48 protein-coding genes and 2 pseudogenes (1 of these 50 running past the window's edge) are annotated in these 57,671 nt (G+C 66.0%); 36 read left to right on the plus strand and 14 right to left on the minus strand.

Annotated elements, in window-relative coordinates:
* Nucleotides 1–852: IS110 family RNA-guided transposase (locus tag ACWEH3_RS17640; protein WP_450017162.1), on the plus strand; the 852-nt coding region annotated here is incomplete at its 5' end.
* A 369-nt stretch (nt 853–1,221) separates the two neighbouring features.
* On the opposite strand, the gene ACWEH3_RS17645 is transcribed toward ACWEH3_RS17640, so the two are convergent.
* Complete coding sequence (locus ACWEH3_RS17645; RefSeq protein ID WP_450017164.1) at nt 1,222–2,136, minus strand: RNA polymerase sigma-70 factor; 915 nt, start codon at nt 2,134–2,136, stop codon at nt 1,222–1,224.
* A 177-nt stretch (nt 2,137–2,313) separates the two neighbouring features.
* Between ACWEH3_RS17645 and ACWEH3_RS17650 the strand changes: the two genes are divergently transcribed.
* A complete protein-coding gene (locus ACWEH3_RS17650; protein WP_450017166.1) occupies nt 2,314–2,799 on the plus strand; it encodes a carboxymuconolactone decarboxylase family protein in 486 nt (161 codons plus the stop codon).
* Between the two features lie 25 nt (nt 2,800–2,824).
* On the opposite strand, the gene ACWEH3_RS17655 is transcribed toward ACWEH3_RS17650, so the two are convergent.
* Nucleotides 2,825–3,787, minus strand: coding sequence for a cation diffusion facilitator family transporter (locus tag ACWEH3_RS17655; protein WP_450017168.1), 963 nt, complete (start codon nt 3,785–3,787; stop codon nt 2,825–2,827).
* 227 nt (nt 3,788–4,014) lie between these two features.
* Between ACWEH3_RS17655 and ACWEH3_RS17660 the strand changes: the two genes are divergently transcribed.
* Nucleotides 4,015–5,499 carry a purine-cytosine permease family protein gene (locus ACWEH3_RS17660; protein WP_450017170.1) on the plus strand — a complete coding sequence of 495 codons (1,485 nt, stop codon included), beginning with the start codon at nt 4,015–4,017 and terminating at the stop codon, nt 5,497–5,499.
* A 47-nt stretch (nt 5,500–5,546) separates the two neighbouring features.
* On the opposite strand, the gene ACWEH3_RS17665 is transcribed toward ACWEH3_RS17660, so the two are convergent.
* Nucleotides 5,547–6,110 (minus strand): PadR family transcriptional regulator, encoded by a 564-nt coding sequence (locus tag ACWEH3_RS17665; RefSeq protein WP_355080075.1) that lies wholly within the window; start codon nt 6,108–6,110, stop codon nt 5,547–5,549.
* Between the two features lie 122 nt (nt 6,111–6,232).
* On the opposite strand from ACWEH3_RS17665, the gene ACWEH3_RS17670 reads away from it, so the two are divergent.
* The 5 genes from ACWEH3_RS17670 (at nt 6,233) to ACWEH3_RS17690 (ending at nt 10,532) form a co-directional block, all read left to right on the plus strand.
* Nucleotides 6,233–6,649, plus strand: coding sequence for a nuclear transport factor 2 family protein (locus ACWEH3_RS17670; protein ID WP_450017173.1), 417 nt, complete (start codon nt 6,233–6,235; stop codon nt 6,647–6,649).
* Nucleotides 6,646–8,133, plus strand: a complete 1,488-nt coding sequence (locus ACWEH3_RS17675; protein ID WP_450017175.1) for a phytoene desaturase family protein — start codon at nt 6,646–6,648, stop codon at nt 8,131–8,133. Before ACWEH3_RS17670 ends, ACWEH3_RS17675 begins: the two co-directional genes overlap by 4 nt.
* A gap of 14 nt (nt 8,134–8,147) precedes the next feature.
* Nucleotides 8,148–9,284, plus strand: coding sequence for a 2Fe-2S iron-sulfur cluster-binding protein (locus ACWEH3_RS17680; RefSeq protein WP_450017177.1), 1,137 nt, complete (start codon nt 8,148–8,150; stop codon nt 9,282–9,284).
* Nucleotides 9,281–10,090 carry an SGNH/GDSL hydrolase family protein gene (locus ACWEH3_RS17685; protein WP_450017179.1) on the plus strand — a complete coding sequence of 270 codons (810 nt, stop codon included), beginning with the start codon at nt 9,281–9,283 and terminating at the stop codon, nt 10,088–10,090. The genes ACWEH3_RS17680 and ACWEH3_RS17685 overlap by 4 nt, the downstream gene beginning before the upstream one ends.
* Nucleotides 10,091–10,184: 94 nt before the next feature.
* Entirely contained in the window at nt 10,185–10,532 is a 348-nt protein-coding gene (locus ACWEH3_RS17690) for a DUF1330 domain-containing protein (RefSeq protein ID WP_450017181.1), read from the plus strand.
* Here the strand turns inward: ACWEH3_RS17690 and ACWEH3_RS17695 are convergent.
* Nucleotides 10,529–12,076 carry a sensor histidine kinase gene (locus ACWEH3_RS17695; RefSeq protein WP_450017183.1) on the minus strand — a complete coding sequence of 516 codons (1,548 nt, stop codon included), beginning with the start codon at nt 12,074–12,076 and terminating at the stop codon, nt 10,529–10,531. The two genes, ACWEH3_RS17690 and ACWEH3_RS17695, sit on opposite strands and share 4 nt — an antisense overlap.
* The gene (locus ACWEH3_RS17700) at nt 12,054–12,758 is read right to left on the minus strand and encodes a response regulator transcription factor (RefSeq protein WP_450017354.1); all 705 of its coding nucleotides are present in this window, start codon (nt 12,756–12,758) and stop codon (nt 12,054–12,056) included. Before ACWEH3_RS17700 ends, ACWEH3_RS17695 begins: the two co-directional genes overlap by 23 nt.
* Nucleotides 12,759–13,603: 845 nt before the next feature.
* On the opposite strand from ACWEH3_RS17700, the gene ACWEH3_RS17705 reads away from it, so the two are divergent.
* From ACWEH3_RS17705 to ACWEH3_RS17725, 5 genes are all read left to right on the plus strand, one after another.
* The gene (locus ACWEH3_RS17705) at nt 13,604–14,842 is read left to right on the plus strand and encodes a TMEM143 family protein (protein WP_450017187.1); all 1,239 of its coding nucleotides are present in this window, start codon (nt 13,604–13,606) and stop codon (nt 14,840–14,842) included.
* Nucleotides 14,843–15,308: 466 nt separating this feature from the next.
* The gene (locus ACWEH3_RS17710; RefSeq protein ID WP_450017189.1) at nt 15,309–16,688 is read left to right on the plus strand and encodes a serine hydrolase domain-containing protein; all 1,380 of its coding nucleotides are present in this window, start codon (nt 15,309–15,311) and stop codon (nt 16,686–16,688) included.
* Nucleotides 16,689–16,716: 28 nt separating this feature from the next.
* Complete coding sequence (locus ACWEH3_RS17715) at nt 16,717–17,448, plus strand: MerR family transcriptional regulator (RefSeq protein WP_450017191.1); 732 nt, start codon at nt 16,717–16,719, stop codon at nt 17,446–17,448.
* A gap of 134 nt (nt 17,449–17,582) precedes the next feature.
* Nucleotides 17,583–18,755, plus strand: coding sequence for an aminoglycoside phosphotransferase family protein (locus ACWEH3_RS17720; RefSeq protein WP_450017193.1), 1,173 nt, complete (start codon nt 17,583–17,585; stop codon nt 18,753–18,755).
* Nucleotides 18,756–18,975: 220 nt separating this feature from the next.
* Nucleotides 18,976–20,247, plus strand: coding sequence for a cytochrome P450 (locus ACWEH3_RS17725; RefSeq protein WP_452358348.1), 1,272 nt, complete (start codon nt 18,976–18,978; stop codon nt 20,245–20,247).
* A gap of 227 nt (nt 20,248–20,474) precedes the next feature.
* On the opposite strand, the gene ACWEH3_RS17730 is transcribed toward ACWEH3_RS17725, so the two are convergent.
* Entirely contained in the window at nt 20,475–20,777 is a 303-nt protein-coding gene (locus ACWEH3_RS17730; protein WP_452358349.1) for a hypothetical protein, read from the minus strand.
* Between the two features lie 484 nt (nt 20,778–21,261).
* Entirely contained in the window at nt 21,262–22,125 is an 864-nt protein-coding gene (locus ACWEH3_RS17735; protein ID WP_450017199.1) for an NmrA family NAD(P)-binding protein, read from the minus strand.
* A 96-nt stretch (nt 22,126–22,221) separates the two neighbouring features.
* On the opposite strand from ACWEH3_RS17735, the gene ACWEH3_RS17740 reads away from it, so the two are divergent.
* Nucleotides 22,222–22,965, plus strand: coding sequence for a TetR/AcrR family transcriptional regulator (locus ACWEH3_RS17740; protein ID WP_450017201.1), 744 nt, complete (start codon nt 22,222–22,224; stop codon nt 22,963–22,965).
* Here ACWEH3_RS17740 and ACWEH3_RS17745 read toward each other — a convergent pair.
* The gene (locus ACWEH3_RS17745; RefSeq protein ID WP_450017203.1) at nt 22,924–25,746 is read right to left on the minus strand and encodes an aminotransferase class I/II-fold pyridoxal phosphate-dependent enzyme; all 2,823 of its coding nucleotides are present in this window, start codon (nt 25,744–25,746) and stop codon (nt 22,924–22,926) included. The two genes, ACWEH3_RS17740 and ACWEH3_RS17745, sit on opposite strands and share 42 nt — an antisense overlap.
* 255 nt (nt 25,747–26,001) lie before the next feature.
* On the opposite strand from ACWEH3_RS17745, the gene ACWEH3_RS17750 reads away from it, so the two are divergent.
* The 6 genes from ACWEH3_RS17750 to ACWEH3_RS17775 all read left to right on the plus strand — a co-directional run bounded on the left by ACWEH3_RS17750 (nt 26,002) and on the right by ACWEH3_RS17775 (nt 33,662).
* Nucleotides 26,002–27,222, plus strand: coding sequence for a helix-turn-helix domain-containing protein (locus ACWEH3_RS17750; RefSeq protein ID WP_450017356.1), 1,221 nt, complete (start codon nt 26,002–26,004; stop codon nt 27,220–27,222).
* Between the two features lie 124 nt (nt 27,223–27,346).
* A complete protein-coding gene (locus tag ACWEH3_RS17755; RefSeq protein WP_450017205.1) occupies nt 27,347–27,814 on the plus strand; it encodes a hypothetical protein in 468 nt (155 codons plus the stop codon).
* Nucleotides 27,815–27,992: 178 nt separating this feature from the next.
* Nucleotides 27,993–28,400 (plus strand): Zn-ribbon domain-containing OB-fold protein, encoded by a 408-nt coding sequence (locus tag ACWEH3_RS17760; protein ID WP_450017207.1) that lies wholly within the window; start codon nt 27,993–27,995, stop codon nt 28,398–28,400.
* Between the two features lie 117 nt (nt 28,401–28,517).
* A complete protein-coding gene (locus ACWEH3_RS17765) occupies nt 28,518–31,796 on the plus strand; it encodes a protein kinase domain-containing protein (protein ID WP_450017209.1) in 3,279 nt (1,092 codons plus the stop codon).
* A gap of 185 nt (nt 31,797–31,981) precedes the next feature.
* Nucleotides 31,982–32,494, plus strand: coding sequence for a hypothetical protein (locus ACWEH3_RS17770; RefSeq protein WP_450017211.1), 513 nt, complete (start codon nt 31,982–31,984; stop codon nt 32,492–32,494).
* Nucleotide 32,495: 1 nt separating this feature from the next.
* Nucleotides 32,496–33,662 carry an MAB_1171c family putative transporter gene (locus ACWEH3_RS17775; protein WP_450017213.1) on the plus strand — a complete coding sequence of 389 codons (1,167 nt, stop codon included), beginning with the start codon at nt 32,496–32,498 and terminating at the stop codon, nt 33,660–33,662.
* Nucleotides 33,663–34,219: 557 nt separating this feature from the next.
* Here ACWEH3_RS17775 and ACWEH3_RS17780 read toward each other — a convergent pair.
* The 3 genes from ACWEH3_RS17780 to ACWEH3_RS17790 all read right to left on the minus strand — a co-directional run bounded on the left by ACWEH3_RS17780 (nt 34,220) and on the right by ACWEH3_RS17790 (nt 37,274).
* The gene (locus ACWEH3_RS17780) at nt 34,220–35,515 is read right to left on the minus strand and encodes a DUF2254 domain-containing protein (RefSeq protein WP_450017215.1); all 1,296 of its coding nucleotides are present in this window, start codon (nt 35,513–35,515) and stop codon (nt 34,220–34,222) included.
* A 124-nt stretch (nt 35,516–35,639) separates the two neighbouring features.
* The gene (locus tag ACWEH3_RS17785) at nt 35,640–36,053 is read right to left on the minus strand and encodes a GlcG/HbpS family heme-binding protein (RefSeq protein ID WP_450017217.1); all 414 of its coding nucleotides are present in this window, start codon (nt 36,051–36,053) and stop codon (nt 35,640–35,642) included.
* 81 nt (nt 36,054–36,134) lie between these two features.
* On the minus strand, nt 36,135–37,274 hold the full coding sequence (locus ACWEH3_RS17790) for a glutathione-independent formaldehyde dehydrogenase (protein ID WP_450017219.1): 1,140 nt from the start codon (nt 37,272–37,274) through the stop codon (nt 36,135–36,137).
* Between the two features lie 875 nt (nt 37,275–38,149).
* Between ACWEH3_RS17790 and ACWEH3_RS17795 the strand changes: the two are divergent.
* The 10 genes and pseudogenes from ACWEH3_RS17795 (at nt 38,150) to ACWEH3_RS17840 (ending at nt 47,699) form a co-directional block, all read left to right on the plus strand.
* Nucleotides 38,150–38,550, plus strand: a pseudogene (locus ACWEH3_RS17795) (general stress protein).
* Between the two features lie 3 nt (nt 38,551–38,553).
* Nucleotides 38,554–40,437, plus strand: coding sequence for a molecular chaperone DnaK (gene dnaK, locus ACWEH3_RS17800; RefSeq protein ID WP_450017221.1), 1,884 nt, complete (start codon nt 38,554–38,556; stop codon nt 40,435–40,437).
* Between the two features lie 8 nt (nt 40,438–40,445).
* Nucleotides 40,446–40,961, plus strand: coding sequence for a nucleotide exchange factor GrpE (locus ACWEH3_RS17805; protein ID WP_450017223.1), 516 nt, complete (start codon nt 40,446–40,448; stop codon nt 40,959–40,961).
* A gap of 6 nt (nt 40,962–40,967) precedes the next feature.
* Entirely contained in the window at nt 40,968–41,873 is a 906-nt protein-coding gene (locus ACWEH3_RS17810; RefSeq protein ID WP_450017225.1) for a DnaJ C-terminal domain-containing protein, read from the plus strand.
* Nucleotides 41,870–42,198: pseudogene (locus ACWEH3_RS17815) on the plus strand (chaperone modulator CbpM). The gene ACWEH3_RS17810 and the pseudogene ACWEH3_RS17815 overlap by 4 nt, the downstream one beginning before the upstream one ends.
* Nucleotides 42,180–44,813, plus strand: a complete 2,634-nt coding sequence (clpB, locus tag ACWEH3_RS17820; RefSeq protein WP_450017227.1) for an ATP-dependent chaperone ClpB — start codon at nt 42,180–42,182, stop codon at nt 44,811–44,813. The pseudogene ACWEH3_RS17815 and the gene clpB overlap by 19 nt, the downstream one beginning before the upstream one ends.
* A gap of 14 nt (nt 44,814–44,827) precedes the next feature.
* The gene (trxA, locus tag ACWEH3_RS17825; RefSeq protein ID WP_450017229.1) at nt 44,828–45,277 is read left to right on the plus strand and encodes a thioredoxin; all 450 of its coding nucleotides are present in this window, start codon (nt 44,828–44,830) and stop codon (nt 45,275–45,277) included.
* Nucleotides 45,277–45,543, plus strand: a complete 267-nt coding sequence (locus ACWEH3_RS17830; protein WP_450017231.1) for a UBP-type zinc finger domain-containing protein — start codon at nt 45,277–45,279, stop codon at nt 45,541–45,543. The genes trxA and ACWEH3_RS17830 overlap by 1 nt, the downstream gene beginning before the upstream one ends.
* Nucleotides 45,521–47,245: an FAD-dependent oxidoreductase gene (locus ACWEH3_RS17835; protein ID WP_450017233.1), complete on the plus strand. Its 1,725-nt coding sequence runs from the start codon at nt 45,521–45,523 to the stop codon at nt 47,243–47,245. Before ACWEH3_RS17830 ends, ACWEH3_RS17835 begins: the two co-directional genes overlap by 23 nt.
* Nucleotides 47,246–47,258: 13 nt before the next feature.
* Complete coding sequence (locus tag ACWEH3_RS17840; protein ID WP_450017358.1) at nt 47,259–47,699, plus strand: DUF1931 family protein; 441 nt, start codon at nt 47,259–47,261, stop codon at nt 47,697–47,699.
* Nucleotides 47,700–48,529: 830 nt separating this feature from the next.
* On the opposite strand, the gene ACWEH3_RS17845 is transcribed toward ACWEH3_RS17840, so the two are convergent.
* The 3 genes from ACWEH3_RS17845 to ACWEH3_RS17855 all read right to left on the minus strand — a co-directional run bounded on the left by ACWEH3_RS17845 (nt 48,530) and on the right by ACWEH3_RS17855 (nt 53,073).
* Complete coding sequence (locus ACWEH3_RS17845) at nt 48,530–49,828, minus strand: PD-(D/E)XK nuclease domain-containing protein (RefSeq protein ID WP_450017235.1); 1,299 nt, start codon at nt 49,826–49,828, stop codon at nt 48,530–48,532.
* The gene (locus tag ACWEH3_RS17850; protein WP_450017237.1) at nt 49,816–52,116 is read right to left on the minus strand and encodes an argonaute/piwi family protein; all 2,301 of its coding nucleotides are present in this window, start codon (nt 52,114–52,116) and stop codon (nt 49,816–49,818) included. Before ACWEH3_RS17850 ends, ACWEH3_RS17845 begins: the two co-directional genes overlap by 13 nt.
* A 249-nt stretch (nt 52,117–52,365) precedes the next feature.
* On the minus strand, nt 52,366–53,073 hold the full coding sequence (locus ACWEH3_RS17855) for a GIY-YIG nuclease family protein (RefSeq protein WP_450017239.1): 708 nt from the start codon (nt 53,071–53,073) through the stop codon (nt 52,366–52,368).
* A 510-nt stretch (nt 53,074–53,583) separates the two neighbouring features.
* Here ACWEH3_RS17855 and ACWEH3_RS17860 point away from each other — a divergent pair.
* The 6 genes from ACWEH3_RS17860 to ACWEH3_RS17885 all read left to right on the plus strand — a co-directional run.
* Entirely contained in the window at nt 53,584–54,756 is a 1,173-nt protein-coding gene (locus ACWEH3_RS17860) for a hypothetical protein (RefSeq protein ID WP_450017241.1), read from the plus strand.
* A gap of 73 nt (nt 54,757–54,829) precedes the next feature.
* Nucleotides 54,830–55,000, plus strand: coding sequence for a hypothetical protein (locus ACWEH3_RS17865; protein WP_450017243.1), 171 nt, complete (start codon nt 54,830–54,832; stop codon nt 54,998–55,000).
* An 89-nt stretch (nt 55,001–55,089) separates the two neighbouring features.
* Complete coding sequence (locus tag ACWEH3_RS17870) at nt 55,090–56,040, plus strand: HNH endonuclease (protein WP_450017245.1); 951 nt, start codon at nt 55,090–55,092, stop codon at nt 56,038–56,040.
* Between the two features lie 90 nt (nt 56,041–56,130).
* On the plus strand, nt 56,131–56,592 hold the full coding sequence (locus tag ACWEH3_RS17875) for an FAD-dependent oxidoreductase (RefSeq protein WP_450017247.1): 462 nt from the start codon (nt 56,131–56,133) through the stop codon (nt 56,590–56,592).
* 97 nt (nt 56,593–56,689) lie between these two features.
* Nucleotides 56,690–57,259 carry a hypothetical protein gene (locus ACWEH3_RS17880; RefSeq protein ID WP_450017249.1) on the plus strand — a complete coding sequence of 190 codons (570 nt, stop codon included), beginning with the start codon at nt 56,690–56,692 and terminating at the stop codon, nt 57,257–57,259.
* 155 nt (nt 57,260–57,414) lie between these two features.
* Nucleotides 57,415–57,671: the beginning of an AAA family ATPase gene (locus tag ACWEH3_RS17885; protein ID WP_450017251.1), read on the plus strand. It continues 2,029 nt past the right edge of the window; 257 of the gene's 2,286 nt are visible here — the first part of the coding sequence; its start codon is at nt 57,415–57,417; its stop codon lies beyond the right edge, outside the window.

Raw genomic sequence — 57,671 nt, forward strand, 5'->3', positions numbered from 1 at the left:
CAGGTCGTGATGCCTGATGAGCTCGTGGTCGGACTGACCCAGCTGACCAGCTACCGCACCGACCTGATGGCTGACTGGGTGGCCGGGATCAACCGGTTGCGTGCCATGCTCGGGTCGATCTTTCCCGCGTTGGAAGCCGCGTTCGACTTCGCGAACCGGACTCCGCTGATCCTGGTCGCCGGGATGTGCACCCCAGCCGAGATCAGGACAGCCGGAATCGACGGTGTCACAACACATCTCACCGAATACGGGGCCTGGAAACCGGGCATCGCCAAGACTGCCGCTGCCGCCCTCGACGCCGCCGGACGCCAGAGCGTGGCTCTGCCCGGTGAGACCGACACCGCGATGCTGGTCAAACGCATCGCACGCAAGCTCCTCGATCTGGACCGTGAGATCAAAGACACCGACAAACTCATCACGACCCGATTCCGGGAGCACCCGTGGGCGGCCATCATCGAATCCCTGCCCGGCATGGGCCCCGGGCTCGGGGCGGAATTCCTCGTCGGCACCGGCGGTGACCTCGCTAATTTCGCCAGCGCGGGCCGTTTGGCCTCCTACGCCGGGCTGGTCCCGGTCTCTCGCGATTCGGGCCGCGTCAGCGGCAATCTGCACCGCCCGAAACGCTACAACCGGCGCATGCGGCGCGTGTTCTTCATGGCCGCCCTGTCGAGCCTGCGCTACGACAACGGGCCCTCGCGGCGGTTCTACGACCGAAAACGCGGGGAGCGACTCATCCATACCCAAGCCCTCCTAGCCCTGGCCCGACGCCTGGTCGACGTGCTGTGGGCACTGCTGCGCGACGGACGTGAATTCAGCCTCGACACACCCGCCCCGACGACTGCTGCGGCTTGACACGGTCATTGAGAGTCCTTTCCCGGCGTGCCGCCCGGGAGCCCGCGCTTCATGGAACCGTTATCGGTTCGTTCCGGTCTCGGTACCACGCCGCCCGCTCTCGCCACGGGCATCGGCCGTCAGTCCCCGGCGTCGATCGCTCGGAACAGGTGGCGTCGTACACCGTTCTCCCGCAACACCGTTTCGTCGCACTGATGTAAGAGCGGCGACAGCCCCTGTAGGGGTGTTGGTGGGGGCAGGTCGTGCACGCTCGGTTTCCGGAGAAGACCGGGTGGCGGGGGAGCCGGAGTCGCCGCGGGCGGGTGAGCGGCTCGGCGTGAAAGGCGTCACCGATTCGGCATGTTCGACAGCGGCATTCCCTCTCCTTCGTCAGCGGCACAGCGCCGTCTCGCGCTCCATACGGGAGAGCTTCTCGGGATTGCGCACGGCGTAGAGGGCGGTGACGAGGCCGTCGTCGATGCGCAGCGCCAGGACGGTGTCGATCTCGCCGTCGCGCCGCAAGATCAGCGCCGGATATCCGTTGACCTGCGCGGGCTGCCTCGACACCGCGGCGAGCCTGCCCAGCCCGGCCGCCAGTATCCGGGCCACGCTGTCGGCTCCGAGGACGGGTGCGAGGGTGGCCTGCACCACGCCACCGCCGTCACCGAGCAGGACGACATCCGGCGCGAGGATGTCGAGCAGATGCTGTAGATCGCCCGTTTCGGTCGCTCGCTGGAACGCCTCGAGGGCGCTGCGGGTCTCGGCGGGCGAAACGACTCCGCGCGGTCGGCGTGCCGCGACGTGTGCCCGGGCCCGGTACGCGAGCTGGCGGACCGCGCCGGGGCTCTTGTCGACGGCTTCGGCGATCTCGTCGTAGCTCAGATCGAATACCTCGCGCAGTACGAAGACCGCTCGCTCGATCGGCGTCAACGTCTCCAGCACGAGCAGCATGGCCATCGACACGCTGTCGGCGAGCTCGACGTCCTCGGCCACGTCGGGCGCGGTGAGCAGCGGCTCCGGCAACCACGGGCCGGCGTAGGACTCCTTGCGCCGCCCCAGTGTCCGCAACCGGTCGAGCGACTGGCGGGTGACGATCCGCACCAGGTACGCGCGCTGATCCTGGACGGTGCCGAGGTCGACGCCCGCCCACCGCAGCCAGGTCTCCTGCAGCACGTCCTCGGCGTCGGCGGCCGAGCCGAGCATCTCGTAGGCGACGGTGAACAGCAGATTCCGGTGGCTGACGAACGCCGCGGTAGCCGGGGCGGGGCGGTGATCGCCGGGCGTCTTCTGCGATGTGTCGGCCATGAAGTGGCTCCTGTTCCCTCTCGGCTGTGTCACCCATCAGACGCCTGTCCCTGCCGTCTCGTAACACCGATACGCAGTGGCGCGGGTCACTTCGATGCGCTGTTACGAGGCTCGGGCAGCCGACGTCTGGTGTTCGTTCAACGCACAGCACACGCCATCACGAGTGAGGACCACGTCATGGGACCCCGTATCAATCTCAACGACAGCGAGATCGGCGCCAAGATCGGCAAGCGGTTCGCCAACACCAGCCTGGCGATCCTGCAGTCGACGGTGCCGAAGGCCACGATGGAGCTGATGGAGCTGCGCGCAAGCCAGATCAACGGCTGCGGTTGGTGCACCGACGTGCATACCAAGGACCTGACGGCCGCCGGTGAAACCGCGGTCCGCGTCAACCTGGTCGCCGCCTGGCGCGAGTCCAGCGTGTTCACCGAGGCCGAACGGGCCGCGCTGGCGCTGGCCGAGGAGGGTACCCGGCTCGCCGACGCCCGCCGAGGCGTCTCCGACGAGACCTGGGCCGAGGTGCGCGAGCACTACGACGACGACCAGATCGCCGCGCTGGTCTACCTGGTCGCCATGATCAACGCGGCCAACCGGCTCGGCGTGATCACGCGCATGCCGGGAGGTTCCTATCAGCCCGGCATGTTCGACGCCATCACGAACTGATCGGCGGGTGCGAGCAGGCTCGGCTTCAGTCGTTCTCGGGAGCGGCGATCGTGAGGACCGCGTCGGCGATATGCGGATTGCGTTCGAGTTCGCGCTCGAGCGCGCGCAACGTGAGGGCGATGCTCGACTCGGCCGGATCGCCGACCAGATCGACGCTCGCGACGAGGAAGACCTGCCGAGGGCCGACGTATTCCAGGCGCACGAAGCGCACCGAGGCCACTTCGGGCATCTCCTCGATGCGGGCCGCCGCGGCGGCGCGGAGTTCGGGCGAGGCGGGCTCGCCGGTCAGGAAGCGCCGGTTACGGTCGATGAGCACTACGGCGATCACCCCGAGCAGCACGCCGACGAGCACCGATCCGAGTGCGTCCCAGACCGTCGCGCCGGTGAGCTGGTGCAGCCCCATTCCCGCGAAGGCGATGACGATGCCGATCAGTGCCGCGCTGTCCTCGGCGAAGACCGCGCGCAGGGTCGGATCCGAGGTATCCAGCACGTATTCGAGGATGTCCTGATCGAAGCTCTGGGCCTCGACGCCGAGCTGCCGGGTGGCTTGTAACCACGAGGTTCCCTCCAAGACGAAGGCGATTCCGAGCACGAGGTAGGCGATCGCGTAATCCTGTCCACCTCGACCTTCGTGCAGCAGTTCGGTGATCCCGTGCCACACCGACACCGCGGCGCCCGCGACGAACAGTCCCACCGCCGCCAGCAACGACCAGACATATGCCTCGCGCCCGTACCCGAGAGGTCGTTTCGCGTCCGCGGTGCGAGCGCTCCGACGGTTGGCTACGAGCAGGAAGATCTGGTTGCCGGTGTCCGCCCAGGAATGTGCGGCTTCGGCGACCATGGACGCCGAGCCGGAGAGCGTCGCGGCGACCGTTTTGGCCACCGCCACCGCGAGGTTGGCGCCGAAGGCGACGATCACCGTGCGAGTGCTCCCCCCGCCGGCGGTGGGCGCGGATCTCTCGTCACGGAAAGCGTTCGCTCGCTCCATCTACGCCAGTGTGGCACGACCCCCCGGCCGGACTCTGTTTACCGAACCGTGTGTGTGGTGTGCGCGGTGAAGTGGCCACCGCGCTGCGGTTTGGTTGTGCTGTCAACTTTGGTTCCGAATCGACGTTCTCACACTTACAATGGGCCAACATATAACGGCACGTCATATAGGTGCACGGTGGTGAGACTGGGTCGGCGGTTCCTCCCACCTCGACGATGGGATTCGACATGATCGGGAGTTCAGCAGAACCGTCGGACTGGTCCTTCGAGCGCAAGGGCGCCGAATGGGTCGCGGACGAGGAACGTCGAGGCAAGCCACGCGCCTTGTTCTGGCCGTGGGCGGGCACCAGCTGCAATGTGGTCCTGGTGTCGTTCGGTCCGTACGTGACCGCGCTCGGCCTGGACTGGCATGTGGCGGCGCTGGCCGCGGCGGTGGGCGCGGTGCTCTCCTTCCTGCTGCTCGGCTTGGTGTCGCTGGCCGGGCAGCAAGGGGGAGCGGCGACCATGGTGGCGGGCCGCGCCGCGTTCGGGTTCCACGGCAACAAGATTCCGGCACTGCTGAGCTATCTGGCGTTGGTCGGCTGGGAGACCTTCTCGGCGGTGCTGGCGACCCTCGCGGCCCGCACGGTGGCGCACCGGCTCGACCCGGATATGGACACCGCACCGCTCATGGTCGTCACTCTCGTCACTGTCATCGTGGTGACCACGGTGATCGGGATATACGGCTGTCACGTGATCCTGCGGATCCAGAAGTGGTTCGCTCTCGCATTCACCGCCCTCTCGGTGGTCTATGTCGTGCTGACGCTGCCCAGGATCTCGTTCACGACGCACGGACAGGTGAGCGTGGGCGCGTTCGTGGGCGGGGTGATGCTGGTCGCCAACACGCTGGGCTTGAGCTGGGTCAACTGCGCGGCCGACTACACCCGCTACCTGCCGCGCACCGCCGGCAAACGTGCGCTGGTCGGCTGGATCACGTTCGGTGGCACCGCTCCCGCCCTCGTTCTGATGGGACTCGGCACGGTGCTCGCGGCGGGGGATCCGGACGTCGCGGCGACGGCGGCCACCGATCCGATCAGCGCGTTGTCGGCCCACTTGCCCACTTGGTTTCTGGTGCCCTACCTGATCCTGGCGCTGGTGGGCTTCGTGTCGGGCTCCATCATCGGCCTCTACTCCTCCGGGCTCGCGCTGCAGACGTTGGGCGTCCGGATATCCCGGCACTACACCGTTCTGATCGACGCCGCCCTGATCGCCGCCGCCGGTGGCTATGTGGCGTTCGCGGCCCCCGGGTTCTTCGCTCCGTTCCAGGCGTTCCTGACCACCACCGGTGTGGTGATGGCCGCATGGACCGGAATCTTCGTGGTCGACCTGTGGCAGCGTCGCCGCGTCGGCTACGACCGGACGGCCCTCTACAGCCCGGTCGGCGGCTACGGAAAGGTGAACCGCGTCGGAGTCGGCTGTCTGATCGTCGCGACCATCGCCGGGCTCGGCTTGGTCACCTCGCCCGATCCGCATGTCGGCCCGCTGCTCGGCTACCTGTTCACGCCTGCCGCCCGCGCGGGTGGCCTGGGCAGCAGCAACCTGGGGGTGTTCGTCGCGCTGGTCTCGGCGAGCGTGGGATACGCGGCGCTGCATCGGGTAAGTCCACTCGCGCGGGCGAGCGCGACCGAGCGGATCGAGGACCGCGAACCGGAACCGGCCCGAGCGGCGGTGTAGAAAGAACGCCGTATCGGCTGGTTGGCGCGGGCTTTTCGCCGCGATGGTCACACGTGCGCGGCGATCCGCCGATCGATCACCGACAGCGTGAACTCCCCCCATCGAATGTTCTCCTGCTCGAAGGAGATTCCGCGCAACAGTGTGAGGTAGGGGCCGACTCGCTCGGCCTCGGCCAGGTACGCCTGCTCGCTGCGGCCGTCCAGCAACCGGGAACGCAGGCGTTCGTAGCGGGCCAGTTTCGACTTGGACCACTCCAGCTTGTCCGCTACCGCGGCACGCACGGCGGGGGCGTCCTCGACGTCCATGCCCTGCACCTTCACCATCATCTCGTCGCGGATGGCGGTGGGCTTGGCCGGCTTCTCGACGAATTCGTGGAGAGCCGCGCGCCCGGCGGGGGTGATGGCGTGCAGGCGCTTGTTGGGCCTGCGCTCCTGCTGCACGACCCGGGTCTCGATGAGGCCGTCGGCCGCCATCCGCTCCAGCTCCTTGTACAGCTGCTGGGGTGTGGCCATCCAGAAGTTGGCCACCGAGGCGTCGAAGCTCTTGGCCAGGTCGTAGCCGGAGGCCTCGCCTTCCAACAGGGCGGCCAGCACCGCGTTTCGTAGCGCCATCGGCTCAGGCTACCACTCGAGAAGATTAATCAAATATCTGTCCTTCGAGCTATGGACAGGTCGACTCCACCTGGATACGGTTCAAGTCACCTATTAAATTTCTTGAATATAGGAGGTGGGAGATGCACCCCTTCCGCGTAGCCGTGGAAGCTCGTGACGAGGCCGCCATCGAGGCGCTGCTGGCCGACAACGTGGTGTTCACCAGTCCGGTGGCATTCCAGCCGTACCCGGGCAAGGCGATCACCGCGGCCATCCTGCGCGCGGTGATCCGCGTGTTCGAAGATTTCCGCTATGTGCGCGAGATCGCCGACGCGAACGGTCGTGATCACGCGTTCGTGTTCGAGGCCACCGTCGACGGCAAGCGGCTGACCGGCTGCGACTTCCTGCACTTCGACGAGGACGGCAAGATCGACGACTTCATGGTCATGGTGCGTCCGCTCTCGGCGGCACAGGCCCTCGCGGCGCGTATGGGCGAGCAGTTCGAGCGCATCAAGGCCGAGGCCGCCGCGCAGCTCGAGCGGGAAGCCGCCGGCGCGTGAGCGACTACGACGCCATCGTCATCGGCGCGGGCAATGCCGGACTGACCGCCGCCGCGACCCTGCAGCGCGCGGGCGCGCGAACCCTCCTGCTCGAGCGGCACAATATTCCCGGTGGCTGCGGAACATCCTTCCGCCGCGGACGTTTCGAGTTCGAGGTCGCGTTGCACCAGCTGTCCGGCGTGGGCGTCGATGGGCAGCCGATGTCGTTGCGAGAAGGGCTTTTCCAGCAACTCGGCATCGCCGACAAGCTGGAGTTCGTGCAGGAACACGACCTCTATCGTGCCGTGATTCCCGGCAGGCTGGATCTCACCTTGCCCGCGGACTGGGACGGCGCGGTCGCCGCCATCGAGGCCGAGTTCCCCGGCAACCGCGACCGGGCCGCGAAATTCTTCGACCTGGTCCGGCAGGTGAGCTTCTGGCAGATCGCCGCCATGCGGAGGATGCCGGTCGAGCAGATCGACCCGGTGCTGTTCGAGTACGGATTGCGGCCGCTGAAGGACGTGCTCGACGAGTTCTTCGATGACGACCGCATCAAGGTCGCGCTGGGCATGTACTGGACCTATCTCGGGCAGCCGCCGTCGAGACTGCGATTCCAGGATCTGGCGCTGACCCTGTTCGCCTACTTCGAGTTCAAGCCCTGGCATGTGCGCGGTGGGTCGCAGGCGATGTCCACCGCCATCCTGGATGCCTTCCTCGCCGCGGGTGGCGAAGTGCGGTTCAACACCGGCGTCGAGGCCGTTCTCACCGAATCCGGCCGGGTCCTGGGTGTGCGGTTGGAAGACGGTTCGGAGGTCACCGCTGCCGACGTCGTCTCCAACGCGTCGCTGCCGACCACCTACGGCATGCTCGAAGGCATCGACGTGCCGGCCGAGGTGCGAGACGATCTGGCCACCAGGCGAATCGGCGTCTCCGGCTTCGTGCTGCACATGGGTCTGGACGCGACTCCGGCCGAACTGGGTTTCACCACCAGCACGACGTTCGTCAACATGGACGCCGACGACGACCGCACCTACCGGGCGTGGAAATCGTTCGAGCCCGCGCGGGGCATCTGCGTCAGCTCATACGATGTCGCGCCGATCGGATTCGCGCCCGCCGGAGCCACGCACGTCAGCCTGATGACGTTGCAGTACGCCGACATCTGGAAGAACATCGCCGCATCGGAGTACGCGCGTACCAAGTTCGCCTACGCCGAAACCCTGCTCGACCTGTGTGAAACCATCACCCCTGGCATCCGCGACGCCATCGAAGAGGTCGATGTCGCGACACCGTTGACCATGATGCGCTACCTGGGGCATCCGGGCGGCGCGATCTACGGCTACGACCAGGATGCCACCGAAGGCTGGCTGTTCCGCGACAGCGAACGCCGAACCCATGTTCCCGGACTCCATCTGGCCGGCTCCTGGGCCGGGATCGGCGGTTTCCAGCCCACCCTGGAGGCCGGTGCGCGCGTCGCCCGCCGTCTCCTGCGCTCCAAAGCCGCCTGACCAGAGGACAGCACGTGAAGCACCCACTCGCAGAACGGGTCGACGGAGCGGCGGAGATCCTCACCGAGATCGATGCCCGCGTCCCCGATACGCGCGACTACTCCGCCGAAACACGCGCCACCATCGACGCCTACCACCCCAAGCGGCTGCGGTTGGTGGTCAGCGCGATCATCGAGGAGACCGCCACCGCCAAGACCTTGCGGCTCGAGCGCGCCGACCGGTTCGAGCTGCCGCCCTTCCTGGCGGGCCAGTACGTGAACGTCTTCATCGACGGCACCAGCCGCCCGTTCGCGATCTCCTCCAGCCCGGCCCGGCTGACTCACTACGACCTCACCGTCCGCCGTGTCTCCGGCGGACGCGTCAGCAACCTGCTCGTCGACACCGTCGAGATCGGGCAGGTGCTCACCACCACCGGCCCGATGGGCACCTTCCACCACAACCCGCTTTTCCATGGCAACGACGTGGTGTTCCTCGCGGGTGGTTCGGGCGTGGCTCCGGCCATGAGCATGATTCGTGAGATCGCCGATCTGGGCCTCGACCGCGCCTTCCACCTGATCTACGGCTCCCGCGACGCCTCCGACATCATCTTCGGCGCGGAACTGGACGAGATCGCCGCCACCCACCCCGGCATCGACGTGGACCATGTCATCGCCGGACCCGCCGCCGGCTGGACCGGAGCCACCGGCTTCCTCACCGCGGAAACCATCGACCGGCTGGTGGGCGAACTCGACGGCCGTATGGTCTACGTGTGCGGCCCGCAGGCGCTGTACCCCTACGCCCTCGGGCAGCTCACCGCGCTGGGCCACCCGCGCAAACGCATCCGTTTCGAGGCCAACGGCGCGCCCAGCGATCCCACCGCCCAATCACACTGGCCCGCCGGTATCGACCCGGCGGAGGAGGTCACCGTCACCGTCGGCAGCACCTCCTTCCGCACCCCGCGCAACCGTCCACTACTGGACGCATTGGAAGACAACGGTATTCGTCCTGAGGCCGCCTGCCGTTCCGGCGAATGCAGCCTGTGCCGGGTGCGGATTCTGAAGGGCGAGGTGCACAACGCCGAGGAGGCGAAGCTTCGGCTCTCCGACGCTCGATTCGATTACACCCACTCGTGTGTGGCCTACCCGATCACCGATGTGGAGCTGGGCCTGTGACCTACCGAACCTACGTCGCGCTCGGCGACAGTCAGACCGAAGGCGTCGGCGACGGCGACGACCGGACCGGACTGCGCGGCCTGGCCGACCGGCTCGCCGAACGCCTCGCGCAGGCCGATCCCGGCCTGCGCTACGCCAATCTCGCGGTTCGAGGCAAACTCGCCCGGCAGATCCGCGCCGAGCAACTCGATGCCGCCTTGGCGCTGCGACCGGACCTCGCGACCGTGGTCGCCGGAGTAAACGACCTGCTGCGGCCGAAATTCGACGCCGACGAGGTCGCCGGACACTTGGACGCGATGTTCGCCGCCCTCACCGCCCACGGCACGGTCGTGGCGACGCTGACCTTCCCCGACCTCGCGCGCATCACCCCGCTCGCGCGCCCGCTCTGCGGTCGCGTCACCGCGCTCAACCAGCGCATCCGTGCCTCGGCGGCACGGCACGGCGTCGTCCTCGCCGAAACCGCCCACCATGCCGCCGTCACCGATCCTCGCTTGTGGAGCCGTGACCGGCTACATGCCAACCCGCTCGGACATCAGCGCATCGCCGACGCCCTCGCGCACGCCTTGGGCCTACCCGGCGCCGATGAAAGCTGGGCCGCGCCCTTGACGCCGCCGCTGCCCACCGGCACCCGAATGGCGACGGTGATGAGTGAAATACGTTGGGCGGCAACGTTCCTGGGTCCCTGGCTCGGTAGGCGGCTCACCGGACGCTCCTCCGGCGACGGACGCACCGCCAAACGCCCGCACCTCCTCCCGGTGCACGGCCGTACGGCGACCGCCGCGCCCACGGACCGGATCCAGCCGTGACCGCGGTGTCGGGGCCCCAGCACACCCCGCGAGACGAGCATCGCTTACCCGGCAGGTAATCGACTCTGGTCGATCGCCATGCCACGATCACGTCATGACCGCTTACGCCATAGCCCACCTGCAAGACGCCGCTCCGCACCCGGATATCGCGGACTACATGGAGCGTCTTTCGGCGACCCTCGAACCGTACGGCGGCCACTACCTCGTGCACGCGACACCGCACGAGGTGAAAGAAGGCAGCTGGCCCGGCGCAGTGGTGATGCTCGGCTTCCCCGGGATCGCCGAGGCGCGAGCGTGGTGGGACTCGCCCGCGTACCGGGAGATCGCACCGCTGCGCACGCGGCATATCGAGGGTGACCTCATCCTCGTCGAAGGTGTCCCCACCGGCTACGCCCCGACCGCCGCCGTGAAAGCCATCCGGGAGGCCGTGTCCGCCGACTAGCCGGTTCCCGCGCCGGGCAGCCGCACGGTGAACGCGGTGTGGCCGGGTTCGCTGGCCACCGAGATGTCACCGCCGTGCGCCTTGACGACTGCCGCGACGATCGCCAGACCGAGGCCGGTGCTGCCCGCCCGCCGCGAGCGCGACGAGTCGCCGCGCGCGAAACGCTGGAATACCGCCGGCTGCAAAGCTTGCGGGATTCCGGGTCCGTCGTCGGTCACCTGCAGCACGGCTCCTCTGTCGCCGTGGAATTCCAGCGAGGTCAGCACCGTTGTGCCGGGACCGGTGTGGACCCGCGCGTTGGTCAGCAGGTTCGCCAGCACCTGATGCAGCCTGGCCGCGTCACCGGTGGTCACCACCGGCTCGTCGGGCAGTTCCAGATCCCAGTGATGTTCAGGTCCCGCGATGTGCGCGTCGCTCACCGCGTCCACCGTGAGCTGGGTCAGGTCCACCGGCTCGTGTTCGAGCCCGCGTCCGGAATCCAGCCGCGCCAGCAGCAGCATGTCCTCGACCAGACCCGTCATCCGCCGGGACTCGGACTCCACCCGGGCCATCGCATTGGCCACCTCGCCGGGCACCTCGGCTCGTTTGCGTTGCGCCAGTTCGGCATAGCCGCGAATGGCGGCCAGCGGGGTGCGCAGCTCATGGCTGGCGTCGGCGAGGAATTGCCGGACCCGAGTCTCGCTGTCGTGGCGTGCCGACAACGCACCCGTGATGTGATCGAGCATCCGGTTGACCGCCGCGCCGAGCTGTCCTACCTCGGTGCGCGGATCGGCGTCCGCGACCGGAACCCGGACGGGCAGTACCACCTCGCCGCGCCGCAGTTCGAGTCCGGCCACCCGCGCGGCCGTCGCCGCGACCCGATCCAGCGGCGCGAGAGCGTGCCGGATGAGCCAGATGCCGACCAGTGTCGCGACCATGGAGACGACCGCCGTGACGATCGCCAAGATCGACAGAACGCGCAACAGCGTCGCGTCGACGGCGGTCAACGGCAGGCCGGTGACCACGATGTCGCCCGACCAGGTGGGGTCCGCGACCACTCGATACCGGCCCTGGCCGCGGAGATCGACGTCGACCGGCTTCCCGGTGGCCGCCACCGCGGCGAGCTGCTCTTGCGCGGCCCGCGACAACGCTTCTTGAGTGCCGTCGGACGCGTTGCGGCCCGCCCTGGCGACGCTGCCCTCGTGGACGATGGCACCGATCATGTCGGGCTGGATACCGCGCCGGTTGAGGAAGTCGGGTCCCGGGCCGTTGTTCGGCGGCGGTGGCGGGGGTAGAGGCAGCGGCGGCGGCTGCTCCCCGCCGGGGCGGGGGCCCAGGCTCGGGCCACCGCCGACCTCGCCGAGCGAACGCTTCTGCACATCGATCAGTTCGGTGTCCAGCTGGTGTACCAGGAACTGGCGCAGCGCGAATTCGGTCGCGGCGCCGATACCGACGACCACGATCACCAGTAACAGCACCTGCCCGACCAACAGCCGGGCCCGCAGCGACCAGCGCCGTGGCATCAGCACCCGGCGCGCCGCCTCAGCCTGCGGGCTTGAGGACATACCCGGCACCGCGCAGGGTGTGGATCATCGGCGCGCGCCCACTGTCGATCTTCTTCCGCAAGTAGGAGACATACAGCTCGACTATGTTGGACCGGCCGCCGAAGTCGTAACTCCACACCCGATCCAAGATCTGTGCCTTGCTCAGTACCCGTTTCGGGTTGCGCATGAAGAACCGGAGCAATTCGAACTCGGTGGAGGTCAAGACGATCACTTCGCCCGCTCGGGCGACCTCGTGACTGTCTTCGTCCAGCACGAGATCACCGACCACCAGCTGCGCGTCACTGTTCTCGGTGGCGACGCCGGTTCGGCGCAGGAGCGAGCGCAGCCGCAGCACCACCTCTTCGATGCTGAAGGGCTTGGTGACGTAGTCGTCGCCGCCCGCGGTCAGCCCGGCGATGCGGTCCTCGACCGAGTCCTTGGCGGTCAGCAGAAGCACCGGCAGGTCCGGATATTGTGCGCGTAGTTTGCCCAGCACCTCTAGCCCGGTCATGTCCGGCAGCATCACATCGAGCACCACCACATCGGGGCGGGCGTCGCGGGTCTTGGCGACGGCGGTCCGGCCGTCACCCGCGGTAGTGACCTCCCATCCCTCGTAGCGCAACGCCATCGACATCATCTCGGCCAGAACGGGCTCGTCGTCGACCACGAGCACGGTGATCGGGCTGCCGTCGGCGCGGCGCATGACAATTCGTTCGGCCGGCCCGTTCCCGGTGGTCGTCGCGGACATCGTTTCACCATGGCGAGCAACGCTTGGGGTCCGCTGTGGTGCGGCTATGTGTTTGCTGTGAGGGTGCGACCAGCGGAAACGGGCTCGCGCGGCGGAGGTGCGGGGTATGCGAAGCCGGTCGGTTCACAGCTGGCACATAGCTTCCGCCAACGAGGGACAAATGTTGAGACTCAACGATTCTCGCGTCGGCCTCAGAGCAGTGGCCGACGGTTTCGGACCTGATCCGACAACAGGAGGAACGCAGATGAGTTTCACATCGAAGCTGGCAATGAGCGCCGTGGCCGGTGCGCTCGCGCTCGGCGCCCTCGGCATCGGAGCCGGTGTGGCCGGCGCTGATGCGCCCCAGGGCCAGGGACCGGTGCCCGGACAGCAGTGCCCGCCTCCTGGCGACCACCAGGGTCCTCCGCCCGGTGACCACCAAGGCCCGCCTCCCGGTGACCGTCAGGGTCCTCCGCCCGGTGACCACCCGGATGGCCCGCCTCCCCAGTGCCAGCCGGGACAGTGATCCGCCGCACCTCGCAACACGTGAGCTGAACAACTCGAGCGCGGCGGTGGACAGAATGTCCACCGCCGCGCTCGGCGTGTCCGTGGTGCACCGTGGCGTTTCGCCTGCCCCGGACGAATGCGGCTCGGCGCACACCTGGTCGAGCAGTGCCTCGCGCTCGCGTGCACCGATGAGCGAGCAGAAGATCGCGGGTGCCGAACAGCGACAGAGCCTCTCGATTCGGCGGATACGTAGTGGATTGCGGCCTCCCCATAGGGTTGTGACCGACGGGCGGGTCCGCCGAGAGGAGTTGCCGATGGACGCCGAACACTTCCTGCCGTTCCGTAAGAGCGCGGTGATATCGCTGTGTGCCGACGAACGCCCCGAAGCGGAGCGCGAGTCGTTCGTGGAGTTCGCGCGTCTGCTGGCGGCTTTGGTGCACAACGAGTTCCATGTGCGCGGTGAGGCTGTGCTCGATGCCTATCAGGTGGTCGATCCAGCGGAGGACGAACGGGCGATCCGTGTTGCCACCCCCGAGGACCGGGCCGCCGCGCGGGCGCGGGTGGAGAGCGAGCTGGTCGCGCTGGCCGAGTCGGCGGATTTCACGCGCATCGATGCCGCTGAGATCGAGCGCGCGTTCGCCGAGCAGTCGCTGGTGAAGGTGCGGTTGGAAGTCGACGCGGAAGATATCGAAACGGCGATGTTCTTCCGCCGCGGGGTCTCGCAGCGCGCCGAGCAGGTGCGGTGGCTGTTCGGTCTACGGCGGCGCAGCATCGAATTCGCCAGCTACGGTAAGGTTCTGGTGTACGTCGCGTTCACCGAGCGCGCGGAGGCGGTCGCGGATCGGCCCAACGGCGGCGTGCTGCTGAAGTTGTTCCAGAACGTCCCGAGAAACGACCTCGAGATGCTGTATCCGAGCGTTCGGGTGCGGATGCGGCCCCTGGACAAAGTGCTGATCGGTGTGCCCGCGGTGGTCTCGGGGATCGTCGTGGTCGTCACCAAGCTGGTCGCCTCGCTGGGGCCGCTGCTCTTGCTGCTGGCGTTCTGGGTGGGGTTGCGCGAGGAATCCGTGCGGCTGGACCAAGCCACGCTGGTGACCCTCGGCGCCGGGTTGGCGGCGTTCGGCGGTTATCTGGTGCGTCAGTTCTCCAAGTTCAAGAACCGCAAGATCAAATTGATGAAGACGCTGTCGGAGCATCTCTATTTCCGAAACCTCGACAATGATGCGGGAGTGTTCCACCATCTGCTCGGTGCCGCCGAGGATTCGGAGGTGAAGGAAGCCGTGCTGGCATACCACTTCCTGCGCACCGCCGACCGGCCGCTCACCGCCACCGAGCTCGATCGGCGCGTGGAGGACTGGTTCCGGCGGCAGTGGGGGACAACCTTCGATTTCCAGATCCGCGACGGCCTGCGCAGACTCCGGAAGTGGGAACTTCTCATCGAGGACGAGCACGGCACGCTGAGCGCCGTGCCGCTGACCGAGGCGAAACAGCGTCTCGATCAGCACTGGGACAACCTTTTCTCCATGTCCGCCAACCGGCTGACGAGGGCATGAGCCTGTGCAACCAGGCCGACGTCGTCAGCGGCGAGTTCGGCGACCTTGGACGAATGCTCAGTGAACTGCGGCTGCCCACTGTTCGGCCTGCAATCACGCCAGAGTCTGGGCTCGCTCGCCGACCGCAGCCATGTCGTGCGCCGCGACTTGTCGGGGAGCGGACCGATACCCCGGCCCCGCGCCGCTGTCGCCACAGCCCCTCGACATCGACATCGTGAATTGCACAGCGCCGCCCAGCGATAAAGGGTGCGCTGGGGGCCCGGGTGCCGTGCGGAGACCCGTCCGTTGCCGTCGGTTACCGACGAGCGCATTTCGGGATCATGCCGTTATGGACTGGCCCTCGAGCGCGTCTACACGATGCGCGGCGAGGACGACGACGCCCGGTCGAGCGGAGTCAGGGCCGTTTGATCGCCGCCGCGGGCACGGGCTTGACATTGCCCCAGGGGCAGGGTTCGAGCATGGTGGCATGAACGAGATGAACACGGAATTGGCGGAATTCGTCGCGGCGTCGGCCGGAAAGTTGGGCGTACCGGGTGTCGCGGTCGGCGTGACGGTCGGCGGTCGAGAAGACTTCGCGTGCCACGGGGTGACGAGCGTGGTCAATCCGCTTCCGGTCGACCGGGACACGATGTTCGTGGTCGGGTCGGTGAGCAAGACGTTCACGGCGACCGCATTGCTGCGGTTGGTCGCCGAGGGACGGGTTGAGTTGGACGCGCCGGTGCGGCGGTACGTCCCGGAATTCGCCCCTGCCGATGCGGCCACCGACGAGATCACTGTGTTGCGGCTGCTCAACCATACGGCCGGGCTGGAATGGAAGCTCGGCGTCGACACGGGCGAAGGAGACGACGCCTTGGCACGGCACGCGGTGAAACTCGCGGAGGCGCGGCTGATCGCGGAACCGGGAGGGCGGGCGTCCTACAGTCAGGCGGGGTTCAATCTGGCAGGCCGGGTCGTCGAGAACGTCACCGGGTCGACCTTCGAACGGGCGGTCGCGTCGCTGTTGTTCGAACCGCTCGGGCTGACACACAGCTGTTATTCGGTCGACCACGTCATGACCCGGCGGTTCGCGGTGGGTCACAACGTCGACGCCGACGGTGTGCTCGCGGTCGCCCGGCAATGGAAGGACAACCGCGCGAACAACCCCGGCGGTGGCGTGGCGACGTCTGTCCGCGATTTGCTGCGCTGGGCGCGGTTCCACCTCGGCGACGGCCGGACCGAGGCAGGCGAGCGCATCCTGCCCGCCGAACTGCTGCACCGGATGCGGGAGCAGACCGTGGAGCTGCGCGGGAGCACCCTGGGTGACGCGTTCGGGATCTGCTGGTTCCTGCGCGAGGTGAACGGTGTCGCGACCATCGGGCACGGCGGGTCGGGCAACGGTCAGTTCGCCGACTTGCTCATCGTGCCGGAGCGCGATTTCGCCGTCGCGGTGATGTCGAACGCGGGCCCGGACGCGGGGCTGGCGTTCAACCGGATCGTGGTGAAATGGGTGCTCGAACACTACCTCGGTGTGGTCGAACGCGATCCGGAGCCGCTGCCCTACGACGCGGCGCGGGCAGGGGAGATCCTCGGGCATTACGAGAACGAGATGATGCGGCTGACCCTCGACACCGACGGGGCGAGGTTGACGATCGAATGCGCCATCAAACCCGAGGTCCGTGCCGCCGCGGTGACCGATCTGCCGCCCGACCTGCCACCGGCTACCCTCGGCCTGCTGGCCGGCGACGTGGACGAGTACATCGTCACCGAAGGCGGTCTGCAAGGACAACGCGGGTTCTTCACCCGTGACGATTCCGCCGCCGTGACCGGAATCGATATCGCCGGTCGCTTGTTCGCCCGGGTGCGATGACGGCGGCGGGCACCGAAGGGAGACACGCATGATCACGATCGGGCAGCTCGCGCGGTATGCGGGCGTGACGATCAAGGCCGTGCGTGTCTACCACGAACGCGGCCTGCTGCCCGAGCCGCCGCGCGACTCCTCCGGCTATCGCCGCTACAGCGCCGAGGACGCCATCGATCTGGTCAAGATCAAGACATTGGCGCGATCCGGCGTGCCCCTGGCGCGGGTCAAGGAACTGCTGACCGCGAATTCCGGCGAGTTCGCGGCGGCGATCGCCGAAATCGACCGCTTGCTCGCCGAACGCGCCGAGGAGATCCGCCGCACCCGCGAGCAGATCGCCGAACTGGGGTCCGGCGATCGCCTGTTCGTGTCCGCCGATGTCGCCGAATACCTCGGGCGCCTGCGCGAACTCGGGGTGAGCGACCGGGCGGTCCGGATGGAGCGCGACATCTGGATTCTGCTGCAATCGGTCGCTCCGGAACAGGCGTCGGACTGGGCCGCCGACAAGCTCGACGCCATCGATGATCCGCGCTTCCGGGCCATCTACCTCGACTACGACGCGGCATTCGACTGGCCCCCCGACGACCCGCGTCTGGTGGACCTCGCCGACCGCACCCGCCGGTGGATCATCGGCAGACGCACCGGAGCCGGCCGGACCACCCCGGCGCTGGATCCGAAACTGATCCGCCTGGTGAACGAATCCGTCGGAGTCACCTCGCCCGCCTGGGAACGGCTGACGAAGATCGCGCAGAAGGCGACCACCGAGTAGCAACCGCCCGCATCGGCTCGGCAATCGCATTGCGGTACAGCTGTTTCGAGAGTGCGTTACTGTCCTGCGGACCCGTGCGCCGGCGATCCGGCTGCTCGGGCGGTCATGTCGTACTCCGGAATCGAGGCAAGCGTATGAACCACAAGCTCTGGTTGCTCGGACGGTCCGTCACGGTCGGTGCTCACATCCTCGGCGAGAAAGTGTTTCGGCCGAAGGCGCGCGATGTCGAGGACGTCCCGGTGTCGGGCGAGACGCTGACCCCACAGTGGCTGACGGCCGTGCTGTGCCGCGATGTCCCCGGGGCCGAGGTGCTCTCGTTCGAAACCGCGAACGGCAGCCGCGGGACATCCACCCGCGTCGCGATTCGCGTCGACTACAACGACGCGGGACGGCAGGCGGGCTTGCCGACCGACCTCTTCGCGAAGACGACGACGGCCTTCTCGCAACGCATCCTGCTCGGTGGCGGGAAGATGATCGACGGCGAAACCCGCTTCTTCCGTGACTTCCGCCCACAGGTCGACATCGAGGCGCCGATCGGCTATTGGGGAGCCGCCGATTCGGCGTCCTGGCGATCGATCGCCTTGATGGAAGACATCGCCTCGACCCGTGGTGCGCAGTTCGTCGAGCCGAACGCTCCGGTTGCCCGTGACCAGATCGAAGACCTGGTGCGCAATCTGGCTCGACTCCACCGCACCTTCTGGAACCACCCGTCGATCGCGGACCTCAAGACCACGACCGAGGCGCTGCAGGCATACCTCGCCGCCATCGACATGAAGAAGCGTTGCGAGGTCGGCCTGCGCCGTGCCGCGGCGGTGGTTCCGGAGGCCCTGCACGACCGAGCCGACCGGCTGTGGGCCGGTGTCGAGCGGGCGATCGACAATGCGACGAACGAGCTTCCGCAGACCTTGTTGCACGGTGACCCGCACATCGGGCAGACATATCGAACCGCCGCCGGGCGAATGGGATTCGTCGACTGGCAGGTGGTGATGCGGGGAGGCTGGGCACACGACTTCGCCTATACCGTGAATTCGGGATGCGAGCCCGAGGACCGGCGTGCTTGGGACCGCGAACTGCTGGCGGCCTACCTGGACGAACTCGGAGCCCTCGGCGGCCAGGCGCCGTCGTTCGAGGACGCGTGGCTGGCGTACCGGCAACAGTCCATGTTCGCGTACGCGGCATGGGCGTTCACGATCGGCAGGGCGGCGTATCAACCCAAGATGCAGCCGGTGGAGACTTGCCTGACGCTGTTGAAGCGAATCACCACGGCCATCGACGACCATGACTCACTGGACGCTCTCGGCGTCTGACAGCGAGTTCGTCCACTGCCTCCGTGTTGTCGCGGCCGGGTCGATTCCGGCCGCGCAGCGGATCGGCAGGCATTCTGCGAAGCTTGTTCTCGTCCGCGGTGAGGGTCACGGTCCACGCGCGCTATACCATCGCTTGGTTCCGGCACAGTCGCCGTGAGTTCGCTCCAGTGCAGTGTCCAGGCAGGGAGCGGTAGTTCAGCAGTCACGTTGTGCAACACCAATGTTTGGAGTTCGCTCTTTGAGTACGCCACAATCTCATGCTCCGGCTGGGTCGTGCCCGGTCCTCCACGGCTCGCCGATCGAATCCGACGAACAGCGGGTGCCCATGTACTCGCCCGAGTTCGCGGCCGATCCGCACCGTGTGTACCGCGAGATGCGCAGGCGCTACGGGTCTTTGGCGCCGGTGGACTTGGCCCCCGGCGTCCCGGCCACCTTGGTGATCGGCTACGGCACCGCGGTGCGGATCCTCAACGATCCCGACCATTTCCCGGCCGACCCGCGCGCCTGGCAGCAGAACATCCCCGCGGATTGCCCCATTCTTCCCCTGCTGGAGTGGCGGCCCATGGCCAGTCGCAGCGCCGGGACCGACTTCACCCGCTACCGTGGGGCGATCACCGCCAGCATCGACGAGGTCGACCTGTATGCCCTCCAATCCGTTGTGGAGGGACTGGCCGTCCCGCTGATCAACTCCTTCTGCGAAGACGGGTCCGCCGAACTGATCCGCCAGTACGTGTTCCCGCTCGTCTTCCAAGCGGTGAACTATCTGCTCGGCTGTCCGCCGGAGATCGGGGCGCAGGTCGCCGCCGGTACGGCCGCCCTCCTCGAGGGTGTCGACGCCGAGAAGGGCAATCAGATGCTCGGCGAGGCGCTGATGAGCCTCGTGACGCTCAAGCGCGCCGAACCCCAGCGCGACATCACCTCGGTACTGCTGCGGCATCCCGCCCGGCTCGACGACGTCGAGGCGTCGCACCACGTGTCCCAGGTGTACGGCAGCGGGATCGAGTTCCAGCTGAACCTGATCACCAACACCCTGCTGCTGATCCTCACCGACGAGCGCTTCGGCGACAGCATCCTCGGCGGAAACCTGTCGTCCCGCGATGCCATCGACGAGGTCTTGTTCAACGACCCGCCACTGGCGAACCTTTTGATCACCTATCCCCGTCACCCGATCCTCATCGACGACGTCTGGTTGCCCGCGCATCAGCCTGTCGTCATCAGCATGGCCGCGTGCAACAACGACCCCGCGATCCGCACCGGCGACTTGACCGGCAACCGCTCTCACCTGGCCTGGGGCCTCGGCCCGCACGCCTGCCCCGCGCGTCCGCTGGCCTACCTGATCGCGCAAGAGGCCATCGACCAGCTCCTCGACGCACTGCCGGAGATCGAACTGAACCTGCCGAACCGAACCCCCGACTGGCGACCGGGCCCCTTCCACCGCGCCCTGACCGAATTGCCGGTCATCTTCCCCCCGACCTCTCCGCTGAACATCTGACGCAACGCTGTCGAGGCATGGGCCTGCGGCCGTCATGCGACCGGCGCGCGCCGCTACACACCCCACGACAGTTGGCGGCGTGAGGTGCTCGCTCTCGATGCCGGGACTTCCCTCCGACCCCTGGCCGCGCTCGGAAAGATCGTTGTCGCCGTACGGTCACCGGGCTTCGCTGCGACCCCGCCGAGTGCTGCGGGGTCGCACGTACGCACCGTGATCATGAACTGGCGCTACCCCGCGATCGGCCGAACGTGAGGCGGCCGGTGGGGCCCGCCCGGGGTGCGGTCGGCGGGGATGCTGGTGGCGCTGGCCGCGGTGCCGGGTGTGAGGTTGGTCTGACCGCCGGGAGTCAGATTGGTTTGCGGGCCGCACGCCAGGTTGGGCCAGGAACAGGTCGGTAGGTTGGGGTCCTGACCGGCCTGGGCCACGCCGGCCGTCACCAGCCCCATGCCCAGCAGGGCGGGTGCTGCGGCGATCGCCAGGGCGCGGGCGAGGCGGTGGGTGCGGCGGGTCGAGCGCTGGTCGGTGGTCATATGGGTGCTCCTTCGTGTCGGTGTGGCGGGGCGGTCCCGCTTCGTCATTTATGACGCTGTCCAGACTCATCGACGCTGGTCCGAGCCGAAAGGACACCCAGGGTGCGCGGCAGCGCACCCTTCTCGTGGTTCGATCCCACCAAGGTGTCGGGTTCCGATTGCCTGCGCGGACACCTTTGCGCGTCGTTCCCGACATCGCGTTCTGGATCAGCGCGGGCGGCGATATCGTCTGCGGCCGCGGAATCGGGACCGCCGAGGATGGCGTATCGGATACAGCAGCCTGCCGATCCGACAGCGACCGCCGACTCCGCCGCATCGGCCGGGTGAGCGGAGTAGGCCGACTACAAAGCGATCATCCCGCAGACCGCGCGCTGACCTCCGGGGCGTAACGAATGCCGGTCACCCAGCGTGTGGACTCAATGGTTGTTCTACACACTGCAACAACTTTCGGCGATCACCCCGGGCTCGCTCTGCCGACATGCCATCAACCGTGGGAGAGTTGCTCGCGCAGCACCGTACGCAAGGTGACGGGTTCGCGACCGAGCAGGGTTGCCAGTGTCGGGTCGACAGTGGCGAACTCGCCGACTCGGCTGGCGGCGAAGATGCCCAGCAACTGATCCGCCCGCTGTGCGGGAACGCCTTGGCCCACCAGCTGATCCCGGAACTTGTCGTCGGGTGTCGTGGTCCTCGTCATGGCGCGGCCCGTGATCTCGGTGGCGATACCGGCGATGTCGTCGAAGGTGAGCGCTTGCCCCCCGGTGAGCGGCGGCGTGGGGCCGTCGAAGCGGCCTTCCTCGGCCAGGATCGCGGCGGCGGCTTCGGCGAGGTCGGCGTGCGCGGTCCAGCTGAACGGCCCGTCCGCGGGGAGTTCGAGCTGTCCGGATCGCACTGCGTGGCCGAGGAAGTGCGCCGCGCTGGTGGCGTAGAAGCCATTGCGTAGCGACGTGAACGGCACGCCGGAGGCGCGTAGCGCATCCTCGGTGGCGGCGTGATCACGGCACGCCTGGAAGTGCGACGAGGCACTGGCTCCCATCTGGCTGGTGTAAAGGATGCGCCGGGCGCCCGCGGCGACGGCCGCTTCGATCGCGGTGCGGTGTTGTTCGACGCACTCTTCGCCCATTTTGTCGACGGAGACGATGAGTACCTGAGAGGCGCCCTCGAAGGCGTTTGCTAGGCCGGCGGCGTCGGTGAAACTTCCCTCTCGTACCCGTACCCCTCGCTCGGCGAACGCCCGCGCTTTTCGCGGGTCGCGGACGCTGACGCCGACTCGGTCCGCCGGCACGCGCGTCAGCAGTCTCTCGACGATCTGACGTCCCAGCTGTCCGGTGGCTCCGGTCACGATGATCATGATGCACTCCCGTGGTGCGACGATGGTTCCAATGGAAACAATTGAACAGTATCACTGATACTAACAATGGAACCAAGGAAGCGGTATCGTTGATATATGACATCGCGCGCACACGGCATCGGTGACGCCACTCCCGTCGAGTCCGGCACGGCCACAGGCCGCGAGCAGACCCGGCAGCGGGTCATCGAGGCCGCCATCGACCTGCTGACGCGTGGGGGTCGCGACGCGGTCACCACGCGCGCGGTCGCTGATGCGGCGGGCTTGCAGCCGCCGGCCATCTACCGGCTGTTCGGGGACAAGGATGGGCTGCTCGACGCGGTGGCCGAGCACGGCTTCGCCGCGTTTCTCGCCACCAAGCACGTCGACCCCGATCCGCGAGACCCCATCGAGGACCTCAGAGCCGGCTGGGACGTCGCGGTCGAGTTCGGTTTGGCCAACCCCGCGCTGTACACGTTGATGTACACCGAACCCGTCGGTACCACCTCGGCTGCCTTCAAGGCAGGCATGGAGATCCTGATGGGCCGAATCCGCCGCCTCGCCGCGGGCGGCTGGCTGCGCGTCGACGAGGAACTCGCGGCCCAGATCATCCATGCCACGGCGCGCGGCGCAGTGCTCACCTGGCTCTCGCTGCGCGAGGAGCGGCGTAACCCGGCCTTGTTGACCACTCTGCGGGAGTCGATGGTCGCCGCCGTCACCAACCAGCAACCGGCGGTGCAAGACGCGGGCCCGGCAGGCGCCGCCCGCGCCTTGCGCGCCGCACTGCCCGAGCAGACGACCCTCAGCAGCGCGGAGCAAGATCTACTGCGGGAGTGGCTGAACCGCCTTGCCGCCGACGGCTGATCGCCGACCCTCGATCTTCCCGGCGCCGACACCGTCGGATGCCGCGACAACCGGGTGCCGAGCCGCGGCCAGCCGCGCGAGCGCGGTTTCGGTGAAGACCGACAACCCGAGGTCGGGGTTGTATCCGTGAATTTCTTTGACGTCGAGGTCGGCGAGAAAATAAAGAATCTCCGTCGAGACCACCTGCCCTGGAACCAGTATCGGGAAGCCGGGCGGATAGGGCACCACGAAGGTAGCCGACACCAGGGGCTTCCCCTTGGCGAGCCGTCGCCCGGCATCGCCGAGCAGGACGTGTTCGCGATCGGACTCCGCATACCCGGCGTAGAAGGCCGAACGCATATCGCCGAACGAGCTGGCGCCGTCGGGACGAAAAGCGCTGTCGAACTCGCTGAAATCGGGCAGCGCGGGCAGATCCTTGGTGATCTCGTCGACCCGGCGCTGTTGCAAGGCGCGATCGGCCCTGCCACCGGCGCTCCAGCTTCTCTCGAAGTCGGTGGCGACCCGACGCAGCACGTCGAGCAGGTAGTGCACGCTCGACCAGGTGACGCCGATCGTGAAGATCAACAGCACACTGTTGATCGAGGTCTTGTTGATCTGGATGCCGAACCGGTCCATGAGGATCTTCTCGCGGAAGTCGTACCCGTTCATGCCGGTCTTGCCGATGAACAGGGTGACCCGGGTCGGGTCGAGCACGAACTGATCGGACCGCCACGCCTCGTTCCACTCCGCCAAGCCACCCTGTCTGACCTGCCGGTAGGAGATGACTTCGGAGGGGCGGAACTCGTCGGGCACCAGGTCGTCCTCGTCGAGGATGCGGAACCACTTCCCGATCAGCCGGTCCTTACGGACGCGGTGGCGGAACACGAGCGCCATGTCGTAGACGTTCCGGACCAGCTGGAAGCCCTCGATGTCGACCTGCCTGCGCGCCAAGTCCAACGACGCCAGGAGTTGCTGGTTCGGCGAGGTCGAGGTGTGGGTCAGGAACGCCTCGGCGAACGTCTCGCGGACGAGAGCTTTGAAATCCTGGTCGCGGACATGGATCATCGACGCCTGCCGCAGCGCGGACAGCGATTTGTGGGTGGAATGCGTCGCGTACACGCGCACCCGCGCACGCTCGGGGTCGGGGAGCAGCCTGCGCTCGCTCCACTCGGCACGGTCGACTCCCTGCATCGACGCACGCCACTCGCGGTACTCCTCGGCGTACCCGGGCGAGGACAACATCGATCGGAGTTGCTCGGCGGCGACCATCGCGGTGCGCTGTCGCGCCCACGGCACGGCGGTCGCGAACGCGTACCACGCCTCGTCCCACAGGAAGCAGATGTCCGGCTTGATCGCCAGAACCTCCTCCATCACGCGCTGGGGGTTGTAGACGATGCCGTCGAAAGTGCAGTTGGTCAGCAGGAGCATCCGCACCCGGTCCAGTTGCCCGGCCGCCTCGAGGTCCAGCAGCGCCTTCTTGATGGTGTGCAGCGACACGGCTCCGTAGATCGCGAACGGCGCGAGCGGGTAGGCGTCCAGGTACAGCGGGTACGCTCCGGCGAGCACCAAGCCGTAGTGGTGCGACTTGTGGCAATTGCGGTCGATCAGAACGATGTCGCCCGGCCGGGTCAGGGCCTGCACGACGATCTTGTTCGCGGTGGATGTGCCATTGGTGACGAAGTACGTCTGATCGGCGCACCACGTCTCGGCGGCTTTGTCCATCGCCGCCCTGATCGTGCCGTGTGGATCCAGCAGTGAGTCCAGCCCGCCGGAGGTGGACGACGTCTCGGCCATGAAGATGTTGCGGCCGTAGAACTCGCCCATGTCCTGTAGCGACTTGGAGTTGAAGATGCTGGCGCCACGTGCCACGGGAAGCGCGTGGAATTGGCCGACCGGCGCGGCCGCGTAGGCACGCAAGGCATCGAAGAACGGTGTGGCGAACCGGCTGCGGACGCCCGCGAGCACCGTGCTGTACAGGTCGGTGACGTCGTTGAGGCGGTAGAACGTGCGATCGTAGACGTCCGTCTCGTCCTCGGTCTCCGCGGCGATCGACTCGTCGGTGAGCAGATACAGGTCGATATGCGGTCGCAGCTTTCTGATCCACTCGCCGCATTCCACCCAGTCGTGGTTGCGGTCGGTCACGTTCACGTCTTCGTTGGCGCCGAGCAACGTGGTCATCAACGGCGCGCGGTCGCTGGAACGGAGGGGGAGGTCGTGCCGGATGATCGCCGCCTGAATCTCGCCGTTCAACGCGACGGCGGTGATGGCGTCCTCGATGCTCGCCACGACGAGCAGTTCGAACTGCACATCGTCCGACGGGTCGCGCAGTGCCCGCAGGCTCTCCGCCAGGCCCGCGGGAGCGTCGGGCGGAGAGTCGTCGCCGAGCAGGACGGTGTAGAACTGCTGCTCTTTGGCCCGCGCCACGAGTTCCTGATCTTCCAGCGGCGCGGAGGTGTCGAACAAGGCCGCACGGTCGCCGTACTCGGAGAGCAGGCGCACGGCCAGCGACACTTCGTCGGCGAGCCGCGCCGTCGCGAGATCGGCGAGATAATCGCGGAACGCCGCCAATCTCGCCGGTCCCGGATACAGCCAGTACCGCTCATAGGTGCCGAGTCGATCGAGAAGACGCCGCACCCGGGCGGCTTCGTGGGTGGCGTCCAGCCCGGCCCGATTGACATCGGCGAGCCGGCGGCACGCGTCGTCGAGCAGATTCCAGGTGTCGATTCGCGAGTACGACGGGTTGGCCACCGCCGCCAGCGCGGAAACAGAAAGCCCTTTCGGGCGCTCGCCGTCTCGGTGCATGTCGTCAGTTCCTCCCCCTCGATGGGCGAAGTGATCTGTCGAACGCGGTAGACCTAATTGTGCCTCGCGGTAGATCGAATTCCTAGCCGAGCGAAGAGAGCACGTCGGCAGGTTCCTCGCCGCGGTTGTCGCTCGAGGGCCGCCCGCGATATTTCCGTGGCGTCGAAGCGAGGTACCTACAATGATCGTGTGACGACTTTTCGTCGCGATAGCGAAGTCGAACTCGGCGACTACGTCGGAGGGATCGCCGCCCGGATGAACGAGCGGGTGACGGAAATCGGCACGACCATCCGGCGCAAACTCGAGGAAGAAATAGCCGAACTGCGCGAGGACACGCATTCGCGGGAACTGCTCGGGGCCAGCGTGCACGCGAATGTCGAGACACTGTTGCAGGCGCTGCGCCACAATATTCCGGTCGCGCGCGTCCAGGCGCCGACGGCGGCGATCGAATACGCCAAACGGCTTGCTCAGCACGAGGTTTCGCTCAATGCTCTGATTCGCGCCTACTGGGTGGGGCAGCGACGGATGAGCGAACTGGTGTTCGCGGAGGTGCGCGCCGCCGACATCACGCCGCAGCAGCGTGTCGATGCCCTCCAGACCATCACTACGACGCTGTTCAACTACATCGACTCGATCACCCGGCAGGTCGTCGCCGCCTACCAGGGCGAGCGGGAACAGTGGTTGGAGAATCAGAACAGCATTCGCACACTCCAGGTCCGCGAAGTGCTGACCGAGACCAGCGCCGTCGACGTCGACGCGGCGACCGAGTCGATCCGCTACCCGCTGCGCTGGCATCACCTCGCGCTGGTGCTGTGGTATTCGGAGCTGAGCACCGACGATGACGAACTGCCCCGGATACAGCGGTTCGTGCGGGAACTGGCCGAAGCGGCGAACACGTCGGCGCGCCCGCTGTTCGCCGCCGTCGATCGGGTCAGCGCATGGGCCTGGCTGCCCTACCTGTCGGTTCCCGCCGACCCGGTCGGCGCCGTACGCAGGTTCGCACGCGACCGGGCCGACGCTCCCTGTTTCGCGATCGGCACGCCCGGCGCCGGCGTCGAGGGCTTCCGGCGGTCCCATCGGCACGCTCAGGCCGCGCGCGCGGTCGCGCTCGCCCGCGGCACAGACGATCCGGGGGTCTTCTCCGCGACCGATCCGGGACTGTCGGCCGCGGCGCTGCTGGGTGGTGACATGGCGGAAGCACGGGACTGGGTGAGCGAGGTACTCGGCGATCTGGCCTCCGACAACGACAACGACGAGCGGCTCCGCGAGACGTTGCGGGTCTTCCTGCGCACCGGATCGAGCTACAAAGCCGCGGCCGCGGAAATGAACCTGCACTTCAATTCCGTGAAGTACCGGATAACGCGAGCGATCGCGCGGCGGGGTCGACCGATAGACGACGACCGGCTCGAGGTCGAGATGGCGTTGCTGGTGTGCCAGTGGTACGGGGGCGCGGCATTGCGCCGAGGCCCCGCGTAGCGCTCTTGTCGTCTCGAGCCTTGCGCCTGCACGTACCGAAGCTCAACACCCCGAAGGAGGACCTCGATCAGATCCTTCACACCTCCTGGCTCGAACCCATCACCCCGAAGCGAAGGAGCAGGCAATGTCCACCATCCACTTCAAGGAGACGACGAGCTCGACACCGGAGCAGTTCGTAGCAGCGCTCACCGATTTCGGGCCGGGCCGCTCACAGGTGTTCGGCAACAGCGCCGACGAATACCTCGAAGTGCACAACCAGGGCCGCCGTGAGGCCGACGTCACGGAAGGCTCGCGCGGCATCTGGGAACGCCTGCACTACGACTGGTCGAATCCGGAGCGTGTCGTCATGACGACCACCGACTCGAACGTATGGGGCGGCCACTCGGGCCACACCTACACCTTCAACCGCCGCTCGGACGGGAAGACCGATGTGGATGTCGTCATCGTGCGCGAGGGCAAGAACCTGAAAGGGCGAGTCCTCGAAGTCGTGGTCGGGACCGTCGGCAAACGCGTCCTGCGCCAGGCCCTCGACAAGACCGTGAAGGCCATCGAAACCCGCGACAACGGCGGAGGAACGGCAGAACGCCCGTAACAAGAACGACAAACTCGCCACGCAGAGGACGGGGAGGTTGTCGAGGAACTCGGGCGCGGTCCGGCCACTCGATCGTGCGAAAAACAGGTATACCCCTGGGTAATTTCACCGTCGCTCGACGTGGCTCAGCGGGGCAGTCTGGAGCGGAACTTGCCAGCACCGCCCCGGGGAGACTCGTATGCACACGAACCAGGTCGAGCACACGTCGAACGTCGTCGGAGGTGGCAGTGCGCTGCGCGCGGACGACATGTTGATGATCTACCGCTGCATGCGGTGCGAGAAGTTGCTCGCGCCGATAACGTCCGGGTGTTCGTCCTGCGGATCCGACGACCTCGAAAGTGTGCAGTCGTCGGGTGCGGGTTCCATCGTGTCGTGGCGGGTAGTGGATCGGGCCCCGACCGACAGGCAGGGCGGGTTGGTGCCGCTGACGATCGCCATCGTGGAGCTCGACGAGGGCCCGTGGGTCTACACATCGCTCGAAGGCGAGATCCCCTCGTCGGCGGGCCCGCCGGTGCGGGTCCAATTCCAGCCTCATCCCCGGGAAGGCAGGTTCCCGGTCTTCGCGGTCAGCAACCGTTTGCCCTGACAGTCCGACTGCGCGCCCCGCTGGATATATCCCGGCGATATCCTGGGGATACGTCACCGGGAGGTGTGCAGTGGTGGGTTTGCCAATGGGCTCGGATGGGGTGAATCGGTGTAGTCGATGACCGATGCCGATCCCCTCGCGACGCAACGCGACGCGTCCGGTTCGGTCGCGGCGGAGCTGGCGGCGGCCGGGTTGGAGGACGCCGCCGAGATCGGCCGAGGTGGTTTCGGCGCTGTGTATTGCTGCAGACAGGCCTCACTCGACCGGGTGGTCGCGGTCAAGGTCCTCACCGCCGATCTGGACGAGGACAACCGGGCCCGGTTCTTACGCGAGCAGCGGGCCGCGGGCAGGCTGACGGGACATCCCAATATCGTGCATGTCCTGCACGCCGACGTCACCGACGACGGTCGCCCCTACATCGTCATGCCGTATTACCCGCGCGGCTCGCTGGACGCACGGATCCGCGGCAGCGGGCCGCTGGGACTCGAGGAAGTGCTGCGGCTGGGGGTGAAGATGGCCGGGGCTCTCGAGACGGCGCATCGCGCCGGGGTGCTGCATCGCGACGTCAAGCCCGGAAATATTCTCTACACCGACTACGACGAGCCCACGCTGGTGGATTTCGGCATCGCTCATATCGGAGGCGGGTTCGTCACCGGCGCGGGCATCGTGACCGGGACGCCCGCCTTCACCGCTCCGGAAGTGATCGGCGGCGAGGCGGCCGGCCCGGCCGCGGACGTTTACGGCCTCGGCGCCACCTTGTTCGCCGCGGTCACCGGCCATGCGGCCTTCGAACGCCGCGACGGCGAGCAGTTGGTGGCCCAGTTCCTGAGAATCACCTCCGAGCCGCTACCGGACCTGCGCGAGCACGGCATTCCCGAGGCCGTGGGCGCCATCATCGAACGTGCAATGGCCGGTGACCCGAGCAGCCGCCCTTCCGCCGCGGAACTGGGTGAGCAACTCCGAGAAGCGCAGACCCGTTACGGTTTCCCCGCCGATGAAATGGCGTTGCACACCCTGCCCGCGGGCGAGCCCGAGGCCGAGTCACCAGGCCGGCAGTCTCCTTCGACGGGGTCGCGGCAGCTTCGAGCGATGGAGGCTTCGTCGGGTTCGGGGAGGCTTCCGCTGGAATTGACCAGCTTCATCGATCGACGAACCGAGCTGACGCAAGCGACGAACTCGTTGTCGACCTCGCGGTTGGTGACCCTCACCGGGATCGGCGGAGTGGGCAAGACGCGGCTCGCGGTGCAAGTCGCCACCACTGCGCAACGAGATTTCGCCGACGGTGTGGTGTTCGTCGAGCTGGGTGAGCTGCGTGACGAATCGCTGCTGGCGAGCGTCATCGCGGGCGCGCTGAACTTGCAGGACCGGTCGATGCGGCCGTTACGCGACGTACTCGCCGAGTTCCTCGCCGATCGCGAACTGCTGCTCGTGCTGGACAATTGCGAGCAACTGGTGGCCGCGGTGGCGGAACTCGCGGAGTCGCTGCTTCGCGCGTGTCCGCGAGTGCGGATTCTCGCGACGAGCCGCGAGCCGATCGGCCTCGCAGGGGAAGCGGTTCTGCCGATCCACCCGCTGGCCGTACCCGATCCGGATCGGCTACCCAGGAACCCGGCCCGCAATGACGCGATGAGATTGTTCGGCGACCGGGCCGCCACGGCCGTGCCGGGGTTCGAACTCACCGAGGACAACCAACGCCCCATCGCCCGGATCTGCCGGCAGCTGGACGGCTTGCCGTTGCCGATCGAGCTGGCGACGGCCTGGTTGCGGGTGATGTCGCCGGAACAGATTTTGCGACGCTTGACCGATCGGTTCGCCTTGCTCACCCGCGGCAGCAGGAGCGCACCGCCGCGGCAACAGACGTTGCGCATGTGCATCGACTGGAGCTACGACCTGTGTACACCGGTGCAACAACGAGTGTGGGCTCAGTTGTCGGTGTTCGCGGGCAGCTTCGACCTCGAGGCCGCGCAATACGTCTGCGGAGAGGGTCTGGCGGCGGAGAACATCCTGGATACGGTCGCGTTCCTCGTCGACAAGTCGATCCTCGTTCGCGAAGAGTCGGCGGGCGTGGTGCGGTTTCGGATGCTGGACACGGTGCGTGACTACGGCCGCGAAAAAGGGGAGCGGACCGGCCAATACCTCGAACTCTGCCGTCGCCACCGTGACTGGTACGAACAGCTGGCGCTCGATGCGAATGCCGACTTGATCAGTCCTCGGGACTTCGAGTGGGTCGGACGGTTGCGCCGGGAGCAGCCGAACATGCGGCAAGCGCTGGAATTCTGCGTGTCCGACAGCCCCGAAGCCGGAATCCGGATCGCCAACGCTCTGTTGCCCTTCCGGTTCTCCCACGGCTCCCTCGCCGAGGAGCGTCGCTGGCTGGAGCGTCTGCTGGCCCGCCGCACCGGCACAGTCACCGTCGACCAGGCCGCGGCGATATACGCGACCTGCCTCATAGCCGCAGTACAGGGCGACGTCTCAGGGGTGGCCGATCTGGTACGCGAAGGGCACGCGTTCGCCGAGCGGACGACCGACCCGCTGATCCGCGCACACATCGACTTCGCCGATGGACTCCTCGCACTGTTCAACGGTAACCTTGCCGACGCCCGCCCGTATCTCGAGAAAGCCCTCCAGGTGTATACCGAACGCGGCGGCCCTCTCCTCTTCCGAGTCGACGCGCTGACCTTTCTCGGTCTCACACACGGACTGGGTGAGGACAGCGCGCGGGCCATCGAATATTTCGAGCGCTCCCTCGCGCTCATCGAAGAACACGGCGGGACGGTATATCAGGCCTACGCGATGTGGGCGCTGGCTGTTTCGTTGTGGCGTCGGGGAGATCCCGTGCGGGCGAATCGACTCATCGTGCGAGCACTGCGGGTGAGCAGGAAGGTGGACGACCGCACGAACCTCAGCATGTGCCTGCAAGCGCTGGCGTGGATCGCCGCCGACCACGAAGCTGCCGAGCGTGTGGTCGTCTTGTTCGCGGCCGCCGAACAGATCGGCCGGTCCGTGGGTACCGCGCCGACCCAATTCCCAGAGCTGCTCGCTTATCAGGAAGAGTGCGAGCGCCGAACTCGAGAAGCCATCAGCGAGCAGGCCTACGCCGCGGCCCACCGGGAGGGCGCCGCGCTCGATCTCGACGCCGCGATCGCCTACGCCCTGGGTGAACCGGCCTCGCCCGCGGACCGAAATCCGTTGGGCAGCAAACTGACCAAACGCGAGCGGCAAGTCGCCGAATTGGTTGCCGAAGGCCTGACCAACAGGGAGATCGCCGCTCGCCTGGTGATCTCGCCCCGCACCGCACAGGGCCATGTCGAGCACGTGCTGACCAAACTAGGGTTCACCTCGCGAACACAGGTCGCGGCGTGGATAGCGGCCTCGCGCAACCCTTCGGGAACATGAGCGAACCGTCACGATCGACTACGCATTTCTCTGCCGGGCCAACCGGACGATGACCTCGCGGCCGATCCGTCGCGGTCGGTGCGAGAAAGCCTGCGCGACAAGCCGCGTCCGTGACGATGCTCGGTCGGCGACTACGCTCATCGCGGTATCGGCATAGGTCACGTGATCGACAAGGGGAAGGCGTAATGCAGGATCTCGCCGCGCGATTCGAGGAGCTGGGTCGCCTGGTACCGATCCCCCACCCATGGGACGTAACGGAGTACATCGCGCGGGTGGCAGAGTACCGGGAACGGCCGATCACGTTGTGCCCGATCGATGTCGGTGCACTCTCGGAGAACGGATGCGGCACCGGAAGCGGCCTGTGGATCGCCCGTGAAGGCGACGACGTGATCATGTACGGAGCCGACACCGAATGGCATGCCGATCACATCATCGCCCACGAGATCGGCCATATGCTGCTCGGCCACGGAGGAACCGCGAGCGGTACCGATGGTGCCGCGGCCGATCTGCCGTTGCGCGAATTGATGCCCTCGCTGTCGCTGGAAACGATCCGCAGCGTACTGCGCCGCCAGGACTACGGAAGTGAGCGCGAGCGCGCCGCCGAAACCTTCGCCGACCTGTTGCTCGTCGAAGCGATGCTGCCGAAGCGGTCGGCGAGCCGGTTCCGTTCGACGTTCTTCCGAAACCGGCATCGGTGAGATGACTTCCCCGATCCCGGGTTCGATCACCTGGCCCGTCCTGACAGGTATCGCGTTGGCGCTCGTCGGTCGGTGGTGGCTGTTGCCGGACAGCGTCGTCGACCGGCTCGTCGATCGCGCGCTCGCCGCCGCTGTCTTCGAACACCTGTTGCGGGAGGCATGGTTCGAAAAGTCACTGGCCTGGCTGCTGCCCTGGGACGACAGCGACGTGGTCAACATCGCCCGGCAGCTCTCACTGGGAGCAACCGTGCTGGCCGTCTCGAATATCTACGGCATCGCCAAGCTGTGGGCAGGCGCAGACCCCGCCCACACGTGGCACAGGCAGCGGCGCTACTACCTGCTCACCGCCACCATCACCGTTGTCATCCTGATCGCAGGGACGCCCGCCCGCCGCGCCGACCAGTTGATCGACCAAGCCCTCGGCTGGCCTGCCGTCGTGATCTGGATCGCGTTTTCCCTGCCGCTCGGTGCGACGGCTGTGCTCGTCAGCCGGGCAAGCGTGCGCGAGATGCGCGCCGCGGGCGATAGCACCTGGCAGGAACGCGCACTGTACACAGTGGTCCTGTGCACCGGGGTGGGCATGGGGATCGTCGCGGTCGCATACCCGATCGATTCGCTTGTCGGTGTCCTGGCGGGCCGACCGTCATTCGATCCCGAAATGCACTGGAAAGCATGGTGCGGGTTCCTTCTCTCGGCGGTCGGCGCTCCCGCCGTGGTCACGGTGCCGCTGATCAGCGCCTTGGTCTCCCGCGTCGGATGGGACCGTACCAGCCGATATCGCCGCCGCTTGCAGCCGATGTGGGCCGATCTCACCGCAGCCGTACCGGAAATCGTCATGGAGACGCGGCGCGACCTCGACGGCCGAACAGACCCGGCCATCCGCCTGCATCGCATGACGGTCGAGATCCGCGACAGCCTGCTGCATCTCAAGCGCTACAGCGACAGCCCCGACGATCTGGCCGCCACCGGCGGTGACCCACACATCTATGCTCGTCGCGTCGCCGAGGCCATCGCCACAAAAGCTGCCGGGCACGCCCCGAGCACGAGCCGGCTCACGCCGCGGCACCAAATCCAACCGGGGGCAAGGGATCTCACCGCGGAACTACGCCAGCTCCTCGCACTCGCCAAGGCATGGCCACACGTCCGCGGCCTGACGAAGTCGCCGTAGCGTCGCGCATCGGTGTATCCGCGGACGTATCCGCCACCGTCGACTGCTCGATATTCCTCATCGGCGCCGTCGGACCTCGAACGTCATCCCTGCGGCTCGCATACGGTCGGAGAGCGCGTCGCCCAGCGCCGTTGCCGGACTGAGAATTCCGGCCAGTCGCGGCAGCTGTGCGCTGTCGAAAGCCGGGCACAGGCCGGCCTCGCCGAGCATCACCGCGGTCGCCTGATAGCCCGGCGCGGGCCTCGTCGTTCGGCCCGGTGCCCGTTTCGGGAAGCACTCGATCGAGAACCGTGCGCCCATCGCGGACCTGGACAGCACCGCGCCTGCCGCCGGCGATGCCCGCCGTGACCGCGGCGGCGATCAGCGGCGCGGCCGGTGAATCTCCCGCATGCATGACTTCTCGGTAGCAGACCGTTGCCAAGCCGGACGATCTTCGTGTTCTGCGGTGCCATGACGAACGTGCCGACCCACCCCCGCAACGTCGGATCGAGCAACCTGCGGGCATTCATCGCCCGCCCGTGTCTCCCGCTCGGAAGACGCCGACGACAGCGTGTCGATCATGTTCCTGCGCCGGCGCGCTTGGTCGCCGCCTCGGACTCCGCTGCGAGGTCGGCGCCCGAACCGATGCCCTGCTGATCGGCGACCAGCGCCGCATGTCGGTCGCGCTGGTCGTCGTAACTGCGGTGTACCGCGGCGACGAGCACGTCCAGCTGCCGCTCGAGCGGTGGGTGCCGCTCGGGCGGTGCGACCGTCAGGAGGTCTTCCAGTGCGGCGCGTAACCGGCGCGATGCCTGGGGGGAGGCGGCTCCGGCGAGACAGAGCTCGTCGAACGCGAGCCGGACGTAGCCCGCCCAGCTGAGCGTGCGCTCGATGAGCCGAACCTCGCCGCCGGCGTCGTGGTGCCGGCCGGAGGGGAAGTCGCGGTTGGCGAGCTGCCGCAAGCAGTCGTGCAGGCGGTCGATCACCATCACGGCGGTGGTCGGGTCGGTGAACGGTTGGGCCAGACCACGCTCGGCGATGTCGACCAGCTTGCGGAAGCCGTACGCCGGGTCATCGCCGTGGGTCCGCTCCGCGGCGAGGACGACGAGGCGTGCGACGCGGGCGTGGTCGAGACGGACAGGGTCGCCGTGCACGCGGAACAGCGGCGCGCCTGCCGGTACGAAGTCGCCCATCAGGGGGACCATCTCCACCACGCAACCGGCCTTGGACGCCGCCGCGACCAGCGCGGGACGATCCAGGTCGATAACGAGCCCGGGTTCGGGCGAGACCACGACATCAGGCTGGGCGGGCGGCGGTCCCTTCGCCGGGTACTTGCGGTCCAGCTGCTCGTGCAGATGATCGCCGACCAGGTCGATCAGGCCCGAGGCGCGCAGCGCGTTTCCCGAATGGTGGATGTAGAGGAACAACGCGGCGATGCTGGCCAGCACCAGCAGGTAGGCCACCGACACGGTCAGGCCTGGCACCGCCCCCTCGCCCACGGCGTTGACCTCGCGGAGCGCGAGCATCGCGAAGATGAACGTCGAGGCGAACAGCCCGTACGCCAGCTGGCTGCTGCGGTCCTGGAGCAACGCCCGCACGATGCGCGGCGAGAACTGCCCCATCGCGAGCTGGACGGCCACCGTCGTCACCGTGAGCACGAGCGTGGTCAGGGTGACCATCGCGGCGGCGATGGTGCTGAGGATGTTGGACACCGCGTCCGCCGAGCCCGTGATCGTCACCGGGATCAGCCGATCGCCGAACTGCCGATCGATCGCCACGGTCACGAACGACAGCCCGATCGAGGCCAGCACGCATAGCAACGGCGTGATCCACAGGCTGGACCGCAGCCGATGACGGAACCGCAGGCACACCATCAAACGCCTTTCTCCTCCGGCCGTGCCCGAAACTCACGGTGCGCCACCCCGGCGGGCAGCGGGGCCGCTTTTCCACTGCTCCCGGGGCTATCCGCGATGGCGCCCTGTCGACGTAGTTCACTGCTCACATCGCCGTTGCGGCTGCCTCGGCGACAGCCTTGTCCTGCGCTCCGGTGCCGCCGCTGACGCCGACCGCCCCGACGACCTGGCCGTTGTGCCGCAGCGGTACACCGCCGGCGAAGATCATGATGCGCCCACCGTTGGAGGTATGTATCCCGTAGAACTGCTCGCCCGGACGCGCGTCGGCCGCGAGGTCCTCGGTCGAGATGTCCAGCGCTCGGGCGGTGAATGCCTTGTTGATCGAGATGTCGATGCTGGCGATCCATGCGCCGTCCATCCGCACATGGGCAACGAGGTTGCCGCCGGCATCGACCACCGCGATATTCGACGGCGACTCGATCTCGGCGGCTTTGGCCTGCCCGGCGGCAATCACCCGCTGCGCATCGTCGAGGGACACCGAGGTCTGGTTCATTGTCATGACGCACCTGTCCCGGTCTTCGCGAACTGCCTGCCCTGCAGTGCATTTGCCATCGTTGCGCTCCTCTCGGTCCGGGCCGCCTCACGGATGCATTACGACCTTGGTCCATCCGTCGTCACGGGCATCGAAATGCTGGTAGCCGGACTCGGCCTCAGAAAGCGGGATTTCGTGAGAGACGATCCACGACGGTTTGGCCCGGCCTTCATGGATCAGGTCACGAAGCTGGCGGTTGTAGTGCTTGACGTTGGCCTGCCCGGTTCCGGCCTTTTGACCCTTGAACCAGAACTTGCCTATGTCGAAGGCGATCTTGCCCTTCTTCTCCAGCGGGTCGGGCGCGTTGGGATCTCGCGGCAAGAAGATGCCCACCACGCCGATGTGCCCGGTGAACCGCACCGAATCGACCAGCCGGTTCAAGGTCATCGACGAATCCTCATGTCCCTGCGGGTCATGGGCTTGATAGCCGACGCACTCACAACCCTTGTCGGCGCCGTGCCCGTTGGTCTGCTCCAGCACCTGTTCGACCGGGTCGCCCTTCGAGTCGTCGATCGGTATGACGCCGACCTGCTCGGCCAGGCGCAACCGGTCTGGATGCCGGTCCACTATCATCACCTTGCACGCGCCCTGGATCATCGCCGAATATGCCGCCATCAAGCCCACCGGGCCGGCCCCGTAGACCACCATCGAATCGCCAGGCTGCATATCGGCCAGACGGGTGCAGTGCCAACCGGTCGGGAAAATGTCCGCCAGCATCACATAGTCGGTTTCTTTGTCCTGAGCATCCTCAGGCAGCCGCAGACAGTTGAAGTCGCCGAACGGCACCCGCAAATACTCGGCCTGTCCGCCCCAGAACGGTCCCATCCCGGCGAAACCATACGCGGCGCCCGCCATGTTCGGATCCGGATGCGCCGTCAGGCAGAACGCGGTCAACCCTTCCTCGCAGTTTCGGCAGAAACCGCAACCAATGTTGAACGGTAGGCACACCCGGTCCCCGGCGGTGACCTTTACCACCGCATTGCCCACCTCGGCGACGATCCCCAAGTTCTCGTGACCGAGGACCATCCCGGGCTCCAGATCGGTGCGGCCCTCATACATGTGTAGATCCGACCCGCAAATGTTGGTGCTGGTGATCTTTACCAGTACATCGGTCGGCTGCTCAATCCTCGCATCGGGCACATCCTTCACATGAACCTGACGGGGCCCGTCGTACACAAGCGCTTTCATCTCGATACTCCTGACATGCGGCGTTTCCGATTGACGCCCGGCGGCCACAGGCGGTTACGTGTGAGCGACCGACCGAACGAACCGTTCTGCTGGGGTAGCCGACGCGACAGCGCACGCAACGGAAAGAACACACCAAAACTCAGGCACGCCACCATGTTTCGCGTCATGGACAACAAGCAGGTGGGTGCATTCCAGGCGTCGCGTTCTCTCCACCCTGGAGTCTCCTCTTTCGGCTCCGCGATCGCTAGGGGTCTCATTGATTTGTGCGCTCGGGCGGACTGGAAGCCCGCCCGCAAGCTCGACAGAACCCGCGTCACCCGCCCGGCCGCGAACTTCGAGCGTAGGAGCACAGCATGTGTCCGGTGGGGCGTCTCAGGCGTCGAGGGCGGCCTCGACAGGTGGGTGTCGACGATACCGGCGTTCGCCATGCAGCAGGATGACGATGCCTCGTCGGTGAAGTCCTCGCGCAGGTGGCCGCTGTTCCTGGCGCGAGCGAGGATGGGGCCGTGACTCCCGGTGCTTCCGTGATTACACTGTGTGGCGTAGTTGGCTTCCTGCTTTCGACTTGCTGGGGCTATGTCACACCGCTCAGCAGTCCCGATCTTTCGTATCGGAGTTCTACTCGTGGAAGCACCGGAGTAGTGGCTGATGCCCGGAGTGCGCGCACCGGTCGCCTCGAGCGGGTTCCGGCACTCTTATGCCCCGGCCGGGGTGTGGACGCCACCGCCTCCCGTTCTGTCGACGCCTACCGGCGTATGAAGAACTTTCAGCGGTTGAGCCGTCCGTGAGTTCAAGCGGTTGACCGACCAGCCGGACGCCGAACTGGTTCGCGCCGGCTCGGTGAACACCGAAACCATCGACGCCCAGGGGGCGTGATGTCAGAGTCCAGTCGTGGGACCTCCGCGGTCCGTCCGCACCAACCTGCCCGCCAGGTAGTAGCAACATTCGACAACTACGCCGACGCTGAAAGCGCTGGCGACTACCTCTCCGACCAGCAATTCACGGTCGACGAACTGGCCATCGTCGGACGCGACATCGAGCTGCCCGAGCAGGTCGTCGGCCGATTGAACTACGGCTGGGCCGCTCTGCGAGGCGCCGCCGCCGGCGCGCTGACGGCGCACTGTTCGGCTTACTCATGTACGCGCTGCGGGGCGGCCGGCGCGACTTCACCTCGATCCAGTCATTACAACCACGTCACTACGAAGTCCTCGCCGACGTCGAGGTCGCGGACGAACCCGTTCGCCTGCTCACCGGCCGGACCGATCGAAAGGAATGAGTCATGGCGACTGCTGTAGGTATCGACCTGGGCACCACGAACTCGGTCATCGCAAGCTGGCAAGGCGGCGAGCCGGGGGTGATCCCGAATGCCGAGGGAGCGCGGACGACGCCGTCGGTGGTGGCCTTCACCGAGAGCGGGGAGCGGTTGGTGGGTCAGCTCGCCCGACGGCAGGCGATCTTGAATCCGAAGGGCACAATATACTCCGCGAAACGCTTCATCGGACGTCACTACGACGAGGTCACCGAGGAGGCCAAAGCGGTCAGTTTCGACGTCGTACCGGGTGATAACGGTGAGGCTCGATTCGACGTCCGGGGCAAGAAGTACGCGCCGGAGGAGATCAGCGCCCTCGTGCTGCGCAAGCTCGTCGACGACGCGAGCAAGTTCCTCGGTGAGAAGGTCAAAGAAGCGGTCATCACCGTTCCCGCGTACTTCAACGACGCGCAACGCAACGCCACCAAAGACGCCGGCCGGATCGCAGGCCTCGAGGTTTTGCGGATCATCAACGAGCCGACCGCCGCGGCACTGGCATACGGCATGGACAAGCAGACCCACGAGACCGTACTGGTCTTCGACCTCGGCGGCGGCACCTTCGATGTGAGCCTGCTCGACGTGGGCGAGGGAGTGGTCGAGGTTCGTGCCACGGCCGGCGACTCCCACCTCGGCGGCGACGACTTCGACCGACGTCTGGTGGACTACCTCGCCGACGAATTCCAACGGGCGGAGAACATCGATCTGCGCAAGGATCCCCAGGCGTTGCAGCGCCTCTTCGAGGCAGCAGAGAAGGCCAAGGTCGAACTGTCCTCGGTGACACAGGCCCAGGTCAACCTGCCCTTCGTCACCGCTGACGCGAACGGTCCGAAGCACCTCACCACCACGATCATGCGATCGAAGTTCGAGGATCTGACGGCGGATCTGGTGGAACGCTGCCTCGGCCCGGTGAAGCAGGCGATGAGTGACGCCAAGGTCACCGCCAACGACATCGACGAGGTGATTCTGGTCGGTGGTTCGACACGTATTCCGGCGGTGCAGGCGCTGGTTCGCCGGCTCACCGGCGGCAAGGACCCCAACATGAGCGTCAACCCGGACGAGGTCGTGGCGCTGGGTGCCGCAGTCCAGGCGGGCGTGCTCAAGGGCGAGGTCTCCGATGTGCTGCTGCTCGATGTCACCCCGCTGTCCCTCGGCGTCGAGACCCAGGGCGGGGTGATGACCAAGATCATCGAGCGCAACACGACGATTCCGGTCCGGCGCAGTGAAGTGTTCGCCACCGCGGAAGACAATCAGCCCGCAGTGGATGTCGTGGTCCTGCAGGGCGAACGCGAACGGGCCGCCGACAACCGGGTGCTCGGTCGGTTCCGGCTGGAAGGCATCCGCCCGGCACCCCGTGGCGAGGCTCAAGTCGAAGTCACGTTCGACATCGACGCCAACGGCATCCTCCACGTCACCGCCCGCGACAAGGACACCGGTAAGGAACAGAGCATCACGATCAGTGAGCAGGGCAACCTCGACCAGAGTGAGGTCGAGCGCATGCTCGCGGAAGCCGAACGGAACCGGGCCGAGGACGAGGCGCTGCGAAAGGCGGTCGACGCGCGCAACGCGCTCGATTCGGTTGCCTATCAAGTGGAACGGCGACTCGCCGAACTCGGCGACAGTGCGCCACCGCACGAGAAGGCACGCGCCGAGATGCTGATCGCCGACGCCAGGAAAGCCGTGGAAGACAATGCTCCCCCCGAGAAGGTAGAGCCACTCACCTCCGAGCTGCAGCAGCTGCTCTACGGGCTCGCACCGGTCCAGTCCGGCGGCGGAGACGGACACCAGGCAGGCGGCGGAGACGCTGCGTCGTCGGGTGACGACGACGTGGTCGACGCCGAATTCGATCGAAGCTGAGGCACACGATGGAAAGGTCCGCAGATCATTCGACGACCGAGTCGGCTACCGACGGGGATCAGACCGAGACGGCGCCGGATCGCACCGACACGGGGGCCGAGCTGGCTCAACTCGAGGACCGCTGGCGCAGGGCCCTCGCGGATCTGGACAACCTGCGCAAGCGGTTTGCCAAGGATCTGGACCGTGCCCGCGCCGCGGAGGTGGCGAAGGTTTCCGCTGCGTGGCTCCCGGTGCTGGACAATTTGGAGCTCGCGCTGGCCCATGCGGGCGGCGATCCCCAGGCCGTCGTCGAGGGCGTGAAGGCGACCCGGGACCAGGCGGTGCAGGTGCTGGCCCAGCTCGGCTTCGAGCGCCATGACGAGGTCGGTGTGCCGTTCTCCCCGGAGCTACACGAAGTGGTCAGCGTGGTGTCCCAACCCGACGTTCCCTCCGGGACCGTGATCGAGGTCTTGCGCCCGGGCTATGGAGAGGACGGTCGGCAGTTGCGTCCCGCCTCGGTGGTCGTCAGCCGACCCGAGGGGTGAGCACCGATGGCGCGTGACTACTACGAAGCGCTCGGTGTCCCGCGCGACGCCGGCGCCGACGAAATCCAGCAGGCGTACCGCAAGCTGGCGCGCAAATATCACCCCGACGTGAACAAGGACCCCACTGCGGAGGACAGGTTCAAGGAGGCCAACGAGGCCTACCAGGTGTTATCCGACCCGGACACCCGGAAACGCTACGACCGATTCGGTGCGGACTTCCGGCGTGTGCCCGAGGACTACGACGAACGGGTCCAGGCAAGCGCCGGGCGGTACGGCGGAGCGGGCAGAAGGGTGCACTTCGGTCGAGGTTTCGGTGGCGAGGGCGCGGTCGACTTCGAGGACCTCTTCGGGCAGATGTTCGGCGGCGCCGGCGGGTACGGGCCGATTCCCGGCGCCGATCAGGAAGCGGAACTGGAACTGACTCTGGAACAGGCGTATCGGGGCGGCAAACAGACACTCAGACTGGACGGACGCCAGTACGACGTCGACATTCCCGCCGGTGTCCTGGACGGCCAGAGAATCCGGCTGGCCGGGCAAGGCGGGCGGAGCAACGGTGACGCGCCGCCCGGGGATCTGTACCTCGTGGTGCGGATCAAGCCGCATCGCCGGTTCCGGGTGCAGGGCCGGGACATCTATGTGGACCTGCCCGTATCGCCATGGGAGGCGGTGCTCGGGTCGACCGTCGTCGTTCCCACCCCGGGTGGCGAAGCGAAAGTCAAAGTGGCGCCGGGCTCGTCGACGGGAAGGAAGCTGCGGCTGCGCGGAGAAGGAATGCCCAATCCGCGTGGCCCCAACGGCAACCTCTACGCCGAGATCAAGGTGATGGTGCCGTCGAAACCGACAGCACGCGAGCGCGAGCTGTTCGAGCAGTTGGCCACCGAATCGAACTTCGATCCGAGGAAAGAGACATGAGCACCCCGAGCCCGGTCACCCGGTATGTATTGGTTCGCCGTCCCGGATTGTCGCCAGATGCCTTCGCCGAACGTACCGGGCTACACCCGGACCTGGCACGAAGGCTTGTGGCGCTCGGCCTGCTCGACGCCCACCGAGGCGCCGGCGGCGCGATGTCGTTCCAACCATCCGCAGTGGCCCATGCCGCCCGCATCCAACGGCTGCGGACCGGTCTGGGCCTGAACTACTCGGCAATCGGGCTCGTGCTCGATCTGCTGGATCGAATCGAGAAACTCGAAGCAGCTTCCCGCGGAAGGAGGGCACCCCATGGACACCGGCAGCCTGACTGAAAAGTCACGAGAAGCCCTGCAGGAAGCCCAAAATGTAGCGACCAGAATGGGTCACACCGAGGTCGACGGAGAGCACCTGCTGCTCGCGTTGGTCGATCAGCGGGAAGGGCTGGTGCCTCGACTGCTCGAGCAGACCGGCGCCAACGTCGATGCCCTGCGATCCGATCTGGAACGTGAACTCTCGCGCAGGCCGAAGGTCAGCGGCCCCGGCGCGACGCCCGGTCAGGTGATGATCACCCAGCGCCTGGCCAAGTTGCTTGAATCCGCGGAACGGGAGGCGAAGCGACTCAAGGATTCCTACGTGTCCGTGGAGCATCTCGTGATGGCCCTCTCCGAGGAGGGGTCGGCCACTGCGGCAGGCCGGGTCCTCGCCAGTCATGGGGTCACGCGAGAATCCTTCCTCGCCGTCTTGACCAAAGTGCGCGGCCATCAGCGCGTCACATCGGCGACCCCGGAAGGGGCCTACGAGGCGCTGGAGAAGTACGGACGCGATCTCGTCTCCGAGGCCCGGACAGGCGCACTCGATCCGGTCATCGGCCGAGATGCCGAGATCCGTAGGGTAACGCAGATCCTGAGCCGGAAGACGAAGAACAATCCGGTGCTGATCGGCGACCCCGGCGTCGGTAAGACCGCGATCGTCGAGGGCCTTGCCCAGCGGATCGTCCGCGGCGACGTGCCGGAGGGCCTGCGCGACAAGACGATCTTCTCGCTCGACATGGGTTCACTGGTGGCCGGCGCGAAGTACCGCGGCGAGTTCGAGGAGCGACTGCAGGCGGTGCTGTTGGAGGTGAAGGCGGCCGAGGGGCGCATCCTGCTGTTCGTCGACGAGCTTCATACCGTTGTGGGCGCGGGATCAGCCGGCGGCGACGGGTCTCTCGACGCCGGCAACATGCTCAAGCCGATGCTCGCCCGCGGCGAACTACACATGATCGGCGCCACCACCCTCGACGAGTATCGCAAGCACATCGAATCCGATGCGGCACTGGAGCGTCGCTTCCAGACCGTTCTCGTCGACGAGCCCAGCATCGAGGATGCGATCTCGATTCTGCGCGGACTTCGGGAGCGACTCGAGGTGTTTCACGGCGTGAAGATCAAGGACGGCGCCCTGGTCGCCGCCGTGACCCTCTCGCACCGGTACATCACCGACCGTTTCCTTCCGGACAAGGCGATCGATCTGGTCGACGAGGCATGCGCTCGGCAACGCACCGAAATCGACTCGATGCCCGCCGAACTCGACGAGCTCACCCGGAGAGTGACCCGGCTGGAGATCGAAGAGGCCGCGCTGTCCAAGGAAACGGACGCGGCCAGCAAGGCGCGCCTCGAAGAGTTGCGCAAGGAGCTGGCCGACCTCCGTGCCGAGGCCGACGCCAGGCACGCTCAGTGGGAGGCCGAGCGGCAGGCGATCCGGCGGGTACAGGAGCTGCGGGGAGAGCTGGAACGGTTGCGCCACGAGGCCGAGGAGGCGGAGCGCAACTACGACCTCAACCGCGCGGCCGAGTTGCGATACGGCCAGATCACCGAGCTGGAACGCAAACTCAGGGCGGCGGAGGAGCAACTGGCCGCCAGGCAGGGCCAGAATCCGCTGCTGCGCGAAGTGGTCACCGAAGACGAGATCGCAGAGATCGTGGCCGCATGGACGGGTATCCCGGTCGCCCGGCTGCAGGAAGGCGAGCGGGAGAAGCTGTTGAAGCTCGACGAAATTCTGCACGAGCGGGTCGTCGGCCAGGACGAGGCGGTGCAACTGGTCGCAGACGCGGTGATCCGGGCGAGGTCGGGTATCCGTGACCCGCGCCGGCCGATCGGTTCGTTCATCTTCCTCGGCCCGACGGGCGTGGGAAAGACCGAGCTGGCAAAGACACTGGCCAGTGCCCTCTTCGACAGCGAAGACAACATGGTGCGCCTGGACATGAGCGAGTACCAGGAGCGGCACACGGTGAGCAGGCTCATCGGTGCGCCCCCCGGGTACGTCGGCTACGACGAGGGCGGCCAGCTCACCGAGGCGGTGCGCCGCAAGCCGTACTCCGTCGTGCTCTTCGACGAGATCGAGAAGGCCCACGCCGACGTCTTCAACACCCTGCTGCAGGTGCTCGACGACGGCCGGATCACCGATTCTCAAGGCAGGCAGGTCGATTTCCGGAACACGGTGATCATCATGACCTCCAACATCGGATCCCAGTATCTCCTCGAGGGAGTCACAGCCGATGGCGAGATCAAACCGGATGCCCGGGGGCGGGTGCTGGCGGAACTGCGCGGGCACTTCCGTCCGGAGTTCCTCAACCGGGTCGACGACATCGTGCTGTTCACCCCGCTCACGCTGCCCCAGATCGAGCACATCGTCGAGCTACAACTCACCGATCTTCGGAACAGGTTGGCGGAGCGGCAGATACACCTGGATATCACGCCGGAAGCGCGCCGGCTCATCGCCGAACACGGTTTCGACCCGGTCTACGGTGCGCGGCCGCTGCGACGGTACATCGCCCACGAGGTGGAGACCAAGATAGGTCGTGCGCTGTTGCGCGGCGAGATCGAACCGGGTGGCACCATCCGTGTCACGGTGGACGGCGGCGAGCTCGCCGTCGCGTATGCGGAACCCGCCGTCGCGGCGGCCTGAGAAGAGGTGTCGTCATGGGATCCGAAAAGGTGAAGTGCCCGAACTGCGGCAAGGTCAACAGGGTGGCGGCGGCCGGGGAAGGAAAACCGCGCTGCGGGAACTGCCACGAGCCGCTGCCCTGGATCGCCTCGGCAGGGGACGACGACTTCGCGGAGGTCGCCGAGAAATCCTCGATGCCTGTGCTCGTCGACCTCTGGGCGACGTGGTGCGGTCCTTGCCGCATGGTCAGTCCGGCGCTCGAGCAGCTCGCCAGGGAACGCGCGGGTCAGCTCAAGCTGGTGAAGGTCGACGTGGATGCTGCGCCCAAGACGGCCGAACGGTTCACCGTCCGCGCCGTACCGACTCTGCTGGTGATGGACCGGGGCGAGGTCCTGGCTCGTCAGGCGGGCGCAGCTCCGGTACCACAACTGCGCACATGGCTCGATCAGGCGCTCTCGGAAAAAGCAGGCAAGGAGACGAAGTGATGACTTCCATCTATGTGGACCCACACGTGACCGCGATCCGGCCCGTCGTACCCCGGACTCCCGAGGGCTGCGAGGAATGTCTTCGCCTCGGCACCCCGTGGGTACATCTGAGGCTGTGCCTGACGTGCGGACACGTCGGTTGCTGCGACTCCTCGCCGGAGAAGCACGCGAGCGCGCACGCTCACGTCATCGGCCATCCGATCGTCCAGTCGATGGAACCAGGTGAAGATTGGCGCTGGTGTTATGTCGACCAGAACTTCGTCTGAGGACGCCGCTCCCGCACCCGACATGCCGCCGCTCGACGAGACTCCGGATGAGCTCGGAGCATTCCCGCGGCTGACGGACGACCAGGTCGCGACACTCGAGGTCGGTGGCGCCCGTCGATCGGTGCGCGCCGGTGAGGTGCTGATCCGAGAGGGCGAACCCAGCAACGACTTCTTCGTCATCCTCTCGGGCAAGGTCGCGATCATCGACGAGGGCGACGGAGACGGTGAACGCCGGATACTGCGCGTGCACGGTCCCGGCCGATTCCTGGGCGAGCTCGGGCTGCTGGAAGGCCAGGTGGCATTCTTCACCGCCGAGGCGATCGAGGACGGCGAGATACTCGCCGTCCCGGCCGAGCGGGTGCGCGAGCTTGTTGCCCACGATCCCGTGCTCAGCGATCTGATCCTGCGTGCCTACCTGGTGCGCAGGCACCTGCTGATCGGGCTCGGTTCGGGGTTCCGGATCATCGGCTCCTGTTATTCACCGGATACGTTGCGGCTTCGGGAGTTCGCCATGCGAAACCGATTGCCCCATAGGTGGATCGATTTGGAGCGGGACAAAAGGGCGGAGCAGCTGCTGCGCAGCCTGGGCGTCGCCCCCGAGGACACTCCCGTGGTGATCTGGCACGGCGACAAGGTGCTGCGCAATCCGACGAATGCGGAACTCGCCCGCATCGTCGGGCTTCCGGTCCTGGACTCGCTCCGTGACGCAGCCCAGGACGTGTTCGACCTCGTCGTGGTGGGTGCGGGGCCGGCCGGTCTGGCCGCGTCCGTGTACGGCGCCTCGGACGGGTTGAACACGGTGACACTGGAGTCGGTCGCCGCAGGTGGCCAGGCCAGTACCTCCTCCCGGATCGAGAACTACCTGGGCTTCCCGGCAGGGATCTCCGGCGCCGAATTGGCGGAGCGGGCCGTGATCCAGGCCGGGAAGTTCGGCGCCCGCATGCTGGTGTCGGCGGAGGCGGCCGGTTTGCGGTCCGAGAGCGGGCACCACGTGCTTCGCCTGGCGGACGGCGGCACGGTTCGCGGCCGGGCCGTCGTGCTCGCCACCGGGGCGCGATACCGCAAGTTGTCGGTTCCGGGGATCGAGGTACTGGAGGGGACGAGCGTGTACTACGCCGCAACCCATCAGGAAGCGCGGATGTGCGGCACCGACCCGGTGGCCATCGTCGGCGGCGGAAACTCCGCCGGACAGGCCACCGTTTTTCTCGCGGACCGAGTCTCCCACGTTCACCTGCTCATCCGCAGCGGTGACCTCGGAAAGAGCATGTCCCGGTACCTCGTCGACCAGATCGAGCGCCATCCGCGCGTGACCGTCCACCGGCATACCGAGATTCGCGAGGTCCACGGTGAGAAGTACCTCGACGAGATCGTGGTCGAGAACAATCAAACGGGGGAACAGGACACCCTGCGGGTCCATGCCCTGTTCGTCTTCATCGGGGCGGTGCCGCACACCGGGTGGCTGTCCGGCACGATCGCACTCGATGACCACGGCTTCGTCCTCACCGGCGTGGACGCGGTCGGCGCCGGTGAGAACAGTAACCGGCGGATCGGCGAGCGGCCGTCGAGGACGCTCGAAACAAGTCTGCCCGGCCTGTTCGCTGCGGGCGACGTCCGCAACGGCTCCGTGAAACGGGTCGCATCCGCTGTCGGTGAGGGAGCGATGGCCGTTCGCCAAATCCATGAATTCTTCGAGGGGAGCTGACGACATGCCAGTGATGGGTACCGCGAAATTCCAGCGATTCTTCCGGGCGGCGGCCGGCCTGCAAGTCGACCGGAACGACCTCAAGCGCTATACGGATTTCATCGATGACAAGATCTACGATCTGGTCCTCATCGGCAAGGCCTCGGCAAAGGCGAACCTGCGGGACGTGATCGAACCGTGGGACCTGCCGATCACCAAGGGACTGCAGGAGAGCATCCACCGGTTCGAGAAACTGGATGAGGAGATCGAACTACAGCCTCTGCTCGATCAACTGGCGGCCAGGCCGCCGTTGGACATGGCCCTCTCCGAGGCGACCGAGCAGCGACTGCCGCTGATCGCCGGAGGCTTGAGCGTGGCGCTGGCGCACACATTCGTCACGATCGAACCGAAGCGTAAGAACCCCGGGACCGCCGAATGGAACGTCGCCTTCGACATCTTCCATCTCCTGCTCTGACCACCGCCCCCGCCCGGCGAACCAGTAGACCACCGCTGGCCTGTGACGGCACTTGCGCTGCGGCCCGAGACCGTGCCCGACAACCGTGCCGTTCTGGAAGCCTGAGGCCGCGGGGAGAGCCCGAAACGCTCGATTTCTGTGAGATGGGTCGAATCCCGGCACCTCTACATGGAATGAGAAAACCCCTTCCGACGCTGGTCGGAAGGGGTTTACTGCGTCGGGCTGACAGGATTTGAACCTGCGACCACTTGACCCCCAGCTCTGGGCTAATGTCATTTACACACGTCAAGCCCGGTATTCGACCATGCGGCGACATTCCAAACGTGCTGGTCGTTCTCGGCCGCGCATAGCGTGTGGCCCCAGATTGGCCCCAGCTTTCGACGGCCAGCCGAATGTCAATCGGCAGGTTTCTGGTTCGAGTCCAGATGGGGGAGCAGAAACAGCAGGTCAAGCCCGCTAATCGCGCTTGACCTGCTTCTTTTCTTGGTATGTAACCAGGAATACACCAAAGTCTCCGGGCCGACCTTCCAATCAGTTGAATGGGGTCTGGCGGTCGTCCGTCGCAGGTTCGTTCCCTCGGCGGGGCACGCACAACATGGGCAACTGGAAAACGCCTGGTCATCGTGGGTGCGTACACAGTCTGAGGGGTGCGGTTCATTCCGATGGATCGGTTCCCGTTCCCATCTTCGAGGTGACCAGGGCGGGGCGTGTCGAAGATGGGAACGGAGCGACCTGGGGTCTTTGGGTGGACGGCTGGTTATCGAAACGGACTACCAGCTGTGACTGCCGTCGGCGGACTGTTTTCGTTGGTCGAATTGCGCGTTGTCGGGCTACCGTGAACTTGGTCTGCGTCGCCGTTGTGTGGGGATGGGTACGTGGCTGGGGCGGCTTGCGACGATGACGTCGGCGACGTTGGGGAGTTTGAGCAGAGCGTTGCGGGTAGTGCCGTGTTCTTGTATGGAGGCGGACTCGTCGTAGATGAAGACCAGGAGTTTCTTGTATGGAGCGTTGTCGGTCAGGTAGGCGCTGTGGTCTTCGAGGATTTCCTTCTCGATGTCTTTGAAGTCCGATGCCTTACGGGCGTATTTGACTTCGATGAGTAGGTCGAGAGAGGGGATGGCGAAGTCCGCTCGGTAGAAGCTGTGGCCGAGTTTGCGGAGGGTTTCTTCATCGACGAGGTCGTCGAACTCGGGCCGAAGGATCATCCAGAGGATGTCTTGAATCTCTCGTTCCTCTGTGATCGGCCACTGGATGGGGTGTCCGATGGTGTTGTCGTCGTAGCGCCAGCGGCGCATGGCGTCGCCGAAGCGGCTGAGCAGGGTGCTGACGTGGCTGCGGCCGAGCAGCAGGCTGTCGATGCTGGAGGTGACCATGTGTGCCGCAGCCTCTAGCAGCAGCGCTGCCCTCCAGGAGGTGGGGATCGGTTCGGCCTGGCCGAGGGCGATGCTGCTGAGCAACCGTCGGCGAAGATCGCGGAGTTCGTTCGGCGACATCTCGATCGGGCTTCCTGGCGAGGTGGTCAGCCAGTGCAAGCCGGCGAGGCAGACCGGGTCGTCGATCGTCTGGGGATCAAGGCGAACGCGGTCCGGGTTGCCGAGGATGTGGCGTGCATGTTGTTGGAATAGCCGCAGTATTTCGGTGGCTGGGTGCAGTCGGGGATCTTGCAGGACTTGCTGTAGCCAAGGGCGTGCCTCGGGTACTGAGTCCTGAGCGATGTTGACGGCCAGTGCGATTCCTACGATTTGTGCGGGGTCGTTGAGGAAGGTGACGCCGTCGGTATGGAAGGGGTTCTTCCTCATCAATGTCGGCAGTCCGGCTTTTAGATGCTGTTGGCCGGTCTGGGATTCTGCCGAGGGGTACTCGGTGAGGCCGAAGCCGAGGATGGCAAGTCCTGGGGTATGAGTTAGCCGGTGGCGGTTGTCGTTGAGCCACTGCGGTGTCATGGGGTCGACGTTCCAGGTGAAGGTGAGACGGCGTTTTCCAAGGATGTGATGAGCCAGTAGGCCATCCAGATTGCCGGTCATATTCGCTTGCTGGATGATCCGATCGAGGTTTGCGATCTGTGCGGCGAGAAGCTCACCCGGGGGTCCGGAGGTGTTGTTCTCCGGAGTGAGGGTCACAGGAACCACCTGCTCGAGCGTAGTTTTGTAGTGATGATGTCGGCGTTCCAATTGCGGACGTGGCGGAGGTGACCGAGGAGATCGGCGATCAGGTCGGAGTATGAGATCGTGACGGGTTTGCTGGAGGGGTACATCCGGCGCCATGACATCGCGGTGAAACGGAATGCCTGTCGGGTGAGGTACTCCATGTCGGTGAATGTGGATTCGCGGTGTAGCTTGAGCGACAACGGTTTGGGAGCACCGTGCAGGGGGTTCTTCATATCCCACGGGCCGGTGGTCGCCAGCAAAACTTCGCGCGAGCCGATCGGAACGGCGTAACCGCTGTGAGGTACGTAGTAGCCCTTGGCTTGGCCTTGGGAGCGGTTACCCGCGGTGCCTGTGCTGGCGCGATCGAACATCACCCACTCGTGTTCGGTGCTGACGTGTACGAAGGCGAACTCGACATTGGCGTACTGGCTGGTGAGCCGCTCCACGAGCTGCTTGACTGCGGTCGTCTCGATGTCTTTGAGCGGTTTGAAGACGTGGAAGACGAGTCGGACTTCGTCGCCCTTCTGCCAGGCGTTGCGGTCTTTGATGTCGTTGATGCAGTCGGTCAACGATCGTAGAAGTTCGCGAGGATAGTCTTTGTAGTCGGCTTCGCGAGAAGTGTTGGACAGCAGATAGTTTCCGTCGGCATTGAAGACGGTGGTGATACCGACGACCCGTTCCGACGGGGTGAGGCGACCGGCGTTGACGTGGGCGCTTCCGATTCCGATGACCAGCTCGTGTGCGAGAGCGCGCGGGGCGGCAATGACGAACGGAATCCCGCCGAGTTTGGAGTAGCATGCGAGGGCGATGCTGTTCAGTGGGTCGGCGAGCTTGCTCAGTCGAGCGGTCTCGATCCTGACCTCTTGCACGGGCACGCCCTGGCCCATGAACGTCGACTTCGAGACAAGGTAGGGGCTCGCGTCGCCGGTCAAATGTTTCTGTGCGTCGCTGGTGAAGACAAACGCCAGATCGACGTCACCGCTAGCGAGTGCTTCTCGGCAGGCATCCCGGTATGCGCTGGCATCGGTGGGCAGGCCGTCGAAGGGGAACATGGTCACGTGGGGGTTGCCGAGGTGGTACATGCGGGCGAAGCCCTGGTTGTAGGTATGCCCGTTTGGAATACCACCAAGGAACTTGGACATGAAGTTCTCGATGATCCCTTTGTGCTGTCGCGGCATGACGACCGCGATCCGCGGGTTCTTTCTGGCGAAGAACTCTGCATCGAAGGGACCGTAGGCGTCGAGGCCGCGACCGACGGATCGCTCTTTTTTGTCTCCGGCTTGGTCGAATTGAAAGGTGGGGGTGTCACAGCGAATCCATTCGACACTGCGTGCACCTTCGCTGTCCGATCCGATAGGTGGCTCGAGCGTCACCGTCAAGTCACGGGCAATCGTCAGCGGGCAGTGCCGCTGGAGGCTTCCGGCAAGTTCCAGCGTCTTGTGATAGCGGCCGAGCGCTCCCAGCAGGTCGAAAGTCGCCTGCTCCAGTTCCTTGACGATCTGAGTCCCATCGGCACCCGCCAACGTGGAGAGCACCATGGCGAAGGTCTCGCGGCGGCATTCCAGCCACGTTCGGTCGGCTTCGATGCGTGCGACGCTGGGCGCATCCCGAAGGACTAGCTCGCAGCCGTCTATGGAGTCGATCGCACCGATGGTGCGCCTCGACGCGTAGCGGTCCATATGCGGAAGCTGCGGCGTGGTGTCGTCCTCGGCGAGGACGTACAGCCCGTTCACGTCGATGCCGCGTTCGAGCAACTCCGCAACCGTTATGTCGATCTCGTACCGCGTTTTCAGCCCGATCACGACTCCCGGTCGCCCCGAGGGGCCCATCACCTTCGAATCCAGCACGTATTGGGGATAGACGTGAAGTCTCTGGAGCATGTCGAGTCCTCGCGCACCGAGGATAGGCGCGAGTAGGTCTCTTCCCGGTCGCCGGGACACGAATGTCAGAGGCTTGTGCCTGCGCAGCTCGTAATGCCAGTCGAGCACCAACCGTAGTAACGCCTCGTGGACCAAGCGCATTGTCAGTGGTTGAAACTCGCGGGTGAAGAACGTGGTGGGTGTGCCACGCAGGTCGGCGTCAGCGGTCAGGGGGACGCAGGCGATACCTTCATGGCTTCGGGAGACCACGTGGGTGCCAGCCAGCTCTGCTCGGAGGCTATTGAGTTGCTCGGACGACTCGAACTCGACCAATCCACCCTCGAACTTCGCGGCGGAGAATGCCACCGGCATGAAGTTGAAAGCCAACCTGGGTGAGCCTGTTCTGCTCATCTTGCCTCGTTCTCCTCGTCACCCCTCGCAAACGGCGGCAAGCCGTCGATGCGTGGCGGCGGACCCGTGCCTGCTTCACCAGCTAGATTGCCATCATTGCACCGGACCCCGACAGCCTCGGGTCAGGCCAGCCGCCGGTCCGCAAAGCCGGGCAACGCCTTGCTCTCTCGCAGCACAGCACCTCTTGGATGTGCGCCTATTCAAGGCGAGTGGGAGTCGCAGGATCTGCGGACGTCGAAGTTATCGGCATTATTCGGTGATCTTGAAGTCCCGGGTTCGTCGGACCTCTTGGAATGATTCGTAGTCGTATTTGCCGAAGGTCTTCAGCAGGGTCTTCAGTTTCGTTGCGTCGAATTTCGGCACCTGGCACTGCTCGAACAGCCCCTGGTCGGTGGCCTTGACCAGCTCAGGGTTGATGCGTCGAGTCTCGATGGTTCGTTCCCAGGTGGCGACTCCATCGATTCCGCTGGTGGCCCCGATAGCGAGTTTGAGCTCGATCTCGATCAGCTCCTTTTCTGCCTGCACTTGTGCCCGGAGGGCCGCCAGCCGCGTGTCCTCCGCATTCAATTCGATCCAGCGCTGGCGCAACCGGAGGGCCGTGTCGTCGCTGGGCAGAAGGGTCGGTTCCGGTTCGAGGTCCTGGAGTTCACGGACCCTCCTGATCTTCGGAAGCTCGTCGGCGAGGTAGTCTCGGCATTGCTGAAACACCTGCGCTGCCTCGGCTTGGGTGAGGTTGTAGATCTCCGTGCCGCCTTCGCTGCCACGCCGGTGACCCCATTCGTCCTTCACGTACTTTTCGAGCGCCTTGTAGTCGTCGGATTCGATGGCGTCGAAGAAGATCAGAGGATACGGACAGCCGGTCTGCAGTGTCGGCCTGCGCTTCTCCGGTGTCTGGGCAGTTTGTCCAAATTTGAACTTGTCGGCGTCGCCGAGCCGGAAACCGTAGAAGTACCCCACGATCAAGAATTCCCCTCTGTGCCGGTGCAATTCTCGGGCAGCACGCCCGATCCGATGCGGAGTATGGTTCCACAGGGCACCGACAAACTTCGAAGACTCAGACATTACAAACCGGACGCCAGATTTATTGCGGAGCAACCATATTCGGGTCGGTGCGAAGCCTCGCTAGACGGTCTAGTCTGTCGGTGGTTTCGCGTACTGTCCACGGCATCAAACCAACTCGCACGGGAGGGGCCTCTGCGATGGTGACCAGCGCTGCGGTACAGCATTTCGATCTGAACATCGAGAAGGTGCTCGAGCACTGGCCGATACCGTTCGCCGTCCGCGAGATCATCGCGAACGCTCTGGATGAGCAGGCCATCACCGGCACCGCCGACCCCTCGCTCGTCAAACTCGGCGACGGCGTCTGGGCGATCAGCGACCGGGGTCGCGGTATCCGGTATCAGCACCTCACCCAGAAGGAGAACACCGAGAAACGTCGGCCACCCGGGGGTGATCGGGCAGTTCGGGATGGGGCTGAAAGATGCTCTCGCGGTCTTTCACCGCCGCGGCATCGCTGTCCGGATCCAGTCCCGTCACGGTGACATCACCACCGCGATGCGGCCCAAAGGCGGATTCCCCGACATCGTCACCCTCCACGCGGCCGTGAGTCCGCCCAGTGAACCACGCCGAGAGGGCACAACGGTGATTCTGCTCGGCGTCGCCGACACCGATATCGAGGCGGCCAAGCAGTTCTTCCTGCGCTACAGCGGCGACACGGTGCTCGAGGATTGCGCACACGGTCAGGTACTCGCGCGCCCGGCCCGGAAGGCGCCTGGCAACATCTACGTCAAGGGCCTGCTCGTCGCCCAGGAGGAGAATTTCCTGTTCTCCTACAACATCACTCATCTGACCAACAAGCTGCGGCAAGCCCTCAACCGGGAACGCGCCAACGTCGGCCGTACCGCCTACACCGACCGGATCAAGTCCATCCTCATCGGCAGCCGATCCGCCGACGTCGCCGGTGTCTTGGCTGATGATCTCGCTGGCTATGAGACCGGCCGGATCCACGACGAGCTGAGCTGGCTCGATGTCGCTCTCCACGCCTGCCAAGTGCTCACCACCCACGAGAAGGTCGTCTTCGTGACCGCATTCCAGCTCGCGTTCGGCGGACCACAGGTCAACTACGCACGCGATGAGGGATACCGACTCGTCGTCGTACCCGACACTATCGCCGGGCGGCTCGACCGCCTTGCAGACTTCGACGGCAACCCCCTGGTCGATCTCGACCAATACCGCCGAAACTGGAATGACAGCTTCTCGTTCACCTTCGTCGACCCAACCGACTTCACCGCAGCCGAGCGTGACGTGTTCAGCCTCACCGGACCGGTGATCACCGCGGCCGGCCTCAACCTCTCCCGCATCGGCGTGAGGTCAATACAAATCTCGGAAACCATGCGACTCAACGAATCCGGCGTCCAGGTCGCCGGAGTATACGAGCCCGACACCCAACGAGTCGTGATCCGCCGCGACCAGCTCGGCAACGCTGTCGACTACTGCGGGATCCTGCTCCACGAACTAACCCACGCCGCCACCGGTGCCATCGACGGAACACTGCAATTCGAACAGGCACTCACCACACAGCTCGGCGCACTAGCGGTCGCGGCACTGAAAGCCGGTAACCAGTACACCCGCCGAGCCTGAAAGTTGCGACCGCATACGCCCATTGGCCACGAGCGCCGACACCGCTGCGCTGGAGTGTCTGCCTTGGGGTGTCTTGCGCGCCCAGGCTGGCGGGGACCGGCTCGTCATGGTGATCAGCCACCTGCACGCCGTCGCCGAGGCCGTGGACGAAGTCGTCGACGACGTCCTGGGGGTGGAGTGCCGTGCCGCCAGGTCCGTGGTCTGGATCGGGCCGGATCGAACAGCCGATTTCGGGCATGCCTGATTCGCAATGTCCGGCACTACGACGAGAAGCGTGTCGGCGACGTAGTGATCACGTCAGGTCTTGTCGTGCCGTTGTGTCACAGTGTGGATATGAAGGTGATCGACGCATCGGGTCGACTGCTCGATGCCGAGTATTCGGTGGAACCCGACGGTGGCCGGCTGGCATTGATACTGGAAAGTTCCAGCGGCCGCGGCAAGGGGCAGCCCAGACGTAACAGCGAGTACGGACCGGCACTCGAGTTGTTGCTCGACAGGCTCAAACAGCAGGGGGCGGTGCTGGTCTCGGCCCTGGTGGATTCCCAGAACACCCTGTCGTTGCCGGAGGCGGCCCGTCGTCTGATCGACGCACCTGTCGAGTTGGTCGCTGTGGCCGATATACCCGCTTTCTGCAAGTCGCTGCGCGAAGCCCAGCGACCGATCGGGCAGAAGTCGCCAGCAACGAAGCGCGGCAACAACGTCAAGCGCATCCGACTGCTCTTGAACGTGCCCGGCTACGGCCCTCAGGACCACGATCTGCTCGCTACGGATCTCGCGACGGCCGACGAGATGCCTGTCGAGGAGGCCATTCAGCTCGTCGACGCCATGATCGCCACCGATCCGGCGGCGGACAGTGGTACTGCCTATCGGCGCTGCCTCGAACTGATCGAACGCCGCGCGGCAGGCACTGCGGGTGGGCGGCATGCAGTGAAAACGTCGAGACCGGTTCGGCTCCAGGCCGCCCGTCGAGCGGTGCTGATCCGTAGTGGCGGCAGGTGTGAGAACCCCGACTGCGGCCAGGTAGCTCCGGACGTCACAGACAGGGGACTGCCCGTCCTCGAAGTCGACCATGTGGAGGACATCGCAAAGGGAGGCCGCGATCACCCCGAGCAGATGATCGCGCTCTGCCCCAACTGTCATGCCGTTAAGACACGCGGCAAGACGCGCCACGCCATGTACCCGAAGCTGCTCGCGGCAGCCGCGCGGCGCCACAATGAGCAGACCGCGACGGCGGGGGATGACCACGAGACCTCGACCCAGGTCGCCGACGCCATTCTCTCATAACCAAACCCACCGCACACACTTACGAGCCGATAGAAGGGAGACGGTGCCCTACGACCGGCTGCTGATCGCCACCGGCAGTTGCGGGCGGGAGTGTTCACGCTGCGTACCTGCGACGATGCGGTCCATCTGCGAACGGCATTGCACGCGCGCCCGAAACGGGTTCTCGTGGTCGGCTCCGGGTTCGTCGGCTCGGAGATCGCCTTGGTGTGTTGTGGGCTCGGGCTGCCGGTGACCGTCACCGAGCGCGGAGGCGGGCCGCTGGTCGGGGTGATCGCCAGCATCACCGCGCGGACGCAGCGCCGGGGCGACCTGCGCACCGGCGTCTCGGTGCAAGCGCTCGACGGCGACGACGGACATGTGCGCCGCGCGCGCCTGTCGGATGGGTCCACGCTGGAATGTCGATGTGGTGGTGGTGTCGTTGGGCTCATCCGCAACGTCGAGGGACGGCTGGTTAGCGTCGGCGTCAACCTGAAGTCCATTCCGACAGTCGGCTTTGCCGTTCAAATGAGCTTCGAAATCGCCTGCTGGCGTCGTAAACAGCAGCTTCAGTGAAGGCGCCAGCAGCGCCTTCGAGTCCAGGGTGGCTGCCCCGAGCGCAGACACAGATGGACCCGCCGAAGTGTCTGCTCCCGACGGTATCTTCACGCCCATGACGCCAACGACCCAACTTCTCTCCATCGCGGTACTCAACCGTCTCGACAACCGACTGGCCATATGGCACGTCAACGTCGGTCCCGATCAAGGTCTGTCTCGCTTATCGGGAGCGTGGGTTCTGGACATCGATCGAGTCGCCGAGATCCGCACGTTGATCAACGGGCATCACACCATCGATTGCGATGCGGGGCTGATACTTCCGGAGAGCGTCGTCACTGCCGGTCGGCTTGACATCGATGCGATGGCCGCAGCAGTGCGCGCCGAAATCGACCTCATTGACGCTCTTTTCACCAAGCACATCGCGAGCATGCCGAAATCGAAACAGCCGATCCGCCCCGACTGGCCGACAGTGGTCTATCCGGCTGACGTCTCTGCCCTGACCCAGCAAGTAGACGCGGTGGTCGGACCGGCCCTGGCCACCGCGCACAGCCTGAAAGACCTGGCTACTTCCTGGTTCGAATTCGAGACACTGCGTGTCGCGCCGCGAGATAAGGGCCGCCCCCGGTCCTTCCTCATCGAGCGCGGTGGACCCGACATCCGCCCTCTACCACTGATTGTTCACTAGTCCGGAACCACCGGGGCCCCTCGTGGGACGTCATCGATGCTACGACAAGCACCCTGACCTGTGCGAATATTCGAGCATCGTGGTGGTGTAACTGGCAAGCTAGCCGGAGCGATCAAGTCCGCGACAGGTTTCTTGAAGTAGTTGGGGGGCACCGATTGGTCGTCAAGGATACTGCTGGTCTCACGATTACTGGCGAGTTCAAGGATGCGCTGTACCGTCTGGACCGTGGTGAGAACCTCTTCCTCACCGGTAGGGCGGGCACTGGCAAGTCCACACTGATCCGCCGGTTCCTCGCGACAACGCGCAGGAATGTGGTCGTCGCAGCACCCACGGGCATCGCTGCTCTCAATGTCGAGGGCTACACGATCCACCGCCTGTTCGGGTTTCTACCGACAACCACACCTGAGGATGT

It is taken from the genome of Nocardia sp. NPDC004718 (assembly GCF_053601535.1).

Coding starts and splice junctions, on each gene's coding strand:
- ACWEH3_RS17645 (WP_450017164.1), bottom strand. CDS start 2,136: ATGGCCGACACATCGCAGAAGACGCCCGGCGATCACCGCCCCGCCCCG.
- ACWEH3_RS17650 (WP_450017166.1), top strand. CDS start 2,314: ATGGGACCCCGTATCAATCTCAACGACAGCGAGATCGGCGCCAAGATC.
- ACWEH3_RS17655 (WP_450017168.1), bottom strand. CDS start 3,787: ATGGAGCGAGCGAACGCTTTCCGTGACGAGAGATCCGCGCCCACCGCC.
- ACWEH3_RS17660 (WP_450017170.1), top strand. CDS start 4,015: ATGATCGGGAGTTCAGCAGAACCGTCGGACTGGTCCTTCGAGCGCAAG.
- ACWEH3_RS17665 (WP_355080075.1), bottom strand. CDS start 6,110: ATGGCGCTACGAAACGCGGTGCTGGCCGCCCTGTTGGAAGGCGAGGCC.
- ACWEH3_RS17670 (WP_450017173.1), top strand. CDS start 6,233: ATGCACCCCTTCCGCGTAGCCGTGGAAGCTCGTGACGAGGCCGCCATC.
- ACWEH3_RS17690 (WP_450017181.1), top strand. CDS start 10,185: ATGACCGCTTACGCCATAGCCCACCTGCAAGACGCCGCTCCGCACCCG.
- ACWEH3_RS17695 (WP_450017183.1), bottom strand. CDS start 12,076: ATGTCCTCAAGCCCGCAGGCTGAGGCGGCGCGCCGGGTGCTGATGCCA.
- ACWEH3_RS17700 (WP_450017354.1), bottom strand. CDS start 12,758: ATGCGCCGCGCCGACGGCAGCCCGATCACCGTGCTCGTGGTCGACGAC.
- ACWEH3_RS17705 (WP_450017187.1), top strand. CDS start 13,604: ATGGACGCCGAACACTTCCTGCCGTTCCGTAAGAGCGCGGTGATATCG.
- ACWEH3_RS17710 (WP_450017189.1), top strand. CDS start 15,309: ATGAACGAGATGAACACGGAATTGGCGGAATTCGTCGCGGCGTCGGCC.
- ACWEH3_RS17715 (WP_450017191.1), top strand. CDS start 16,717: ATGATCACGATCGGGCAGCTCGCGCGGTATGCGGGCGTGACGATCAAG.
- ACWEH3_RS17720 (WP_450017193.1), top strand. CDS start 17,583: ATGAACCACAAGCTCTGGTTGCTCGGACGGTCCGTCACGGTCGGTGCT.
- ACWEH3_RS17725 (WP_452358348.1), top strand. CDS start 18,976: ATGTTTGGAGTTCGCTCTTTGAGTACGCCACAATCTCATGCTCCGGCT.
- ACWEH3_RS17730 (WP_452358349.1), bottom strand. CDS start 20,777: ATGACCACCGACCAGCGCTCGACCCGCCGCACCCACCGCCTCGCCCGC.
- ACWEH3_RS17735 (WP_450017199.1), bottom strand. CDS start 22,125: ATGATCATCGTGACCGGAGCCACCGGACAGCTGGGACGTCAGATCGTC.
- ACWEH3_RS17740 (WP_450017201.1), top strand. CDS start 22,222: ATGACATCGCGCGCACACGGCATCGGTGACGCCACTCCCGTCGAGTCC.
- ACWEH3_RS17745 (WP_450017203.1), bottom strand. CDS start 25,746: ATGCACCGAGACGGCGAGCGCCCGAAAGGGCTTTCTGTTTCCGCGCTG.
- ACWEH3_RS17750 (WP_450017356.1), top strand. CDS start 26,002: ATGAACGAGCGGGTGACGGAAATCGGCACGACCATCCGGCGCAAACTC.
- ACWEH3_RS17755 (WP_450017205.1), top strand. CDS start 27,347: ATGTCCACCATCCACTTCAAGGAGACGACGAGCTCGACACCGGAGCAG.
- ACWEH3_RS17760 (WP_450017207.1), top strand. CDS start 27,993: ATGCACACGAACCAGGTCGAGCACACGTCGAACGTCGTCGGAGGTGGC.
- ACWEH3_RS17765 (WP_450017209.1), top strand. CDS start 28,518: ATGACCGATGCCGATCCCCTCGCGACGCAACGCGACGCGTCCGGTTCG.
- ACWEH3_RS17770 (WP_450017211.1), top strand. CDS start 31,982: ATGCAGGATCTCGCCGCGCGATTCGAGGAGCTGGGTCGCCTGGTACCG.
- ACWEH3_RS17775 (WP_450017213.1), top strand. CDS start 32,496: ATGACTTCCCCGATCCCGGGTTCGATCACCTGGCCCGTCCTGACAGGT.
- ACWEH3_RS17780 (WP_450017215.1), bottom strand. CDS start 35,515: ATGGTGTGCCTGCGGTTCCGTCATCGGCTGCGGTCCAGCCTGTGGATC.
- ACWEH3_RS17785 (WP_450017217.1), bottom strand. CDS start 36,053: ATGACAATGAACCAGACCTCGGTGTCCCTCGACGATGCGCAGCGGGTG.
- ACWEH3_RS17790 (WP_450017219.1), bottom strand. CDS start 37,274: ATGAAAGCGCTTGTGTACGACGGGCCCCGTCAGGTTCATGTGAAGGAT.
- dnaK (WP_450017221.1), top strand. CDS start 38,554: ATGGCGACTGCTGTAGGTATCGACCTGGGCACCACGAACTCGGTCATC.
- ACWEH3_RS17805 (WP_450017223.1), top strand. CDS start 40,446: ATGGAAAGGTCCGCAGATCATTCGACGACCGAGTCGGCTACCGACGGG.
- ACWEH3_RS17810 (WP_450017225.1), top strand. CDS start 40,968: ATGGCGCGTGACTACTACGAAGCGCTCGGTGTCCCGCGCGACGCCGGC.
- clpB (WP_450017227.1), top strand. CDS start 42,180: ATGGACACCGGCAGCCTGACTGAAAAGTCACGAGAAGCCCTGCAGGAA.
- trxA (WP_450017229.1), top strand. CDS start 44,828: ATGGGATCCGAAAAGGTGAAGTGCCCGAACTGCGGCAAGGTCAACAGG.
- ACWEH3_RS17830 (WP_450017231.1), top strand. CDS start 45,277: ATGACTTCCATCTATGTGGACCCACACGTGACCGCGATCCGGCCCGTC.
- ACWEH3_RS17835 (WP_450017233.1), top strand. CDS start 45,521: ATGTCGACCAGAACTTCGTCTGAGGACGCCGCTCCCGCACCCGACATG.
- ACWEH3_RS17840 (WP_450017358.1), top strand. CDS start 47,259: ATGGGTACCGCGAAATTCCAGCGATTCTTCCGGGCGGCGGCCGGCCTG.
- ACWEH3_RS17850 (WP_450017237.1), bottom strand. CDS start 52,116: ATGAGCAGAACAGGCTCACCCAGGTTGGCTTTCAACTTCATGCCGGTG.
- ACWEH3_RS17860 (WP_450017241.1), top strand. CDS start 53,584: ATGGGGCTGAAAGATGCTCTCGCGGTCTTTCACCGCCGCGGCATCGCT.
- ACWEH3_RS17870 (WP_450017245.1), top strand. CDS start 55,090: ATGAAGGTGATCGACGCATCGGGTCGACTGCTCGATGCCGAGTATTCG.
- ACWEH3_RS17880 (WP_450017249.1), top strand. CDS start 56,690: ATGACGCCAACGACCCAACTTCTCTCCATCGCGGTACTCAACCGTCTC.